Origin of the sequence: Caldimonas sp. (genome assembly GCF_046289365.1) — a bacterium.
Taxonomy (GTDB): Bacteria; Pseudomonadota; Gammaproteobacteria; order Burkholderiales; family Burkholderiaceae_C; genus Caldimonas.
Genome location: NZ_JBKBVU010000001.1, coordinates 1 through 57,141, shown reverse-complemented (window position 1 = coordinate 57,141; position 57,141 = coordinate 1). Strand labels below are relative to the sequence as shown.

Genomic DNA, 57,141 nt, shown 5'->3' with positions numbered 1-57,141 from the left:
CTTGATCTTGGTGGTGACCGGTTTGCTGCTCATGACTGGAAGCCTTCGGATATCGTGCCGACTGCGGCGCTGCACACGCCACGCCGACCGCCGCCGCGCCGGGATGAACCGGAACGCCAGGACGGCGCAGGGGGCCGGGCATGCGAGCTGTCGGTGCGCAAGGCCGGGATGCGGCCGGTTGGGGACAGGAAGGCACGGCGCCAGGCCGTGCCACGCCTTCGTTCGCAGGGCCAATGCCGTGGACCACGGCCCGTCGGCCAGGGCCACCCGACGGTGTGCTGACGGTGTGCTGCGCTCTGCGAGCGACCGAATATTGTACCTCGGAGCAGCCTGCCCTGCGGGCTCAGGCGTGGAAGCCTCGGCCTTGGGCGGCCAGCCGGCGCAGCAGCGCGGCAGGCTGCCAGGACGGGTCGGCCCCCGGCTCGGCGGCAAAGCGTTCCAGGCAGCGCAGCACCTCGGCCAGGCCCACGGTATCGGCGTAGTACATCGGCCCGCCCCGATGCTTCGGAAAGCCGTAGCCGTGGAGGTAGACGAGGTCGATGTCCGAGGCGCGTGCAGCGATGCCTTCCTCCAGGATGCGTGCGCCCTCGTTCACCAGGGCATAGATGCAGCGCTGCACCACCTCCTCGTCGCTGATCGCACGCGGCGTGATGCCCCGGGCGGCACGGTAGTCGACGATGAGCTGCTCGGTCACCTGATCGGGCAGCGGCTCGCGGCTGCCGGCCTCGTAGCGATACCAGCCCGCGCCCGTCTTCTGCCCGAAGCGGCCGGCCTCGCAAAGCATGTCGGCCACGCTGGGTTGCAGGGGCACGCCCGCCTCGGCCGCACGCCGCTTGCGCGTGGCCCAGCCGATGTCCAGGCCTGCCAGGTCGCCCATGCGGAAAGGGCCCATGGCCATGCCAAAGGCCTGCAAGGCGCCGTCGACCTGCTGCGGCAGCGCCCCGGCGTGGATCAGGCCCTGCGCGGCCGCGCCGTAGCGCGCGAGCATGCGGTTGCCGATGAAGCCGTCGCACACGCCCGACACCACCGCCACCTTGCCGATGGTCTTGGCCAGCGCCATGCTGGTGGCCAGTACATCGGGTGCCGTCTTGGCGCCACGTACCACCTCGAGCAGGCGCATCACGTTGGCCGGGCTGAAAAAGTGCAGGCCCAGCACATCCTGCGGGCGCTTCGTGAAGGCGGCGATGCGGTCGATGTTGAGGTAGGAGGTGTTCGACGCCAGGATGGCGCCCGGCTGGACGATGTCATCGAGCGTCTTGAAGACCGTTTCCTTGACGCTCATGTCCTCGAACACCGCTTCGATGACGAGATCGACATCGCGCAAGGCGTCGTAGGCCAGCGTGGGCGTGATCAAGGCCATGCGCGCCTGGACCTGCTCGGCCGTGAGCTTGCCCTTCTTCACCGAGTTCTCGTAGTTGCGGCCGATGGTGGCCAGGCCGCGGTCGAGCGCCTCCTGCTTCATCTCCAGCAGCACGACGGGCAACCCGGCATTGAGGAAGTTCATCGTGATGCCGCCGCCCATGGTGCCCGCGCCGACCACGCCCACCTTGCGCACTGTACGCAGCGGCGTGTCGGCCGGCACGTCGGGAATCTGCGCGGCCACACGCTCGGCGCGCTCGATGAAGGCAGCGACCTGCGGCGGCACGTCGGCCTGGGCGGGACGGGAAGACGAAGAGGCACTGCTCATGAAAGCTCCAAAGGAGACGGGATGAATGTTCTGCATTGCAGAACAAGATGCTGAAAACGTTTCATGCTAGCCAGCCAAGGGGGGGCTGTAAACCGCCGCTCAGGACGCGGCCCGGCGCTCGCGCTCTTGCAGCTCGCGCCACATCACCTTGCCGGTACCCGACTTGGGCAGGCTGTCGACGAACTCGACGATGCGCGGCACCTTGTAGGCCGCCATGTGCTCGTGCGACCAGTCGATGATCTGCTGCTCGCTCACCTCGCCGGCCACCCCGGGCTTGCGCACGATCACGGCCTTGACAGTTTCGCCCCGGCGCGGGTCGAGCGCGGCGATGACGCAGACCTCCTGCACGGCCGGGTGCTGATACAGCAGCGCCTCCACTTCGGCAGGCCACACCTTGAAACCGGCCGCGTTGATCATGCGCTTGAGCCGGTCGATGAAGAAGAAGTAGCCGTCCTCGTCGGTGGTGCCCAGATCACCGGTGCGCAAGAAGCGCTTGCCGTCGATCTCGACGAAGGCCTGGGCCGTGGCCTCGGGCTGGTTCCAGTAGCCCAGCATCACCTGCGGGCCGTGCACGACGATCTCGCCCACCTCCCCCGGGGGCAGCTCGCGCCAAGTCGCCGGGTCGACCACACGCGCGTCCACATCGAACAGCGGCACGCCCAGACACTGGGCCTTGGGGGCATCGGGCGGGTTGCTGTGCGTGGCGGCCATGGTCTCGGTCATGCCGTAGCCTTCGCCATAGCGCAGGCCCAGCTTGTGTTCGAGCGCATGGGCCACGGCCTTGGGCATGGCCGCGCCGCCGCCGGCGATGCGGCGCAGGCTGCTGAGGTCGTAATCGGGCAGGCGCGGGTTGGCCACGAAGTCGATCACCATCGCGGTGATGAGGGCCAGGCCGTAGACGCCATGCTTTTGCACACACAAGGCGCAGGCGTCGCGGTCCCACCGGGGCAGGATCACGATGGTGCTGCCGGTGTAAAGCGGCCCGTTCATGCCGGCCTGCATGCCGGTGACGTGGAAGAGCGGCAGGATGGCCATGCCCACCTGGCCGGCGTTGGCCTTCCACCAGATGCTGCCGGCCGCAACGTTGTACATGGTGGTGCGGTGGGTGTGCATGCAGCCCTTGGGCTGCCCGGTGGTGCCCGAGGTGTAGGGCATCACGGCCAGATCGTCCGGGCCGGCGAGGATCGGGCCGGGGCGCAGCCGGGCGGCGATCACCTCGTTCCAGGCGACGGCGCCGGGGGTGCCGAGGGCCATGCGCTTGGCCGACACGAACTCGGGCACCGGCAGGTCGGTGGGCTCGGTGGCGTAGTCGCCATAGGTGGCGACGATCAGATGCTCGAGCACTCGGCCCAGCAGGGGCTCCATGCGCCCGTAAAGCTCCTGGGCCACGAAGGCCACGCGTGCACCGCTGTCGCGCGCGTAGTGCTCCAGCTCCGCCGTGAGGTTCATCGGGTTGACCGGCACGACCACCGCATCGGCACGCAAGATGCCGTAGTAGGCCAGCATGAACTGGGGGCTGTTCTGCATGTCCAGCAGCACCCGATCGCCTTTGCGCACCCCACACACCTGTTGCAGGTAGCCCGCGATGCGTTCGGTCTCGTCCTGGAAACGCGCGAAGGTGAGCGGCGTGTCGTAGAAGATGAGGAACGGCTTGTCGGGGTAGCGCATCGCCGAGACCTCGACGTTGCGGTACAGATGCGTCTGCGGCACGTGCAGGTGCCGCGTGGCGTGCTCCGGCCAGAAGGCGAAATGCCGGTCGGACATGGGCGAGTTCCTTCCTGTCGATGCGTCGATGAACGGCGTGATGGACCACTGCCGGTGACGCCGCTTCCGATCGTAGTGAGCACGATCCGCCAGGTAAAGCCTGTGCGATCAGGGTAAGCATCGAGACGCTGCGTCACCTTGGCGACAAAGCATGACGGCCGGTTCCGCCCTGCGATCCGATCCCGCGCGCGGCTCCACAATCACCAACTGTGTGTCGCATGACGAGGCCGCCATGGATGCGTCTGAGCCCTATGCCGAGTGGATCGGCCGATCCGAGCATCGGCATGACATCGTCACCCCAGGTCCGGTGGCCGCCTTGGCGGCCGTGCTCGATCGCGAGGATCCGCCGCCAGGCCCCGGCGATGTGCTGCCGCCACTGTGGCACTGGCTGTACTTCCTGCCTTTGCATCGACAGTCGCAACTGGGAGCCGACGGTCATGCCCGCCGCGGCGATTTCCTGCCACCAGTGCGCCTGCCGCGACGCATGTGGGCCGGCGGGCGGCTGAACTTCATCGAGCCGCTTCGCATCGGGCAGGCGATCGAGCGCAGCTCGCGCATCACCGGGATTCGATCGACCCAAGGTCGTTCGGGTGCGCTGGTGTTCGTCACGGTCCGCCATGAGGTGCACCAAGCCGCTGGCCTGGCACTGGAGGAAGAACACGACATCGTCTACCGGGAACGGCCCGGGCCCGCACCAGCGACCGCCGACCGCACGGGCCACGGCGCCTCCGAGACCGTCCCGCAGGCTCGGACCTGGTCGCGCAAGATCACCCCCGATCCGGTGCTGCTGTTCCGCTACTCGGCGCTCACCTTCAACGGCCACCGCATCCATTACGACCGCACCTACGCCACGCAGGCCGAAGGCTACCCGGGCTTGGTGGTGCATGGTCCGCTGATCGCCACGCTGCTGCTGGAGTGGCTGCACCGCGAACAAGGGCCCGTGACGGTGCGTCAATTCAGCTTCCGGGCCGTGCGTGCGCTGTTCGACATCCACCCCTTTACGCTGCACGCGGCGGCCGGGACCGAAGGCCACGTGCGGCTGTGGGCCACCGATCATGAAGGCGCCTTGGCAATGAGCGCCACGGCGCAGCTGGCCTGAGCGCGACGGCCGCCTGCGGCGGCCCTTGACCAGGCAAGCGCTCGGGAAACGGCCTTCAGATGCGGCACAATCGCGCGACCCGAATGGATCGGGCATTTCTTTGAACTCTGATATCGAACGCATGAACAAGACCGAACTGGTTGAACACCTGGCTTCCAAGCACGATCTGTCCAAGGCCGAGGCCGGCCGCATCCTGGAGACCCTGCTCGACGCGATCGTCACGAGCGTCAAGAAGGGGGATGCCGTGACGCTGCCGGGCTTCGGCTCTTTCAAGCAGCACGCCCGCGCCGCCCGCAACGGCGTGAACCCCGCCACCGGCGCCAAGATCAAGATCGCTGCGGCCAAGCTGCCCAAGTTCACCCCGGGCGCCGGCTTCAAGGCCGCCGTGGACCCCAAGGCCGCCGCCCGCAAGGCCGCCAAGGCTCCGGCCCCCAAGGCCGCGGCCAAGAAGGCCCCCAAGAAGGGCAAGTGAGGACCGGGGCCCTGCGGCCCCGTCCCGACGGCATCGAAAAGCCGGCACCCGCCGGCTTCTTCGTCAACGGAGATTCGTGCCGGCTGCATCGAGCTTTGTGATCAGTAGGTCTCCAGATGCAGCCGACCCTCGCGCTTGAGGGTCTGGCCCAGGATCTCCCAGGACAAGCCCGCCTGCTGGGCCACATCGCGCAAGGCCAGCAACACGCCCTCCTCCATGCTCTTGAGCCCGCAGACATAGATGCAGGTGTCGGGGCTGCGCAGCAGTTCGGCCAGGTCGACGGCACGCTCACGCATCAGGTCCTGCACGTAGCGCTTCGGGGCGCCAGGCGTGCGCGAAAAGGCCAGGTTGACGTCGATGAAGTCCTTGGGCAGCTTCATCAGCGGGCCGAAGTAGGGCAACTCCTCCTTCGTGCGCGCGCCGAAGAAGAGCATGAGCTTGCCACCCTCGAACTTGCCGCTGGCGCGTAAACGGCGGCGCCACTCGGTCATTGCGCGCATCGGCGCGCTGCCCGTGCCGGTGCAGATCATCACGATGTTCGAGCGCGGATGGTTGGGCATCAGGAAGCTGGTGCCGAAGGGCCCGATCACCTGCACGGTATCGCCGACCTTCAGGTCGCACAGGTAGTTCGACGCCACACCGCGCACCGGCCGGCCCTGGTGGTCGGACGTCACCCGCTTGACCGTGATCGACACGTTGTTGTAGCCGGGCCGCTCGCCGTTGCGGGGGCTCGCAATGGAGTACTGGCGCGCGTGATGGGGCCTGCCGTGGGCATCTGCGCCAGGCGGAACGATGGCAATGGACTGACCCTCCAGCACCGGGAAGGGCATGGACCCGAAGTCGAGCACGATGTGGTGGGTCTCGTTCTCGGTGCCGGCCTCGTTCACCTTGACATTGCCCACCACGGTGGCCGTGGTGGGGTTCTTCGGGCCGTAGAGGTTGGTGTAGGGATGCGCGGCCGACCACGGTGGGACGACGGCGCCGTAGGTGGCGGCATCGAGGGGCAGCTCGCCCGCCGGATCGACCGCCGGGGCCAGCGGCGCCGGTGCGATGCCGGCCCGCGCGGCCTCGGGCAGCACCACCCCGGCCGCGGTGAGCTGGTCCTCGCTGAGCTCCGGCGGCAGTTCGTCCCAGGTGAGCTGCGCCTCGATGGGGTAGGCCAGCGCCCGGGGCATCGTGCGCCAGTTGTCGATGGCCCCGGTCGGGCACGGCGGCACGCAGGCCATGCAGGCGTTGCAGACGTCGGCGCGCACCACGTAGTTGCGGTCGTCGTGCGTGATCGCACCGACCGGGCAGGTCGCCTCGCAGGTGTTGCAGCGGATGCAGATCTCCGGGTCGATCAGGTGCTGCTTGATGATGACCGTCTGCGTTGCCATGTCCATCGTGGTTCCTTGGGCCCGCTTCAGTTGAAGCGGACGTACTCGAAGTCCACGGGCTGGCGGTTGATGCCCATGACCGGCGGGGCGATCCAGTTCGCGAACTTGCCCGGCTCGACCACCCGGCCCATCAGCGAGGCCACGAAGGCGCGGTCCTCGGCCGAGGCGAGCCATTCATCCTTCCTCGCGTCCCACTCGGCCTGCGACACCACGCGGCCATCGGGCGAGACACGCACGCCAGACAGTGACCCGATCTGCCGGTTGAAGGCCTTGTGCGGCACGGTCAGCTGGAAAGGGATGCCCGCCTTCTCGATGACCCTGTTCCAGCGGGACACACCGGCCATCGAGTCCTTGATGTAGTCGTCGCGCAGGACCTCGTTGAGCGCATTGAGCATGGGCACCTCCTTGTCGACGAGCTGCCCGTCGCGCACCTCCAGGACACGGTAGCTGTCCTGCTTGAGGCGGTGATCGTCGGTGCGCTTGCCTTCCTCGTAGCGGCCCTTCAGGCCCGAGGTGTAAAAGGTCGCCGCGTTGGAGGATTCGTCGGCGCCGAATAGGTCGATCGTGACGCTGTAGTGGAAGTTGAGATAGCGCTGGATCGTGGGCAGGTCGATCACCCCGGCCGCGCGGATCCGGGCCGGGTCGTCGGTCTTGAGCTGGTTCATGACCTCGCAGGTGCGCTGGATCACGCGCGAGACACCCGACTCGCCCACGAACATGTGATGGGCCTCTTCCGTGAGCATGAACCGGGTCGTGCGCGCCAGCGGGTCGAAGCCCGACTCGGCCAGCGCGCTCAACTGGAACTTTCCGTCGCGGTCGGTGAAGTAGGTGAACATGTAGAAGCTCAGCCAGTCGGGCGTCTTCTCGTTGAAGGCGCCCAGGATGCGCGGGTTGTCCTGGTCACCCGAGCGGCGCTCGAGCAGGGCCTCGGCCTCCTCGCGGCCGTCGCGGCCGAAGTAGCGGTGCAGCAGGTAGACCATCGCCCACAGGTGGCGGCCCTCCTCGACGTTGACCTGGAACAGGTTGCGCAGGTCGTACATTGACGGCGCCGTCAGGCCCAGGTGGCGCTGCTGCTCCACTGAGGCGGGCTCGGTGTCGCCCTGGGTGACGATGATGCGGCGCAGGTTGGCGCGGTGCTCGCCGGGAACCTCCTGCCACGCGTCCTCGCCCAGATGGTCGCCGAAATGGATCTTGCGCCCTTCTTCCTTGGGGTTGAGGAAGATGCCCCAGCGGTAGTCGGGCATCTTCACGTAGCCGAACTGGGCCCAACCCTGAGGATCCACGCTGACCGCGGTGCGCAGATAGACGTCGAAGTTGTGCGAGCCCTCGGGGCCCATGTCGCCCCACCAGCTCAGGAAGTTGGGCTGCCATTGCTCGAGCGCACGCTGCAGCGTGCGGTCCTCGGCCAGGTTGACGTTGTTGGGGATCTTCTCGCTGTAGTTGATGCCGGACATTCAAGCTCTCCGCTGGGTGGTGCTGGGGTGGAGGAAAAATCGTGAAAGGGCTCAGACCCGGTTCAGATCGAAGACGGCTTTGTCGCCCTTGCCGTAGACCTTGAGCGCGCCCTTCTCGCCCACGGCGTTGGGGCGCTGGAAGATCCAGTTCTGCCACGCGCTCAGGCGGCCGAAGATGCGCGTCTCCATCGTTTCCCGGCCGGCAAAGCGCAGGTTGGCCTCCAAGCCGGTGAGTGCATCGGGCGACATCGCGGCACGTTCCTCGATGGCCAGGCGGACCTCGTCGCCCCAGTCGATGTCGTCAGGCGCCGAGGTGACCAGGCCCAGGGCCAGCGCCTGGTCGGCCCCCAGCGCCTGGCCGATCGCGGCACGCGCGGCGGCCAGCGGGGCTTCTTCCTCATAGAAGCGGCGCGCCAGGCGCGACTGGCCGTTGACCATGGGGTAGGTGCCGAAGTTGAGCTCGCTCAGATGCAGGCGCGGCGCACGCGCGGCGTCGGCCGGCAGGGCCAGCATGTAGATGCGATCGGCGGCGAAGGCCAGCTCGGCCAGCGTGCCGGCGAAGCACGAACCCGGCTCTATCAGCGCAAACAGGCTGCGCGAGGACACATCCAGGCGGGCCAGCGTGCGGCGCAGCAGCCCTGTCACCTCCCGCACGAACCAGTGGTCCCGGTGGGCCCGAAGGGCCGCATCGCAGGCCAGCACGGCCTGGGCGTCCCCCTCGGTCTTGAGCAGCCAGGTGCCGACGTCGGGTTCGTTGGTGCGCATCTCCAGGATGGCATCGTCCAGCTCGCGCGCCATCTGCATCGGCCACCAGGCGGCCCCCGCGGCCTCGATGCCGGCGACGTCGGTGGGCTGGGTCGTGGTAGGCGCCTTCACCGTGAAAGTAGCGGTGCGCCGGCCGCGGTCGATCCCCACCTGCACATGCTCGTAGCGAATCGCGTCGGCCTCGATACGGCGATGCAGCGGCACCAGCGCCACGCCCTTCGCCGCGGCCGGGCGGTCGCTGAGGGCCGCCAGCTTGAGGGCACGCTCGTGCACCACCTGGGCGAACTGGGCCGGCTTGGCGATCGCGTCCACCAGGCGCCAGTCCAACGCGCGCTGGCCGCGCACGCCTTCGTTGGTGGTGCAGAAGATGTCGGCCAGGTCGTGGCGCACGCGACGCTTGTCGGTCACGCGGGTGAGCCCCCCGGTGCCCGGCAGCACACCGAGCAGCGGCACCTCGGGCAGTGACACGGACGAGGAGCGGTCGTCCACCAACACGATGTCGTCGCACGCCAGCGCCAGCTCATAGCCACCGCCGGCGCAGGCCCCGTTGAGCGCAGCCACGAATTTCAGGCCGCCGTGCCGGCTGGAATCCTCGATGCCGTTGCGTGTCTCGTTCGTGAACTTGCAGAAGTTCACCTTCCATCCATGGCTGGACAGACCCAGCATGAAGATGTTCGCGCCCGAGCAGAAGATGCGCTCCTTCAGGCTGGTGACGATGACGGTGCGCACCTCGGGGTGCTCGAAGCGGATGCGATTGAGCGCATCGTGCAGCTCGATGTCCACCCCCAGGTCATAGGAGTTCAGCTTGAGCTTGTAGCCCGGCCGCAGCCCACCGTCCTCGTCCACGTCCATCGCCAGTGTGGCGATGGCGCCGTCAAAGCTCAGCTTCCAATGCTTGTAGCGGGAGGGATCGGTCTGGTAGTCCACGCGGGCGGTGTTGTCGGTCATCTCGGGCTCCTGTCTGAACATGCACCATAATGCATGCCTTGAGTCAATGACTGCACAATAGTGCATGTCATGAGGCGCGTCAAGGAAACCAATTCCGGACAAACCCGGAGGCACCGATCCAACCGAACTCAGAGGCGGTAGGCCTAACCAGCAGACGCCGCGGATCCGGCTCCGCCGGTCCGCCCGCGTCGTCCCCTTGAGGGGGTGGCCGCAGGCCGTAGGGGGTGGTTCAAACCATCCAGTCCACCAGGCCGGCGGCGTGGCGCACGGCGGCGCGCAGGCCGGCGAAGCTGGCCTCCAGCGAGTGGCCGCTGGTGTTGTAGCTGAGGTCGGCCTTGGCGTAGAAGGCCGCACGTCCGGCCAGGATGCGCTTGAGGTCCTCCATCGCCTCCTTGCTGCCCGACATCGGGCGGAAGTCCCCCTGGGCGACGACGCGCTTCATGTGGTCCTCGGGCTCGGCCTGCAGCCAGATCGTGTAGCAGTGCGTGAGCAGCAGGTTGAAGGTGGAGGGCTCGGACACCAGGCCGCCCGGGGTGGCGATCACCACCTCGGGGTAGATCTGGATCGTCTCCTCCAGCGCGCGCCGCTCATAGCGTCGGTAGGCGTTAGTGCCGTAGAGGGAATGGATCTCGACGATGCTGCAACCTGCGACCTTCTCGATCTCGCGGCTGAGCTCGACGAAGGGGTAGCCCAGGTCTTCGGCGAGCATGCGCCCCAGCGTGGACTTGCCCGCCCCACGCAGCCCGATCAGCGCGATGCGTGCCAGGCGCGAGCGTCGGTCGCCGCCGGAGCCAAAAAGCTCGGCGAGCTTGAGCCGGGCGCGATGCAGGTCCACCTCCGAGCGCCCCTCGAGCAGCTCGCGGATGAGCAGCCACTCGGGCGTGGAGGTCGTGACATCTCCGATCAGCTCGGCCAGCGGGCACTGCAGGGCCTGCGCCACCTGCTGCAGGATCAGGATCGACGCATTGCCGGTGCCCAACTCCAGATTGGCCAGATGGCGCTCGGAGATGCCCGCGGCCTGCGCCGTCGCCTTGCGCGTCAGGCCCCGCCGCGCCCGCAGGGTGCGGATGCGTTCGCCCAGGGCCACCAGAAAAGGCTCCTTGGCAGGGCCCTCCTCCACCGTCATCTCGCTCATGTCCACGATCGGTCGCTCCACATGCTGGGGTTGCCACCCTCGGGATTTTCCCCAACATGAACTATTTTTCTTGACACCGCGCAAGTCCGGCGCGTATTGTTGGCATCACATGCAAAATACTTCATGCTTGTTCGGGCTTCAAGTCCGACAAACCCCGCTCAAGGAAACGCCGGGCCACACCCCCAAGTTTTCCAGCCCCCTCGGGGCCCTGAAAGGATGCACGGACATGCGCGAGCCATTTGATGCCCTGGTGCGAACGATAACGCAGGCCCTGGTCGGTCGTCCGCTGGATCCGGCCCTGCAGGATTGGCTGAACGAAACCCACGGCGCCCACAGCGACTGGTACCGCCAGATGAGCGAGGCCTGCCGCGGTGGGGTGGCCGAGGGCTGGCTGTGCAGGCACCAGGCCGAGGACGTGCCGCGGCTGCGCTACGGCCGCGTGGTGCGACCCGGGCCCGAGACTGCCGGCTTCTCGGTGGACGTGGTGGACATGGACGACTGCATCGGCCCGCATCACCGCCACCCGAACGGCGAGATCGACCTGGTGATGCCGCTCACGCCGGGGGCGCGCTTCGATGGCCAAGGCGCCGGCTGGAAGGTCTATCCCCCCGGCAGCGCCCACCGCCCCACCGTCACGCAGGGCCGCGCCCTGGTGCTGTACTTGCTGCCCGATGGGCGCATCGAATTCACCGCATCATGACCCCCCTGCTGCCCAACCACTGGGCCGGCCGCTGGCAATACGGCACCGGCCCCGGCACCCCCCTGATCGACCCGGTGCTGGGCCACGAACTGGCCCGGGTGTCCAGCGAAGGCCTGGATCTTGAGCAAGGCTTTGCCCACGCCCGGGAGGCCGGCGGCCGCGCCCTGCGGGCGCTGAGCTATCGCGAACGCGCCGATCTGCTGGGCGGCGTCAGCGAGGTGCTGCAGGCCCACCGCGAGGCTTACTTCGAGATCGCGATCGCCAACTCGGGCACCACCCGCAAAGACTGCGGCGTGGACATCGACGGCGCCATCTACACCCTGGGCCAGTATGCCCGCTGGGGTCGGTCGCTGGGACAGGCGCGCGTGCTGCTCGACGGCGAAGCCGCCCGCCTGGCCCGGGACGGTGCCTTTGCCTGCCGGCACGTGCTTGTGCCCACGCGCGGCGTGGCCCTGTTCATCAATGCCTTCAACTTCCCCGCCTGGGGCCTGTGGGAAAAGGCCGCCCCTGCCTTGCTGAGCGGCGTGCCCGTGATCGTCAAGCCGGCCACCGCCACGGCCTGGCTCACGCAACGCATGGTGGCCGACGTCGTGGCCGCCGGCCTGCTGCCCCCGGGGGCGCTGTCGGTGGTGTGCGGCAGCTCGCGCGGCCTGCTCGATGCGCTGCAGCCCTTCGACGTGCTGTCCTTCACCGGTTCGGCCCAGACGGCGGCCCTGATCCGCAGTCACCCGGCCGTCGCGCAACGTTCGGTGCGCGTCAACATCGAGGCCGACAGCCTGAACTCGGCACTGCTGCTGCCCGATGCCGCCCCTGGCACCGAGGCCTTTGAGCTGCTCGTGGCCGAAGTGGTGCGCGAGATGACGGTGAAGTCGGGCCAGAAGTGCACCGCGATCCGTCGCGTCTTCGTGCCCCAGGCCTGCTTTGACGCTGCCGCCGAGGCCATCGGTGCCCGGCTGGCCCGCATCACGGTGGGCAACCCGCGCAACGAGACCGTGCGCATGGGCGCGCTGGTCAGCCGCGAACAGCTCGCCTCGGTGCGCGAAGGCCTGGCCGTGCTGCGCGGGCAGACCGATGTCCTGCACGACGGCGGCAGCCATGCCCTGGTGGAGGCCGACCCGGCCGTGGCCGCCTGCATCGGCCCGACCCTGCTGGGCGCGCGCGATCCGGGAGCCGCCGCCCGGGTGCACGACACCGAGGTCTTCGGCCCCGTGGCCACGTTGATGCCTTATCGCTCGCTCGACGAGGCCCTGGCTCTGGTGCGCCGAGGTGAAGGCTCGCTGGTGGCCTCACTCTACGGCGCCGAGCCCCGGGCCCTGGCCGATGCCGCGCTGGCGCTGGCCGACAGCCACGGCCGCGTGCACGTGGTCTCGCCCGAGGTGGCCGCACTGCACACCGGCCATGGCAACGTGATGCCGCACTCCCTGCATGGCGGCCCCGGCCGGGCGGGCGGTGGCGAAGAACTTGGCGGCCTGCGTGCCCTGGCCTTTTACCACCGCCGCAGCGCCGTCCAGGCCGCCCCGGCCGTGCTGGCACACCTGGCCCCGCAGGGCACGGCGTGGACGGCGGACTGAGCGGACCCTTCACAGAACACCGCGACCGAGGAGACCCCCTATGTCCCTGCCCCCTGCCCCGCCGGCGGCCTTTAACTTCGCTCAGCACCTGATCGAACGCAACGCCGGCCGCTGCGGCAAGACCGCCTACATCGACGACGATGGGAGCATCACCTACGGCGAACTCGCCGACCGCGTGCGCCGCATGGCCGCCGGCCTGCAGGCCCTGGGCCTGCGCCGCGAGGAGCGGGTGCTGCTGCTGATGCACGACAACATCGACTGGCCGGTGAGCTTCCTGGGCGCGCTGTATGCCGGGGTGGTGCCGGTGGCCGTCAACACCTTGCTCACCGCCGACGACTACGCCTACATGCTGGGCCACTGCCGCGCCCGTGCGGCCCTCGTGTCCGCCGCGCTGCTGCCCGTGTTGCAGGCCGCGATGGCCCAGGCCCCGCATGAACTGCAGCAGGTGATCGTCTCGCACCCCTCGGGCGGGCTGCCCGAGGGCATGCAAGCCCTGGACACGCTGCTCCAGGCCCATGCGCCGGCTTCGCACCCGGCCGCCACGATGGCCGACGAACCCGCCTTCTGGCTGTACTCCTCGGGCTCGACGGGGCGGCCCAAGGGCACCGTGCACACGCACGCCAACCCCTACTGGACCGCCGAGCTTTATGGCGGCCCGGTGCTGGGCCTGCGCGAGACGGACATGGTCTTCTCGGCCGCCAAGCTCTTCTTTGCCTATGGCCTGGGCAATGCACTGAGCTTCCCCCTGAGCGTGGGCGCCAGCGTCGTCCTGATGGCCGAGCGCCCCACCCCCGAGGCCTGCTTCAAGCGCTTGACCGGGCAGCGGCCCACGATCTTCTTCGGCGCCCCCACAGGCTATGCCGGCATGCTGGCCTCGCCGTTGCTGCCGCCGCGCTCGCAGGTGGCGCTGCGCCTGTGCTCGTCGGCCGGCGAGGCCTTGCCTCAGGAGATCGGCGAGCGCTTCACCGCCCATTTCGGCTGTCAGATCATCGACGGCATCGGCTCGACCGAAATGCTGCACATCTTCCTGTCCAACCGTCCCGGTGACGTGCGCTACGGCACCACCGGCAAGCCGGTGGAAGGCTATGAGATCGAGCTGCGCGGCGAGGACGGCCGCCCCGTGCCCGACGGCGAGATCGGTGACCTCTACATCCGGGGCCCCAGTGCCGCGCTGATGTACTGGAACAACCGCGAGAAGTCGCGTGAGACCTTCCAGGGCGCCTGGACCAAGAGCGGCGACAAGTACAGCCGAGACGCCCAGGGCTACTACACCTATGCGGGTCGCAGCGACGACATGCTCAAGGTGAGCGGCCAGTACGTCTCGCCCTTCGAGGTGGAGGCCACGCTGGTGCAGCACCCGGCCGTGCTCGAGGCTGCGGTGATCGGCGTGACCGACCCTCAGGGCCTGACCAAGACCAAGGCTTTCGTCGTGCTCAAGCCCCAGCACGCGGCGGATGAGTCCCTCGCCGCCGAGCTCAAGGCCTTCGTGAAGGACCGCCTGGCTCCGCACAAGTATCCCCGCGCGATCGAGTTCGTCGCCGAGCTTCCCAAGACGGCCACCGGCAAGATCCAGCGCTTCCGCCTGCGCGAGCGCGAGGCCCTGGGGAGGTTGGCATGAACGAGCCCGTGCTGGCCCCGCAAAGCGCCACCCAGTTTGCCAATGTGCGCTGGAACGGCCGCGAAGACCTGATCGAATACATCTGGATCGCCCCGCAGCGCCGCCAGCAGCCCCTGCTCGTGTTCCTGCACGAGGGTCTGGGATCGGTGGCGATGTGGAAGGAGTTTCCTCGTGCCCTGTGCGAGGCGGCCGGCTGCCGCGGCCTGGTGCTGTCGCGCTGGGGCTACGGCCAGTCCAGCCCCCGTGCCGGCCACGAGCGCTGGCCGGTGGACTTCATGCACCACCAGGCCCGCGACTTCTTGCCCCGCTTCTTCGAGGCCCTGGACCTGGACACCGCGGCCGACCCACCGTGGTTCTACGGCCACAGCGATGGCGGCTCCATCGCGCTGATTCACGCCGCCAGCCGCCCCGACCATGTGGCCGGCCTGATCGTCGCCGCGCCCCACACCTTCGTCGAGGATCTGACTATCGCCAGCATCGAGAAGGCCAAGGACGGCTACGTCACCACCGACCTGCGCAGCAAGCTCGCGCGCTACCACGCCGACCCGGACTCGGCCTTCTGGGGCTGGAACGACGTGTGGCTCGACCCGGCATTCCGCCGCTTCGACATCCGCCCTCTGCTGAACGCCATCCGCTGCCCGGTGCTGGCCGTGCAAGGCCGTGACGACGAGTACGGCACGATGGCCCAGATCGAAGCGATCGCCCTGGCGGTGCCGCAGGCCGAACTGCTCAAGCTCGACGACTGCGGCCATTCGCCGCACCGCGACCAGCCTGCCGCCCTGATGCGCCAGGTGTCCGAGTTCCTGAGGCGGCACCCGCGTGCGCGGGCACCAGCCGGCCCAGCGGCCGCGACAAGAACCCCTTGAGTTCGCCCCCACCAAGAAGGAGACAAGCCATGAACACATCCCGTCCCGCCCTTGCCTTGCTGGCAACCGCCCTGGCCGCCACGCTGAGCACCGCCGCCCAGGCTCAGAACGAAAAGATCAAGATCGGGCTGATGCTGCCCTACACCGGCACCTTCGCCGCGCTGGGCACGGCCATCGAAAACGGCTTCCGCCTGTACCTCGACGAGAACGGCGGCAAGCTCGCCGGCCGCGAGGTGGAGTTCTTCAAGGTGGACGACGAGTCCGACCCGGCCAAGGCCCCCGAGAACGCGAACAAGCTGGTCAAACGCGACCAGGTCGACGTGCTCGTGGGCACCGTGCACTCCGGTGTGGCCATGGGCATGGCCAAGGTGGCCAAAGACACCAACACCCTGCTGATCGTGCCCAATGCGGGCGCCGACGCCATCACCGGGCCCTTGTGTGCGCCCAACATCTTCCGCACCTCCTTCACCAACTGGCAACCGGCCTATGCCATGGGCCTGGTCGCGGCCGAGAAGATGAAGCACAAGACCGCCGTGACGCTGACCTGGAAGTATGCCGCCGGCGATGAATCGGTGCGCGGCTTCAAAGAGGGCTTCGAATCCAAGGGCGGCAAGGTGATCAAGGAGCTCAACCTGCCCTTCCCCAATGTCGAGTTCCAGGCCCTGCTCACCGAGATCGCCGCCCTCAAGCCCGATGCGGGCTACGTCTTCTTCGCCGGCGGTGGCGCGGTCAAGTTCGTCAAGGACTATGCCGCCGCAGGCCTGAAGGACAAGATCCCGCTGTACGGCGCCGGCTTTCTCACCGACGGCACGCTGGAGGCCCAGGGCGAAGCCGCCAACGGCCTGTTCACCACCTTGCACTACGCCGACGACCTGCAGCTCACCAAGGACAAGGCCTTCCGCTTCGCCTACGCCAAGACCTACAAGCTTCAGCCCGACGTCTACGCCGTGCAAGGCTATGACGCCGCCCAGCTCCTGGCTGCCGGGTTGAAGGCCGCCGGCGGCGACATCAGCAAGCGCGACGCCGTGGTGCAAGGCATGCGCGCGGCCAAGATCGACAGCCCGCGCGGCCCCTTCACGATGTCCAAGGCCCACAACCCCATCCAGGACATCTATCTGCGCAAGGTGGACAACAAGATGAACCGCTCCGTGAGCATCGCTGTGAAGGGGCTGGAAGACCCGGCTCGCGGCTGCAGGATGTGATCGACGACCGCCCCCTACGCGCTGCGCGCGCCCCCTTCGAGGGGGCACCGCTGGCAGACCGGCGAAGCCGGCTGCGCGGCGGTTGCTGGTGGGTAGGCTGACGCCCCTCTTGCTCCAAGGCCAGACGAAGCTCCCACATGGACTTGACGACCTTTCTGATTCAGTGCCTGAACAGCGTGCAGTACGGGCTGCTGCTGTTCCTCGTGGCCAGCGGGTTGACGCTGATCTTCGGCATCATGGGCGTGATCAACCTCGCCCATGGCAGCTTCTACATGATCGGCGCCTACCTGGCGTTCACGCTGTCGTCGCTGACGGGCAACTTCGCGCTGGCCCTGGTGCTGGGCATCGTGCTGTCGGTGGTGCTGGGCTATCTGCTCGAATGGGGCTTCTTCAGCTTCCTGTATGAACGCGAACACCTGCTGCAGGTGCTGATGACCTACGGGCTCATCCTCGTCTTCGAGGAGATGCGCAGCCTCCTCGTGGGTGATGACGTGCACGGCGTGGAGGTACCGGCCTGGCTGTCGGGCGGCATCGAGATCGGCCACGGCATGACCTACCCCGTCTACCGCCTCTTCATCTCGGGGGTGTGTCTGGCGGTGGCGCTGGGCATGTACCTGATGATCAAGCGCACCCGGCTGGGGATGATGGTGCGCGCCGGCGCCACCAACCGCGAGATGGTGCAGTCCCTGGGCATCAACATCTCGCTGCTGTACCGGTTCGTCTTTGCCGCAGGGGTGGCCCTGGCCGTGCTGGCCGGCATGATTGCCGCGCCGGTCAGCTCGGTCTATCCGGGCATGGGCGGCTCGGTGCTCATCATCTGCTTCGTGGTGGTGGTGATCGGTGGCATCGGCTCGATCAAGGGCGCCCTGGTGGCCGCGCTGCTCATCGGCTTCGTCGACACCTTCGGCAAGGTCTTCTGGCAGCAGGCCGCCGGTGCGCTGGTCTACCTGATGATGGCCATCATCCTGCTCTGGAAGACCGAAGGCCTCTTCAAGCAAGGGACCTGATACCACCGAACCCCGAGGATCTGCAGATGAAGTACTCCGTTGTGTGGTCCTGGGTTGCGGCCTTCGTGGTGCTGGCCCTGCTGCCGCTGCTGCCTGAGCCCATCGGCACGCCCTTCCACATCGAACTGGGTGCCAAGGTGGCCATCATGGCCATCTTCGCACTCAGCCTGCAACTGCTGGTGGGCTACACCGGCTTGGTGAGCCTGGGGCATGCCGCCTTCTTCGGCTTTGCCGCCTACATGGTGGCGCTGCTTGCACCGCAGTCCGACGTGGGCAACGGCTGGCTGCTGCTCGGTGCGGCCGTCGGTGCCTCGATGCTGCTGGCCCTGGCGATCGGCGCGCTGGTGATGCGCACCAAGGGCATCTACTTCATCATGGTGACGCTGGCTTTCGCCCAGCTCGTCTACTTCGTCGTGCACGACACCCGCTATTTCGGCGGTAGCGACGGCACCTACATCTACTTCAAACCCGAGTTCACCTTGCTGGGCTGGCGCTTCGTCGACCTGGAGCAGCCGGCCCAGTTCTACTGGTTCACGCTGGCCCTGCTGGCCTTCACGGTGGGGGCGCTCGCCCTGGTGCTGCGCTCGCGCCTGGGGCACACCTTCGTGGGCATCAAGCACAACGAGCAGCGCATGCGTGCAGCCGGTTATGCGACAGTGGCCTACAAACTCGCCAGCTTCGTGATCGGCGGGGCTTTCGCAGGGCTGGCGGGCTTCCTCTACGCCACCCAGCACGGCTACGTGAACCCTGAGTTGTTGTCGTGGCACAAGTCCGGCGATGCCTTGCTGATGGTCATCCTCGGCGGCCTGGGCAGCCTGGCCGGCGCGGTGGTGGGCGCGGCCTCCTTCGTCCTGCTGGCCGAGTGGTTCCAGGACCTGACCAAGCACTGGCAGTTGCTGATGGGCGGCTTCATCATCGGCCTGGTCGTGCTGCTGCCCCAGGGCATCGCAGGCGGCTTCACCCGCCTGCGCCAACGTGGGATGCCACGCGCCCGGAGCCAAGCCCAAAGCCCCGGCGGAAAACCGGCAGCCGCACCGCAGCACACCGACCCCGAGGCCGACGAAGCACTGCCCGTGCCCCGCCCCGGCGCGGCCTCATCTCACCGTTGACCCCGCCGGAGCAACCCATGACCTCCTCGATCCCTAGCGGCGCCAGCGCCTGGCTCAGCGCGCGCGCTCTCACCCGTCGCTTCGGCGCCCTCGCCGCGGTGGCCGATGTCAGCCTGGACCTGCAGGCCGATCAGATCCACGCCGTGATCGGCACCAACGGCGCGGGCAAGTCCACATTGATCAATCTGCTTTCGGGCGAGCTGCCGGCCAGCTCAGGCGAGGTGGTGCTCGACGGCCAGGACATCACCGGCTGGTCGCAGCCGCGCCGGGCTCAGGCCGGCCTGGGCCGCAGCTATCAGCGCAACAACACCTTCCTGCCGCTGAGTGTGCGCGAGAACTGCCGCCTGTCGGCTCAGAGCCACGCCCAGAGGCCCTGGCGCTTCTGGGAGGCCGCGCAACGCTGCCCGTGGAGCACCCGGCGTGCCGACGAGGCGATGGAACGCGCCGGCCTGAGCGCGGTGGCCGACCGCCCGGCCGCCAGCCTCTCGCACGGCCAGAAGCGCCAGCTCGAGGTGGCCATGTGCCTGGCCACACAGCCACGTGTGCTGCTGCTCGACGAGCCGTTGGCGGGGATGGGCCCGGAGGAATCCGAGCGCATGCTCGCCCTGCTGCGCGAGCTGCGCCGGGGCCACGCCATCTTGCTGGTGGAGCATGACATGGATGCGGTGTTCGCCGTGGCCGATCGCATCACCGTGATGGTCAATGGCAGTGTGCTGGCCTCGGGCTCACCCGACGAGGTGCGCGCCAACCCCGAGGTGCAGGCCGCCTACCTTGGCGAGCATTGAGGAGCGGGCATGGAAACCCTGATCGAAGCCACCGGCCTGCATGCCTGGTACGGCAGCAGCCACGTGCTGCGCGGTGTCGATTTCACCCTGGCGCGCGGCGAAACCGTGGGCCTGCTCGGCCGCAACGGCATGGGCAAGTCCACCCTGATCCGCAGCCTGCTGGGCCACGTGCGCCAGCGCGAGGGGCGCATCGTCGTGCGCGGGCGCGACCTCTCGCGCGGCCAGCCTCATGAGGTGGCCCGGCTGGGGATCGCCTATGTGCCCGAAGGACGCGGCATCTTTCCCAATCTCACGGTGAAAGAAAACCTGGTGATGGCCGCAAGAGCCGGCCTGCAGGGCCAGCGCGACTGGAGCCTCGAGCGCATCTTGAGCACCTTCCCGCGGCTGGCCGAGCGCCTGGATCATCTGGGCTCCCAGCTCTCCGGCGGGGAGCAGCAAATGCTGTCCATCGGCCGCGCACTGATGACCAACCCCGACGCCATCATCCTCGACGAGGCCACCGAAGGCCTGGCCCCGCTGATCGTCACCGAAATCTGGCGCGTGATCGGCGAAATCCGCGCCTGCGGGCTGGCCACCCTGGTGGTGGACCGCAACTATCGCACCGTGATGGCCCACTCCGATCGCCTGGTGGTGCTGGAAAAAGGCCGGGTGGTGCTCGCCGGCGCCAGCGAAGATCTGCAGCAGCGCCCGGCCGAACTGGGGCGCTACCTGGGGGTCTGAGCCCCCTGTGGTTCAGCGCACGAAGCGCCCTTCGTGTGTCACCTGCACCAGTTCCACGAAGCGCGAGCCGGTGGACTGGCTGCCCGTGAAATCCACGTCCATGCCCGCTATGCGCATGCGCAACCCGCGCAGCGTGGCATGCAGGCGGGAGCGCGTGAGGTCGCGCCCGGTACGGCGCAGGGCTTCGATCAGCACCCGCGCGTTGAGGAAGCCCTCCAGGCTGTTGTAGCCCACGGCCACCTTCGCCTTGTCGGCCGCCTGGCGATACTCGCGTAGGGCGGGCTCCACTTCACCCCAGGGATAGGGCATCACCTGGGAAATCGCCAGGCCCCGGCTGCGGCGACCGAGCACCTTGGCCGTGACCTCGCCGGCCACGATGGACATGCCATAGAAGGACGTGCCGCTGCTTTGGGCCCAGGTGGCCTTCATCAGCTCACCCGGTAGGGCGCCGGCCAGGTACATGATCACCGCCTGAGGCTGGCGCTCAGCCAGGATGCGCGCCGCCTCGGCCACGTTGCTGCCGTCGCCCTTGACCGGAGCGCTTACATGCGGCTCCAGACCGTGGACTTTCAGCGCGGCCTGGATGTGTCCATAGGCCTCATGCCCTCCGGCCACATCCAGATAGGCCGCACCGATGCGGCGGATGCCGATCGTGGTCAGGTGTTGCACCAGCACCTGCGCCTCGCGCCCGGTGGTGGCTCGCACGAAGAAGGCCGAGCCGGCCGCCTTCTCACGCGCCGAGTCAGCCACGGCATAGGCCCCGACCAGGGGTGCGCCACTGTCCTTGAGCAGAGGCGCCACGGCTGCGGTGGTGCCCGACCCCACATTGCCGAAGAAGGCGAAGACCTTGTGCTCGTCGAGCAGGCGGCGGCAGTTCGCAACGGCGAGATCCGGCTTGAGCTCATCGTCGAGCGTCACCAGCTTCAAGCGACGGCCGGCCACGCCCCCGCCGGCATTGATCTCGTCGAAGGCCATCTGCGCCCCGCCCAGGAAGGCCTTGACGGGCACGCCGAGAGGGCCGCTGTGGATGCCGCTTTGGCCCAGCACGATCTCGCCATCACTCACACCGGGCTCGGCCGCCCTCAGTACGGCGGGCATGGCGCTCCATGCTGCCGCCCCAGCCAGAAAGACGCGTCGCTGCACAATGCTCCTCTCCTCGGCTGCCGCGGATCTCAGGATTCGGCCGTGAAGCCGATCTTCTTCACCAGCGGACCCCAGCGTTCGAACTCCTGCTTCTGACTGGCGGCCATCTCCTGCGGCGTGGACCCCTGGGCGATCAGGCCCACGATGCCCAGGGCATCGATGACGGACTGGTCCTTCAGGGCCTGATTGATGGCCGCATTCGCGGCCGCCACCACGGCCGCCGGGGTGCGCGCCGGAGCGTAGAAGCCAAACCATTCTTCCACCGTCAGTTCGGGGAAGCCTTGCTCGGCGAAGGTGGGCACGTCGGGCAGGAAGGGCGAGCGGCGGCTGCCCGAGGTGGCCAGCACGCGCAGCTTGCCGGCTCGATGATGCGCGATGAAATCGCCGCTGGGCGTCACCATCGAAGCGATCTGCCCGCCCACCACGTCGGTGACCCCAGGCACCGAGCCTCGGTAGGGCACATGCTTGAGATCCACCCCGTTGTTCAGCCCCAGCAGTGCACCGATGAAATGCGGAGTGGAGCCGGCGGCCGGCGAGCCGTAGTTCGCATCCTTGGGATGGGCCTTGGCCCAGGCCAGATAGTCCTTCACGCTCTTGACGCTGGCCGGCACCAGCGGGCCCACCGCCAGGCCATGGAACATCAGTGCTGCGATCGACACCGGCAAGAAGTCATTCACCGGGTCATAGCCGAGCCGGGTGTAGATGTGCGGGTACACCGAAGTGGCCGAGAAAGGCGACAGGCACAGGGTGGCGCCGTCCGGTGTGGCCTGCCTGAGCGCCTCCAGCGCGATGCGCCCGCCAGCGCCGGCCTTGTTCTCGACGATGGCTTGATTCCTTGCATACGGCGTCCCGGCGATGCGCTCGGCGATGCGGCGCGCCACGATATCGCCCGAGCTGCCCGGCGGGAAGCCGTAGAGGAACTTAGGCTGCTCCACGGGCTGGGCCTGGGTCTGCCCGAGCAGCCCCAGCGCGGCGGCGCCCATCGAAGCCTGTACAAACTGACGTCGTGTGATCATGGTCTGTCTCCTCTTTTGGGTGGGTGATGAATATCAAGCGTCTGGGTTCTCGATCAGCAGGGCCATGCCCTGCCCTCCGCCCACGCAGGCCGAGGCGATCCCGTGGCGTGCACCGATGGCCCGAAGCTGGCGCGCCACCGTCACGGCCAGCCGCACCCCAGTGGCAGCCAGCGGATGTCCCAACGCAATGGCACCGCCGTGCACATTGAGCCGCTCGAGGTCGAGGTCGAGTTCGCGCTGCACGGCCAGGGCCTGCGCTGCCTGGGCCTCGTTGACCTCGACGCGTGCGATGTCATGCACATGCAAGCCCCGGCATTCGAGCAGCAGGCGGATGGCCGGGGCCGGGCCGATGCCCATGATCTCGGGCGGCACGCCCACCACAGCGGCAGCTGCGATGCGGCCCAGCGGTCGACGCCCTTGCAGCGCCGGACCCGACGTCACTACAGCAGCGGCGGCGGCATCGGTCAGCGCCGAGCTGTTCCCGGCGGTTTGAACGCCACCGGGATAGATCGTACGTAACCGGGCCAGCACCTGAGGCGGCGAGCGGCGCGGATGCGTGTCGCGATCGATCACCGCCGCCTCCCCCTGCAGCCGGATGCCGCGAGGTAGGCAACCCTCCCGTTCAAAGCGTTCGTGCGTGACGCTCACGATCTCTCCGGCGAGCCAGCCGCTTTCCTGAGCGGCGACGGCACGCCCGAAGGAACGGGAGGCGAAGGCGTCGACCTCCTCACGCGTGATGCCGTAGCGTCGAGCGAGGTTCTCGGCCGTCTGGATCATCGAGGCCCCCACGGCCGTGTCGTTGAGCGACTCCCACAGCGTGTCCTTGAAGCCCAGCGGAGCGCCCAGGCGGAAGCCCTGGCGGTGCTCGAAGGCCGAGATGGGATGGCGCGTCATCGACTCGGTGCCCACCACCAGCACGGTCGAGGCCACCCCGGCACTGATCTGCTCGGCGGCTTGGCGGAAGAGCTCGAAGCCCGTGCCGCAGATGCGCTGCACCAGCAGGGCCGGCACCTCGATCGGCACTCCTGCATACAGCCCGACGTGACGTGGCAGGAAGAAGTGATCGGCATCGCCCGGAGCAACGTTGCCCACCAACACGCTGTCCACCGCGTCGCCCGCCACGCCGGTGCGTGCCAGCACCTCGCGCGCCACCTTGATGCCCAGGTCGGTGGGCGAGACGCCGGCGAAGGCGCCGCAATAGTCCACCAGCGGCGTGCGCAGTCCGTCGAGCAGCCAGACATCGTCGAAGCATTGATACAGGCCGCGGCTCATAACTTCGACACCTTTGCGGCGCGCTTGTCCAGGAAGGCGCGCACACGCTCCTTGGCCGCCTCGTCGCCTTGAGCGATGGCCGACATCAGGGCCTCGACGAACAGGCCTTCGGCCTGCGGCAGCTCGGCGATGCGAGGCAGCGCCTGCATCACGGCATAGTTCGACAATGGGGCATTGGAAGCCACCTTCTCGGCCAGTGCAAAAGCCCGCGCCAACCCCTCACCCTCGCCCACCAGGTAGTGCGACAGGCCGGCCGCCTGGGCTTCCTCGGCATCGAGCACCCGGCCTGTGAGCATCAGGTCCGTCATGCGGGCCACACCCATCAGGCGCGGGATGCGCGCCGATCCGCCGCCACCCACGAAGATGCCGCGTTGCCCCTCGGGCAATGCATAGAAGGTACTGCACTCGGCCACGCGCAGATGGGCCGCGCTGGCCAGTTCCAATCCACCACCCACCACCGCCCCGTGCAGCACTGCGATCACCGGCACGCGGCCAAACTGGATCTGGTCGAAGACTGCATGCCAGCGGCGGGAGTGCGCGATGCCTTCGGCCACGCTGCGCTCGCTCAGATCCGACAGGTCCAGCCCCGCGCAGAAATGCTCGCCGTCGCCACTGATCACCGCCACACGGGTCGAATCCGGCAGGTGCAGGAAGGCAGTGTGCAGTTGCGCGATCAGCTCGTCGTTGAGGGCATTGCGCTTGGCCGGCCGCATCAGGCGCAGATGCACCACTGGCCCAGCCCGTTCGATGTGCAGCAGGGAGAGGTCCGCCAGCAAGCCCCCGGCAGAATGAAATTGCAGGTTCATGAGTCGTTCTTTGCAGGAGCCAGGATGACTCGGGGGTCGCAGGGCGAGGCGTAGAGGGCCTGCACCTGTGCCGAGCGCCTATGCAGGACCGCTCGCTGGTTGACGTACCCCTTGTCGGTGATTTCGCCCGCATCGGGGTCGGGTGGCTCGTCCAGCCACATCGCACGCACTGGCGTCTGGGACGATCCACCCCCCTGAGCACGCAGCGACGCCAACGCCTCTTGCACACGCAGAGCGAGCTGCCCGGCCGGCACATCCCTGGCCGCCGGGCTCGGAAAGAGGAGCGCTCCGACCTCGTCGCGGTCGTGCCCCGTGATCACCGCATCCTGCGCATAGGGGGCCAGCGCCGACAGGAGTCTCACTCGCAGCGTGCCCACCGACACCCAGGTGCCTGTGGTGAGCTTGAAGTCCTCGGCCACGCGGCCGTTGAAGACCACGCCACGCTCGGGATGCTGCGGGTCGAGCAGGAAACCGGCATCGCCGATTCGGTAGTAGCCTTCCTCGTCGAAGGCCTGTGCGGTGAGCTCGGGCGCATTACGGTAGCCTGGGAAGACCGACGCGCCGCGCACGCGCATCTCGAGCTTCTCGCCGTTGGGCACGAACTTGAGCTCCGCCCCCGGCAGCGGCAGTCCGATGACGCCGGCGCGGTCGAGCTTCCAGTGGGCAGTGGTGACTGCCGGCGCGGTCTCGGTCGACCCCCAGGAGGTGGTGAACCACACCGGCTCGCGACGCACCCGTGCTGCCACCTTCTCCAACCGTTCCCAGGTTGCCTGCGGCAAGGCCGCTCCCGCGTAGAACACCATGCGCAGGCGGGCGAAGAACTCGTGCGCCAGAGCCTCGTCGGCCTCCAGGTGAGGCAGCAGCATGTCGAAGCCGCGCGGCACGTTGAAGTACAGCGTGGGCTGGACCTCGCGCAGGTTGCGCACGGACTTCTCGATCCCTCCAGGGACAGGCCGGCCTTCGTCGATGTAAAGCGTGCCACCGTTGCGCAGCACCAAGTTGAAGTTGTGGTTGCCTCCGAAGGTGTGGCTCCAGGGCAGCCAGTCCAGCACCACCGGCTTCTCGCGTTCCAGGAAGCGCCAGGCCTGCGCGATCATCTGCTGGTTGGCGCACAGCATGCGATGGGTGTTGATCACCACCTTGGGCTGGCCGGTCGAGCCCGAGGTCAGCAGGTACTTCGCATGGGTGTCGGGCGTGATCGCCTCGAAGGCCCGACGCACCGCGCCGGTTTCGCGCCCCTGCAGTAGCCGCTCGAAGGTCAGCGCGCCCGGATGGGCCTGTGCCCCCGAACTGAACACCGCCAAGGTGTCCACCTCGGCAGCCCGCATGGCTTGACCATACACTTCTGCACTGGAAGCATAGACCAAGGATGGCCCGAGACTGCGCAGGATGCTGGCAATCCTGGCGTGGTCCTTCGCCAGCCGGGAGTAGGCGCTGGAGACCGTGCACACCGGCCGGCCGACGTGCAGGGCGGCCAGCATCAGCAGGGCATGCTCCAGGCCATTGTCCGACAGCACCACCACCGGGGCGTCGGCCGGCAACTCCATGTCCAGCAGGCTCTGGCCGATGGCCCCCACGGCCTGCCGGACCTGGGCATAGCTCAGGCGTCTCCACTGCCCGTCGGCTCCCCGTTCGGCCAGGGCCAAGGCCTCGGGCGTGGCCACAGCCCAGTGCTCCAGCCACTCCCCGACGCAGCGGGCATGGGGTTGCAAGGGTTCTGGCGAGCGCAGCACGAAGCCGCCGCCGGGCAGGTCCCGCCTGACCACGCGGGGCGGGGCCACGACACTCGGATCGTCAAAGAAACCGGGGGCCATCTCGTCTCCTGGGTCGAACCGTGCAGGCACTGCATCGGCGCCCGCATCATCAACATGCACATACACATGTGTATTGAGATGATATTAGGGCTTGATGTGAGATAGGAAATCCGGACTTTCACCAAAGCACATGCGTTGGTGCATGGGCCAGATAGTGGACAATTGCGGGGATCGATCCCCTCAACCCGCCATGACCGAATCTTTGCCCACCGCATCCACCCGGCCCCGACGCCGTACGGCCGAAGCGCCACGAACCTCCCTCACACCCGAAAGCTGGATCGAGGCGGCCACCGAACTGCTGGTGGACCAGGGGGTAGACAACGTGCGTGTGGACGTGCTGGCGAAGCTCCTAGGCGTGACGCGTGGGAGCTTCTACTGGCACTTCAAGGACCGCGAGGATCTCCTGATGAGCGTGCTCAAGGCCTGGCGTGATGCCGCCACCGAGCAGCTGATCGATCGCTTCGAGCGCAAGCACGTGGAGCCACGTGCACTGATCACCGAGCTGATGTCCCTGCCCTTCCGCGGGCCTTCGGCCCGCCGTGCCGCTCGCATCGAGCTGGCCATCCGTGCATGGGCGCGGCATGACGAGACGGCGCGCCAGGCGCTCGACGAGGTGGATTCGCGCCGCATCGCCTACATCGCGCAATGTTTCTCGGCGCTGGGCTTTTCCATCCCCGAGGCACGGGCAAGAGGTTTTGCGCTGTACGCCTGGGAAGTGGGTGAATCGATGCTGATCCGTCAGGATGGCGAGGCCCAGAAGGCCCAGCGCGCCGCCTTGCTGGAATGCCTGCTTCTCATGCCGCAGCCAGCCTCGGCAGACCCAACCCTGCAAGCCCCATCGCCGCAGCACATGTCGCGCTGAATCGACCCCTCGAGGGGCACACCGGCTGCTCACAGCCTCGCGCTGATGGCGAGGCTCGCAAAGGACAAGGGCCTGATCCCTTCTGATGGATCAGGCCCTTGAGGAGCTGGCGCGGCTGGCAGGATTCGAACCCACGACCCCTTGGTTCGTAGCCAAGTACTCTATCCAACTGAGCTACAGCCGCGAAGAACGAAACTATAACACGTTTTTTGCGTTTGTCATCACTCGATGCGTGCCGCGCGCCGATAGCAGGTGCGCGCCCGTTCGAGGTCCTCGTCCTGCTCGGCCATCTCGGCCAGATGGCGCCAAGCGCTGCGCCGCTGCGGTGCCGGCAGCGCGGGGTCATCGGCGCAGCGCTCGAGCTGCTGGCGCGCCTTGCCCCACAGCTGCAACTGGGCCAGTGCGCGGCCCAACGCATAGGCGAGCTCGGGGCGCGTGGGATGGGCGTGTGTCGCGGCCTCCAGGCGAGGCAGCCAGTCAGTGCCCAGGCCTTCGAGCGAGCGCACGAAGGCCTCGGCCAGCGCCTGCCACTCCTCGGCGCTGCGGCCCTGCGGCGCGTCCCAGAAAAGCTGGAGCATCGCCCACGCCTGGTCAACACGTCCGTGACCGGCCATGGCTGTGGCGGCACGCGCCGCCACGAAGGCATCGCGGCGGTCGTTGGCGTCGAGCTGTTCCCACACCCGCTGGAGCTGGTCGGCATCGCGTGCGGTGTCCAGAGCCTCCATCGCCAGCGAACGCAGCAGGCCCTGCGCCGCCACCTGCGAGAAGCCCTGGTGCTTGGCCAGCAACCGGGCCGTGCGCAGGGCATCGAGCGGCTGGCGCGCCAGGCGTGCGGCCTGCAGCTTCAGGCGCAAGGCCTGGGTGCGCCGCGCCAGGCCCGGCGGCAGCTCGGCCAGCAGCTCCAGGGCCCGCTCGGCGTCACGATCTTCCAGCGCCCATTCCGCAGCCATCAGGCGCACGCCCTCGTCGGCGGCCCGGCCGTTGCCGCCGGCCGCCGGCGTGGCCAGGGCCTGCCTCAGCAGTTCGTCGCGGCCCGCTCGGTCCTGCAGGCGGTGCAGGCTGCCCGCGGCGAGCAGCCGCGCGAGCGTGATGAACTCGGCATCGGAGCGCAGCTCGGGCGTGGCGCCCTGAATGGTCAGGGCGCGCTGCGCCGCCTTGTGGGCGCGGCTGTAGCGGGCGCCGAAGTACAGCGCCAGGGCCTCGCGCAAGGCCTGCTGGGCGTAGTGGTCGCGTCGTGCAATGCGCCACTCGCGCGCGCGGCGCGGCAGGCCGATCAAGGTGTGCAGGGTCTGCAAGGCGAGGTACAAGCCTGCGCACAGCAGCAACAGCAGCAGCACGAAGAAGTTGAAGGACAGGTCCAGCCGCCACGGGGCCCAGTAGAGCGTGACGACGGCATCGTTGCGCCCGAATACGCCCGCGGCCACCACCGCGAGCACGAAGAGCAGGAGGATCCAGATGACGTTGCGCATGGCCGGGCGTTTTCCGCTCAGCGTGTGGCCAGCACGGCCTGCAAGGCCGCGAGCGTCTCGTCGGGACGCGGCAACTGGCTCGCTCGGGCCTGGGCCTGCACCTGGCGCAGCGTGTCGGCCACCTGCATGACCCGACGCGAGCGCGGATCGAAATAGCGCTCGAGGGCCTGCTGGGCCTGCCGCATGTCGGCCTGCACCGTCTCGAACTGCCGGCTCAGCAAGGCCAGACGGGCGTTGAGCAGCCGCAGCTTGAGGTTCTCGCGCAGGAAGAAGGCCTGTTCGGGCGCGATCAGCATGGCCTCGGGCTGGTCGATGCGGGTCACGCGCACGAGGGAGCGCAGCTCGCTCCACACTCGGGCTGCGAGGTCACGGCCGCGGGCCGACCAGTCCTCGGCAGCCTGGCTGGCCGACGGTGCGGACTGCGACGCCCGTGCGGCCACCCCCGTGCCGGGGCTGGACAGCAAAGGCAGTTCGTCGGCCAGACGCGCGGCCTCGTCGAGCCGCCCCACCAGCGAAGGCACATCGGCCACGGCCACGGCGCGGGCGCGCTCCACATCCTGGACGATGGCACGGCGCACGCGCTCCAGCCGCGGCTGGTTCAAGCGCTGGAGACGTTCGTCGGCGCTGCGCAAGGCCGCCAGCAGGGGCTCGGCGCTGCCGGTGATGGCCGAGTGCTGCACGGCCACGCGCAGGGCGGCCTCGATCTCCACGAGCACGTTCTCGTCCCGCGAGCGCGACAGGGCCTGCAGCAGTTCGTCGAGCTGGTCGCGCTGCAGCGCCACCTCGGCCAGGCGCGCCTCCAGCACGGAGGCCTTGGCCAGCGCCTCGCGCGCGGCGTCTTGCGCCTGCCGGGCCAGGGCCCGGGCTTCCGTGGCAAGGTCCTGGCTGTCCTGCTGGCGGCGCACGAGTTCGCGCTCCAGGCCCTGGACCTGCTGCTGCGCCTGGTAGGCCAGCGTGAGGCCCACGACGGCCAGCAACAGCAAGCCGACCACAGCGACCCACCACAGGGAACGGCTGGCCGCCTGCGGTGCGGACGGGCCGCTGGCCGCAGCAACCTGCGCAGCGGGCGCAGCCGCGCGCTCTGACGAGGGTTCGGGGGAGGTCGGCGAGGGGGTGGGAGAAGTGGTGTCGCTCACGGTGAAGGCCATTGTATCGAGCACCTATGGTGCATCGCGCCTGCACGCCCAGGCCGCGGCCACGGCGTCGGGGGCCGGGTGCGAGGCCAGCACCCTGCGCAAGCCCAGGGCCCGGGCGCGCTGGCCGATGCGAGGATGGGTGACGATGGCCGTCTGCTGCGCCCAGTCGGGCCGCAGCCCCTGGGCCTGTGCCAGGCTCACCAGATGGTCGATGGACTGGGAGCTGCTGAAAAGCCACACCGCCTCGCCGGGCGTCTCCAGCACCTCGTGCAGCAGCGTCGTGTCGGCTGGGTCCAGCACCGGCAGGCCACGCCGGTAGGCGCCGAGGAAGTCGACCGCCGCGCCGGCTTCGGTCAGGCGCTCGGCCAGCCAGGGCCGCCCGCCCTCACCGCGCACGATGAGCACGCGACGCCCCGCCCAGGGCTCGCCGCGCAGCACGGCCCACAGCGCTTCGGAGTCGAGCTGCTCGGCATCGTCGGCCGGCCGCAAACGCAGCGCCTCGGGCACGCCGGCGCGCGCCAGCGCGGCATCGGTGCCCGGGCCGGGCGTGGCCACCCGCACACCGTCCGGCCAGCGCGCCCCGACGGGGGCCTGGGCAAAAAACTGCTCAACAGCGCTGGGACTGACGAAGACGACCAGATCGCGGCCAGGCAGCTCGGCCCAGGCCCGGGACACTGCACGCGCGTCGGCCGGCGCAGCGATCGCGATCAGCGGCAGGGCCCTTGCCGGCACGCCCAGCGCCTGCAGCCGCTCGACCCACTGACCGGCCTGCGCCGCCGGGCGGGTGACGAGCAGCCAAGGGGGGGGCGCCACCATCCTCAGGCACCCGAGGCCAGGCGGGCCAGCACGGCCTCGGCCCCGAGCTCGCGCAAGCGCCCGGCCGCCTGCACACCCAATCGCGTGGCCGCCTCGGTGTCGGCGACCGCTGCGGCGCAGCGCACCTGCAGCAGGCCCACCGGCTCGGCGTCCGGGTCGCCCAGGGCAGCGTGCAGCACGAGCTCCCCGCCCTGCCACACCGCATGGGCGGCCAGCGGCACGCTGCAACTGCCGCCCAAGGCGCGCGAGACGGCACGCTCGGCATGCACCGCCAGCCAGGTGGGACGGTGCACGAGCGTGGCCAGCGCGTCGCGCAGTTCGTGCTGATCGGCCCGGATCTCCAGGCCCAGGGCGCCCTGCCCCGCCGCCGGCAGCATCTCCTCGGGCTCGAAGACCGTACGGATACGCCCGGACAAGCCCAGGCGCTTCAGACCGGCTGCGGCCAGCACGATGGCGTCGTACTGCCCCTCGTCGAGCTTGCGCAGCCGGGTGTCGAGATTGCCGCGCAAGGGCTCGATGCGCAGGTCGGGCCGGCGCGCACGCAACTGCACCAGGCGGCGCAGGCTGGAGGTGCCCACCACCGCCCCCGCCGGCAGGCTGGCCAGGTCGGCATGCCGCGGCGAGACGAAGGCATCACGCGGGTCCTCGCGCTCGAGCACGGCAGCCAGCACGAAGCCTTCGGGCAGCTCCATCGGAACGTCCTTGAGCGAGTGCACGGCCAGGTGGGCGCGACCTTCTTCGAGCGCCACTTCCAGCTCTTTCACGAACAGGCCCTTGCCACCCACCTTGGACAGGGTGCGGTCGAGGATCTGGTCGCCGCGCGTGGTCATGCCCAGCAACCCGACGCGATGGCCGAAACGCTGTTCGAGCAGGGCCTGCACATGCCGCGCCTGCCACAGGGCCAGGCGGCTTTCGCGGGTGGCGATGACCCAGCGGGCGTTCACCGAAACGGGGCCGGAGGAGGAAGAGTCGGACGTGATCATGACCGCATGCTACCCGAGGGGCCGGACGGCTCCGGACGGTGCGATGCCCGCCCGGGGCCGCGACGGTGCTACCATCCCAGGCTTGTAATTTTGTTACCACCGCCAGCCGCTCCGAGGTACCCATGCCCGCCGCCCGCACCGCACCCGCCCGGCCCCGCGCGAAGCGCATCGAGGCCGATGCCGCCGAGAAGAACCGTCCGCTGGTCGAGGACATCCGGCTGCTGGGTCGCATCCTGGGCGATGTGATTCGCGAGCAGGAAGGGCGTGAGGCCTTCGAGCTGATCGAGCGGATTCGTCAGCTCTCGGTGGCCTACCGGCTCAAGCGCGATGCCCAGGCCGGCCGTGCGTTGGACCGGCTGCTGAAGAACCTGAGCAGCGACCAGACGGTGTCGGTGATCCGCGCGTTCAGCTACTTCTCGCATCTGGCCAACATCGCCGAGGACCGCCATCACGTGCGCCGGCGCGAGCACCACGAGCGCCAGGGCCATGTGCAGGAAGGCTCGCTCGCCTACAGCTTCGAGCGCCTGGCCGAAGGCGGCGTGCGCGCCGACGACATCGCGCGCACGCTGCAGCGCGCCTACATCTCCCCGGTGCTCACGGCCCACCCCACCGAGGTGCAGCGCAAGTCCATCCTGGACGCCGAGCGCGCCATCGCCGAGCTGATCCACCAGCGCGACGAGCTGCACACCCAGCGCGAGCTGGACGACAACGAGGCCCAGATCCGCGCGCGCGTGACGCAGCTGTGGCAAACGCGCATGCTGCGCTACACCAAGCTCACGGTGGCCAACGAGATCGAGAACGCGCTGAGCTATTACCACACCACCTTCCTGCGGCAGATCCCGCGCCTGTACCGCAGCCTGGAGCGTGCCCTGCCCGGGTTCGACATCGCGCCCTTCTTCCGCATGGGCAACTGGATCGGCGGTGACCGCGACGGCAATCCCAACGTCACCGCCGCGACGCTGGAGTTCGCGCTGCGCCAGCAGGCCGAGACGGCCCTGCGCTACTACCTCACCGAGGTGCATGCGCTGGGGGCCGAGCTGTCGGTCTCGGCGATGCTGGTGGACGTGACGCCCGCGCTGGCGGCGCTGGCCGAGCGTTCTCCCGACACCAACGAACATCGCCGCGACGAGCCCTACCGGCGCGCGCTGATCGGCATGTATGCACGTCTGGCGGCCACGCTGTCGCACCTCACCGGCACCGAGGCGCTGCGCCACGCGGTGGCGCCGTCCACGCCCTACGCCGACGCCGGCGAGTTCCTGGCCGACCTGCGCATCATCGACGACTCGCTGGCGCACCACCACGGCACGGCCCTGGCCGAGGTGCGCCTGCGCCCGCTGATCCGCGCCGTGCAGGTGTTCGGCTTTCACCTGGCCACGGTGGACCTGCGGCAGAGCTCGGACAAGCACGAGGCCGTGGTGGCCGAACTGCTGGCGTGCGCGCGGGTGGAGTCGGGCTATGCGCACCTTCACGAGATCCACAAGATCGAACTGCTCGTCCAGCAGTTGCGCGACCCGCGGCCGCTGCGCGTGCGCGGGGCCACCTACAGCGAGCACACCGAATCCGAGCTGGCCATCTTCGAGACGGCCCGGGTGATGCGCGAGCGCTTCGGCCCCGAGGCGATCCGGCACTACATCATCAGCCACACCGAGACGGTGAGCGACCTGCTGGAGGTGCTGCTGCTGCAAAAAGAGGCCGGGCTGATGCGCGGCACCCTGGGCGAGGACGCCGTGGCCGACCTGATCGTCGTGCCGCTGTTCGAGACCATCGGCGACCTGCGCCAGGCCGGCCCCATCATGCGCACCTTCTATGCGCTGCCCGGTGTGCTCGACCTGGTCAAGCGCAGCGGCGGCGAGCAAGACATCATGCTCGGCTACAGCGACAGCAACAAGGACGGCGGCTACTTCACCAGCAACTGGGAGCTCTACCGCGCCGAGATCGAGCTGGTGGAGCACTTCAACCGCCTCCAGGCCGAGCATGGCATCACGCTGCGACTCTTCCACGGCCGTGGCGGCACGGTGGGCCGCGGCGGCGGTCCGAGCTACCAGGCCATCCTGGCTCAGCCCCCGGGCACGGTCAACGGCCAGATCCGCCTGACCGAGCAAGGCGAGGTGATCGCCTCGAAGTACGCCAACCCCGAGATCGGCCTGCGCAACCTCGAGACGCTGGTGGCCGCCACGCTGGAGGCCACGCTGCTGCACCCCACCAAGAGCGCGCCGAAAGCCTTCCTGGAGGCCGCACAGGCCTTGTCGGAGGCCAGCATGAAGGCCTACCGCAAGCTGGTCTATGAGACGCCGGGCTTCACCGACTACTTCTTCGCGGCCACGCCCATCCGCGAAATCGCGGAACTGAACATCGGCTCGCGCCCGGCCTCGCGCAAGGCCACGCGCGCGATCGAGGATCTGCGCGCCATCCCCTGGGGCTTCTCGTGGGGCCAGTGTCGTGTGGCGCTGCCGGGCTGGTATGGCTTCGGCTCGGCCATCGATGCCTACCTGGGCCAGGGCGCGCAGCGCAAGGAGCGGCTCGCCCTGCTGACGCGCATGCACCGCCAGTGGCCCTTCTTCCGCACGCTGCTGTCGAACATGGACATGGTGCTGGCCAAAACCGACCTGGCCGTGGCCTCGCGTTACGTGGAGCTGGTGGAGGACAAACGCCTGGGACGCCGCATCTTCAAGGCCATCGAGGCCGAATGGCAGCGCACGCACGAGGCCCTGTCGCTGATCACCGGTGAGAAGCAGCGCCTGGCCTCCAACCCGGCGCTGGCGCGCTCCATCGAGCACCGCTTCCCTTACCTCGACCCCATCAACCACCTGCAGGTGGAGCTGATGCGCCGCTACCGGCTGCAGAAGGACGCTGGCGAGGTGCACGAGCGCGTGCAACGCGGCATCCACATCTCGATCAACGGGATCGCCGCCGGTCTGCGCAACACGGGCTGAGCCCGTGAGGCTCAGCCGCCTTTGTTGCGCATCCAGTCGGCGGTGTTGAAGAAGGCTTCGCGCAGACGGTGCACCAGGGCCGGGTCGAGCTGCAGTTCCTGCATGGCCTGGTCCATGCAGGCCAGCCACTGGTCGCGCTCCCTGATCCCGATGGGAAACGGCAGGTGACGCGCGCGCAGGCGCGGGTGGCCGAAGCGCTCGACGTAATGCTGCGGCCCGCCCAGCCAGCCGCACAGGAACCAGAACAGCTTGTCGCGCGAGCCCTCCAGCGTCGTGGGGTGCAACGCGCGCAGCTCGGCGTAGGCGGGCTCGAGGTCCATCAGGTCGTAGAAGCGGTCCACCAGGGCACGCACGGCCGCTTCGCCGCCCACCCACTCGTAGGCGGTGTCGGGTTGCGTGGCTGGATCGGTGGGATTCGGGGTCATCGGGTCTCTACTTCACGTATCCCCAGGCCTTCAGGCGGCTGGCGGAGTATTGGGCCGCCTGCCCCTGCGCCCCCAGGCGCAGGAAGGCGTGGTACTGGCGCGCGGCGGCCTCGCGCTCGCCCAGGCCCTCCAGGGCCACGCCGCGCAGGAAGGTCACACCCGGGTCGCCGGGCAGCAGGCGATCGAAGGCCAGCAACTCGGCATGGGCCCTGCCCGGATCGCCTTGCGCCAGGGCCAGCACCCCGGTGAGTTTGCGGGCCTGAGCCTCCTGCGGGTAAAGGGTCTTGGCCGCCTCGGCATAGCGCAGCGCGTCGCGATGGCGGCCCTGGGCCTGCAGGCACTGGGCCATGCGCAAATTGGCCGCGTAGTCCTGCGGCGTGAGCGTCAGCGCCCGGGTAAAGGCCGAGGCCGCGTCGTCGTAGGACTTGCGCGCCATCGCCGTCTCGCCGCGCTGGCAGGCCTCGATGGTGGGCTTCAGGCGTCGCAGCGAGGCCGTCTGGTCCATGTAGCGCTCACGCTGCACCGGCCGCGAGGCGCTGGCGCCATAGCGCTCCTGCGCGAGGCGGCGCGCGGTGTCGCGCCGTTCGGTGCTCATCGGATGGGAGGCGAACATGGTCTGCAACAAGCTGGGGCGGGCCTTGTCCTGGTCCACCAGGATCTGGTGCAGTGCCGTCATGCCGCCGGCCGGGTAGCCGGCGCGCACCATGTACTCCTGGCCCAGGGCGTCGGCCTCGCGCTCGTTGTCGCGGGAATAGCCGGCCAATAAAGCGCTGGCGCCGATCTGGCTGCCCAGGCCCACGAGAGCGCCCCATTGCGAATTGGAGGCGGCGACGTTGAGGCCCGCCACCACTGATTGCGCGATCAGGGCCTGGCCCTGGCGCTGCGCGGCGTGGCGGGCGTTCACATGCCCCATCTCGTGCCCCAGCAGCGCGGCCAGTTGGGCCTCGTCGTCCATCTCGACGAGGATGCCGCGCGTCACGCCCATGGCCCCGGCCGGGAAGGTGTAGGCATTGACATGGTTGGCATTGAGCACGCGGTATGAATAGGGCATCTGAGGCCGATGGGTGTGGGTCTGCAGGCTGCGGCCCACCGACACCACGTAGTCGTTGACGGCGGCATCCTGCACCGGCCCGAGGTCCTGCGAGAACTGGTGGGGCGAGACCTGGGCATCGACCTGGCGTTCCTGGGCCTCGCTCATGCCCACCACGATGGACTTGCCGGTGACGGGCGAGGTGGCGCAGCCCTGCAGCCAGGGGGCCGCCACGACCCCCGTGCTCGCGCCCAGGAGCCACAAGGCATCACGGCGACTCAGGCGGTTGCGGGCCAGGCGCTGGGCAAGGGCGTGGGCATTCATGGGCGTCCTTTCGGGTGTCGAAGGGACACCCATTGTAGAAAGCCGCCCCTGCGCGTGCCCCGCGCTGGGTTTCAGGATGCGACCGGGGCAGGCGCGGCCGCTTCGATGCGAGCGGCCAGTGCGGCAATCGCCTGGGCCGCGGCGCTGCCAGGCAGGCTTTCGAACAGCAGCTGCCGACGCTGCAAGGCCTCGCGCACCGCAGCGTCACTGGGGATGTCGCCGGCCAGCATGAGTTTCACCGGCTCGCCCTGGGGCGTGGTGACGAATCGATCGACGACCTGCTGCAGTTGATGCGTCACGACCTTGCCATCGCCCGGCTTGCCCACCTGGTTGACCGCCACATGCAGCACGCGACGACGCTGCTGGGTGGCCAGCACCTTGATGGTGGCGTAGGCATCGGTGAGCGAGGTGGGCTCGGGCGTGGCCACCACCAGCACGTCGTCGGCCAGGGAAATGGCGTAGAGCACAACGTCGGAGATGCCCGCACCGGTGTCCAGCAGCACGTAGTCGTAGCGCGGGATGAGCGTGGCCACCACGCGCTGGAGCTGCTCGCGCACCTCGGGTGTGAGGCGCGAGTACTCCACCAGCCCCGAGCCGGCCAGCAGCACCGAGAAGCCGCCCGGCGCCTTGAGCACGGCCTCGTCCAAGGTGGCCTTGCCGGTGAAGACGTCGTGCAGAGTGATCTTGGGGTACAGGTTGAGCACCACGTCGAGGTTGGCCAGCCCGAGGTCGGCGTCGAGCACGAGCACACGGTGGCCGCGACGGGCCAGCGCCGCCGCCACGTTGGCCGAGACAAAGGTTTTGCCCACGCCGCCCTTGCCGCTGGTGACGGCCAGCACCCAGGCGCGCCGGGCGCCAGGCAGGGGAAGCGACAGGCTGGAGGCTGGGGTGTTCATGGGCTTATTCAAGGCTGTCGTCCCAGGCTGTCACGCCGAAGAGCAGGGACTTCTCCTCGTTGCTGACGCTGCTGACCACCGATTGCTCGAGGCAGACGCGGTTACGCCCCTCGGTCTTCGCGCAGTAGAGCTGCAGATCGGCACGTTCGGTCCACAGGGCCGCCGACGAGCGCACCCATTGGGGCGCGAAAGCCCCGCCGATGCTGACGGTGACATGGATGTCCTGCCCTGACGGCAGGCGGATCGCGCGGCCTTCGATCGTGCGGCGGATGCGCTCGGCCACAGCCTCGCCATAGGCCGGGTGGCAATTGGGCAGCACCATCGCGAACTCCTCGCCGCCGAATCGCGCCACCGTGTCCATCGGGCGCACGCACTCGGCCAGGCGTTGGCCGACGGCCTGGATGACCAGGTCTCCGGCCGCATGGCCATGGGTGTCGTTGACGTGCTTGAAGTGGTCGATATCGACCACCAGCAGCAGGGCTGATTCGCCGGTCCGCGCCACGCGATCGATTTCCCGCTCGAGCACCGCCCGGAAGTGGCGGCGGTTGGCCAGACCGGTGAGGGCATCACGCAGCGACAGATCGCACAGGCCGTCGATGATGGCCTGCAGTGCGGTCGTCGCGGGCGCCTCGACCAGCGAGGGCAAGGGGTAACCGGCCTGCTGAAGAAGGCTCAGCGCCTGCTCGAGCTTCAGCTCAGTCAGGCGCACGGCGTCGGTCGGGGCGGCGGTTTGCACGGGGTGGTTGGCTTCGGCGCGGCGGTGGCATCCAGTCTAGCAGCGAGCCCTGAGGGCCCGGCCGTGGGAATTGGATGCCGATTCACCCCCATTTCGGCGCCCCAGTGCCGGACTTGAGCTCTACAGCGCCGCCTTGCGCAGCGTTTCCACCACCGGCCGGCGCAGCACCTCGCGCAGGCCCCACCAGCCGGCGGCCCACGCCAGCCCCGCCCCCGCCCCCATGCCCGCCAGCGGCACCCAGGGCGAAGGCCCACAATGAAACTCGAAGGCATAGCGGGCCAGCGCCCAGCCCACGGCAATGGCCGCCCCTGCGGCCAAGGCACCGGCCAAAGCCCCCACACCCAGCAGCTCGGCGCGCTGCACTCGCGACAGCAGGCGGCTGCCCGCCCCCATCGCGCGCATCACCGCAAACTCGCGCTCACGCGCTTCGCGGGTGGCTGTCACCGCCGCGAACAGCACCACCACCCCGGCAGCCAGCGTGAAGCCAAACAGGAACTCCACCGCGCGGATGACCTGGTCGAGCACTCGCTGCACCTGGGCGATCGAGGCCGAGACATCCACATTGGTGATGTTTGGAAATTCCCGGATCAGCGCGTTGTCGAACCCCGCCTGCGGCGGCGCGCGGAACGCGGCGATGTAGGTCGAGGGCAGCTCGTCCATGCGGCTGCGTGGAAACATCGCGAAGAAGTTGACCCGCATGGAGGCCCAGTCCACCCGGCGCAGGCTGGTGATGCGGGCCTGCACCGGCATGCCGGCGATATCGAAGACCAGGACGTCGCCCAGGCTCAGACCCAGGGTCCGGGCAATACCCTCCTCCAGGCTGATCTCGTCGGCCGCCTCGGGCGTCCAGCGGCCAGCGGCCAGTGCGTTGTGCACCGGCATCGTCGCAGCATGGCTGAGGTTGAATTCGCGGTCGACCAGGCGGCGCGCGCGCTCCTCGGTGTAGGCCTCGGGGTTCACCGGCCGGCCGTTCACGCTGACAAGCCGGCCCCGAATCATCGGGTACCAGTCGAAGTCCTTCACGCCGGCCTGCGTGAGCCGTTCACGGAAGGTTGGCGCCTGCTCGGGCTGGATGTTGATCACGAAGCGGTCGGGCGCATCGGGCGGCGTGGCCTGGCGCCAACTGGCGATCAGGTCGGTGCGCAGCAGCACCAGCAACACCAGGGCCAGCAGGCCCACAGCCAGGGCGGAGACCTGCAGCACCGCAAAGCCCGGGCGGGCGGCCACCTGGCGCGTGGCCAGGCGCAGCCAGCGCGGCACGTGCAGCTCCACGACGGTGCGGCGCAGCACCTGCACCGCCACCCAGCCCGCCAGCGCGAACAGGGCGATCGCAGCGGCAAAGCCTCCAACGGCGATCAGACCCAGGCGCAGGTCGCTGGATGCGGCCACCAGCAAAGCGGCAAAGCCCAGGGTGCCGGCGGCCAGCACCCCCAGGGAGGCCGGCCGCAGTTCGCCCATCTCGCGGCGGATGACACGCACCGCCGGCACCTGGGCCAATTGCAGCACCGGCGGCAGGCCGAAGCCAAACAGCAGGGTCAGGCCCACCCCCAGGCCGAAGACGGCCGGCCAGGCGCCGGGTGCCGGCAAGGTGGTCTCGACCAGGCCGGCCAGCAGGGCCACGAAGACGTGGTGCACGGCATAGCCCACCGACACACCGAGGGCGCTGGCCAGCAAGCCCACGAAGGTGAACTCCAGGGCATAGCTCCAGGCGATGGTGCGCTGCGGCAGGCCCAGTACCCGCAGCATCGCGCAGTCGTCGAGGTGGCGCGAGGCGAAGTCGCGCGCCGCGATGCCCACGGCCACCGCTGCCAGCAGGGCGGCCAGCAGCGCGACCAGGTTCAGGAAACGCTCGGCCCGGTCCAGCGTCTGGCGCATCTCGGGACGGCCGTTGTCCAGCGACTCCAGGCGCACGCCGCGCAGGCCCGCCTCGTCGATATGGGCCTGCGCCCAGGCGAGATAGCGGCCGATCTCGGCGTCGCGCCCCGGCGGTGCGGCCACGGCCAGGCGGTAGGTGACCCGGCTGGCAGGCTGGATCAGGGCGGTGGCGGCCAGGTCGGCCTCGTGAAGCATCACACGCGGCGCAAAAGCCATGAAGCCGGCGCCGCGATCAGGTTCGAGCGTGATCACGCGTTCGATGCGCAAGGCCGCATCGCCCAGCAGCAAGGTGTCGCCCACGGCCAGTTGCAAGGCCTCGAGCAAGGCCGCATCGACCCACACGCTGCCGCGCTCGGGCACGCCCTCGGCCGGGGCGTCGGCTTGGCCGGGCGCCGGGGCCACGCGCAAGCGGCCACGCAGCGGGTAGCCCTCGCTCACCGCCTTCACCGCCACCAGCCGGGTGGCCCCGCCTTGGGCCTGCGGCGCGCGCGCCATGCTAGGAAAGGCCACGGTGCGCGCCTGCAACAAGCCTTGCAAGCGGGCCCGCTCGACGAAGGCCTCGGGCGTGGGCTGGTCACTGGCCACGAGGGCATCACCCCCCAGGAGCTGGGCCGCATCGCGGTTCAGGCCGTTCTTGAGCCGGTCGGCGAAAAAACCCACCGCGGAAAGCGCCGCCACGGCCAGCATCACGGCCACGACCAGCAGTCGCAACTCGCCCGCGCGAAAGTCGCGCAGGGTCTGGCGCACGGCAAGGGGGATGATGTGCTGCAGCATAGGAGATGGCGAGCTTGAGAACGGCAACGATAGCCGAGCCCGGCCCCGGGCACCGCCCTGGGGGTTTTCCGCTACCGCGGTGGGCCCTGGTGGCGTGAACGGTTCTGAATGCTGACGTCAAGCCGGCGCAACCCCAGGCCTTCGGCATCGTGGTCCACTGCCGGTATGACGAGGTCCGCCCTGCCCCCGCTGTTCCTGTCCCACGGCTCGCCGCTGATCGCGCTGGATCCGGGCGACACCGGCGCCTTCTTCCGGCGCCTGGGGCCGGCCCTGGAGCAGGCCTTCGGCCGGCCGCGTGCCATCGTCGCCGTCTCGGCGCACACCACCACGCTCGAGCCGGCACTGCTGGCGGCCGCGCAGCACTCCACCATCCACGATTTCGGGGGCTTCCCCCAGGCGCTTTACGAGATGCGCTACGACGCCCCGGGCGATCCCGCCGTGGCGGAGGCCGCGTCCGCCTGCCTGAGCCGGGCCGGCATCGCACACCACGTGCTTGCCGCAGGCGGGCTCGATCATGGCATCTGGACGCCGTTGATCCACGCCTGGCCGAAGGCCGACATCCCGATCGTGCCGCTGTCGCTGGTGCCTTCGGCGGCGCCGGCCGAGCATTGGGCGACCGGGCAGGCCCTGGCCCCCCTGGCCCAGGAAGGCGTGCTGATCCTGGGCACCGGCAGCCTCACACACAACCTGCGGCTGGCGCTCGGCGGCGGCCGCTCCGAGAACCGGCCCGAGACACCCGAGTGCGCCGCCTTCCGCCAGTGGGTGTGGGAACGCAGTCTGGCGCGCGACTGGCCGGCCCTGATGGACTACCGGCGGCAGGCCCCGCATGCCGCCCTCATGCACCCCACCGACGAGCACTGGCTGCCCTTCTACATCCCGGCCGGGGCTGGCGGCCCCCAGGCCGTGCCGGTGCGTGTGCACGCCGGTGTGACCTATGGATGCCTGGGCATGGATGCCTATGCCTTCGGGGCACAGGCAGCCCGGCTCGCACAGGCCCTGGCCGGCTGATCAGCGCCCGGGCAACTGCCCCAGCACGCCTTCGACGTAGTAGTCCATCGCCGCAATGCGGCGGTCGTCCATCGGGCCGCCCTCGTGGCGCACTCGGCCCTGGTTGTCCACGATGCGCCCGGCGAAGGGATGGAAGCGGCCTTGCTCGATGGCCAGCCGGCGCTCGCGCACGAGCTTCACCACCTCGGCCGGGATATCCGGGTGCAGCGGGGCCAGGTCGATGAACCCGTCCTTCAGCCCCCCCCAGGCCGGCGTGGCCGTCCAGCGGCCTTCGAGCAAGGCCTGGGCCACGCGGGTGTAGTAGCCGCCCCAATGGTGCGTCACCGCTGTGAGTTGGCGCTTGGGCGCGAAACGGCGCATGTCGCTTTGGTAGCCGATGAACCAGCGCCCCTCGGCCTCGGCCGTCTGGGCCACCGCGGTCGAACCGCTGTGGTTGGTGAGCACGTCGGCGCCCTGACGGATCAGTGTCAGGGCCGCCTCACGCTCACGCGCGGGGTCGAACCAGGCGTTGAGCCAGATCACGCGCAACTGAGCCTGCGGGTTGGCCTCGCGCAGACCGCGGGCAAAGGCATTGATCCCCTGCACCACCTCGGGCACCGGAAAGCCTGCCACATAGCCGGCCGTGCCGCTGCGCGTCATGCGTCCGGCGATCAGACCGGCCAGATAGCGGCCCTCGTAGTAGCGGGCGTTGTAGGTGTTGAGATTGGCCGCGGTCTTGTAGCCGCCCGCATGCTCGAAGGCCACCTGCGGAAACTCAGAGGCGACCTTCAGCGCCGGCTCCAGGTAGCCGAAGCTGGTGGCGATGATGAGGCGGTGACCCTGGGCCGCCAGATCGCGCATCACGCGCTCGGAGTCGGCCCCCTCCGCCACGTTCTCGACGAAGGTGGTCTGCACCTTGGAGCCGAGCTTCTTCTCGAGTTCGAGCCGTCCCTGGTTGTGCTGGTAGGTCCAGCCCGCCTCGCCCACCGGGCTGACAAAGACGAAACCCACCTTCAACGGCGCGGGCGCGGGCGGCAACGGGTGGGATGCTGGGGTCTGGGCCGACGAGCCGCTGGCAAAGACGAGTGCTGAGACGGCAGCTACGGCCGCACGCCTGAGGTTTTTGTACATGGTGTTCCTCTACATGGCCCCGAAGCAGGCGCGTGGCCCCCTGGGGCGCGGAGGACACGCGTTCAGTGAAAGCGCTCGAAATGGGCGTCGAGCCGGTCGACCCAGCACGCCTTGGCCGAGGCCTCGGCGAAGCTTGCCTCGAGGCTGTTACGTGCCAGGGTGTAGGCCTCACGCACCTGCAGCGCGGGCAGCGCGGCAAAGGTCTCGACGAAGTTCTGGTGCAGGTAGCCGCCGAAGTAGGCCGGATCGTCGGAATTGACGGTGGCCACCAGCCCCGAAGCCAGCAATTGTCCCAGATTGTGATCGGACAGCCGGTCAAAGACACGCAGCTTGACGTTGGACAGCGGGCACACCGTCAGCGGCACCCGCTCGCGCGCCAGGCGCCGGACCAGCTCGGCATCCTCCAGGGCCCGCACGCCATGGTCGATACGCTCGACCTTCAGCACGTCCAGCGCACTGCGCACATAGGCTGCGGGCCCCTCCTCACCCGCATGCGCCACGAGACGCAGACCCAGCTCGCGGCAGCGCGCGAACACCCGGGCGAACTTCTCGGGCGGATGGCCGCGTTCGCTGCTGTCCAGCCCCACACCGATGAAATGCTCTCGCCACGGCAGCGCCTCTTCGAGCGTCTCGAAAGCGGCCTCCTCGCTGAGATGCCGCAAGAAGCACAGGATGAACGCGCTGCTCAGGCCCAGCTCCTGCTGCGCCGTCTCGCGAGCCCGCGTGAGCCCGCGGATCACCGTCTCGAAGGACACGCCGCGTGCGGTGTGGGTCTGCGGGTCGAAGAACACCTCGGCATGCACGATGCCGTCAGCGACAGCCCGGCGGAAATAGGCCATGGCCATGTCGAAGAAGTCGTCCTCCTTCAGCAGCACGCTCGCCCCGGCGTAATAGATGTCGAGGAAGCTCTGCAGGTCGGTGAAGGCATAGGCGCGTCGCAGGCTCTCGACGTCGGGGTAGGCCAGCGCGACGCCGTTGCGCCGGGCCAGTTCGAAGATGAGTTCGGGCTCCAGCGAGCCTTCAATGTGAATGTGCAGCTCGGCCTTGGGCATCGTGCGCAGCAACTGGGCCAGTGCATCGGGGGGCAGGGTCGTGTTCGTTGGCATGGTCAGGGTCTCGCAGGCGGCAGGCCTCCACTGTCGCGCGGGTGACGGTGCTTGTGCGGGTTCCCCCCGCCGCGCAGGTGACACCTCGCGCCAAGCAGGCGGTGGAATCATGCCGCAAAAGCCGATGCCGACTGCACGACGATGAATCCGCAAACATTCTTGCACCGCCTTTTCGCCCCGCAAAGCCACCGCGCGCCGCGTTGGGCTGCGCTGGCACTGGCGCTTGCGCTGAGCGCCTGCGGAGGTGGCGACCGCACGCCGCCGCCGGACCTCACACGCGCCCTAACGAGCTCGGGCTCCGTGCGCGGCCACACCAATGATCAAGGCACCGTGGTGCAGTTCAAGGGCATTCCTTACGCCGCCCCGCCGGTGGGGCCTTTGCGCTGGAGGCCACCCCAGACGCCGGCGCCCTGGACCGAAGAGCGCCAAGCCACGAGCTTCGGCCCCGCGTGCGCCCAGCCGGCCAGCGCCTTCGGCACGAGCAGCCAAACCCTGAACGAGGATTGCCTGACGCTCAACGTCTTTCGTCCGACCACCCCGGGCCCCCATCCGGTGATGGTGTGGATCCATGGCGGGGCGTTCTACCTCGGCAGCAGTGCCGGCTATCCCGATGTGTCCAGCCTGGTCACGCAAGGGGTGGTCGTGGTGACCTTGAACTACCGCCTGGGCGCCTTGGGCTTCATGGCCCACCCGGCCCTGAGCGCCGAGCAAGGCGGACACTCCGGCAATTACGGACTGATGGACCAGCAAGCCGCCTTGCGCTGGGTGCGCGACAACATCGCCGCCTTCGGGGGCGATCCTCGCAACGTCACGCTCTTCGGCGAATCGGCCGGTGGCTTCAGCGTGCTGTCGCACCTGGCTGCAAGCGCATCGGCCGGGCTGTTCCACAAAGCCATCGTGATGAGCGGCGCCTATGGCCTGGATCTGCAAGACACGCTGAGCCTTTCGGAAGGCAAAGGGCACACCGTAGCGCAGGCGGCGATGGGTTTGGTTACGGGCGCAGGGGGAGCGGCTTGCGACACCCAAACCGTCGAATGCCTGCGCAGCCTGCCGGTGCAGGCGCTGCTCGGCGCGCAGATGGTGGCCTACCCGCGCGGCCCTGTGCCCAGCGTGGACGGACGGGTGCTCGACGCCTCGGTGCGCAGCAAGATCTGGGCTGGCACACAGCACGCCGTTGCGGTGCTGCAAGGCACGACCCGCGATGAATACCGCCTGTTCGCGGCCTTGAACGAGTTGGCCGGCGCAGCACCGCTCAGCGCCGAAACGCTGCCCGCGGCCCTCCAGGGACTGGGGCTGCCGGCGGCGGTGGCCGACGCTTTGGCGGCCACCAGCTATCACCCGGCCTTGTACGACAACAACGCCAGCTTGGCCTACTCTGCCGTGGGCACGGACCTCGTGTTTGCCTGCAACGGCTTGAACCTGTCTCGCCGCCTGGCCAGCCAAGGCCACGTGGTCTATGCCTATGAGTTCCGCGACCGCAGTGCGCCTGAAGTCCTGCCGGCAGTGAGCTTTGCGCAGGGCGCAGCCCATTCGGCCGAACTGCAGTACTTGTTCGACATGCCGCGCCCGCTCGATGCCCAGCAAACCGCTTTGAAGCAAGCCCTGGTGCGCTATTTCGCTCGCTTTGCACGTGAGGGCCGCCCTGACGCCCCCGGTTTGCCGGCGTGGCCAGCGTTCCAAACGGCCTCGCCCACTTACCTGGGCTTGGACATCGCCTCGGGAGAAGGCATCGCCCCGCGCCCCCACTTTGCCGCCGAGCACCAGTGCGACACCGTCTGGTCGAGCCTGAACGACGACTGAACCACTCTCAAAAACCTCAGGGAACGGGGATTGGGCCCGCCGCACGGCGGGCCTCTTTTTTGACCGAATCGCCCTGCCCTGACGAAGCGCAGATCCGCGCCTTCGCGCGAAATCCGGTCTGGGTGAGCCGAGCGCCTGGATCAAGCCTTCAGAAACACATCCCAATCCGGGGCGAAGGTGGCGTGCAGCGGCAACAAGGCCCCGCCCAAGGCACGCGCATCCGATCCGATGCTGCCAGGCATCAGCCGCGGCGGAGTTTGCAAGCCCTCCCAGTTGTAGGCGGCCAGCGCCTGCCCGGTGCAGCCGATCAGCTCAGACAACAAGGCCGGAGCGACCGCGCCATCGATCACCACGGCCGGTAAATCCAGAAAGGCTGCGCCGGACACCACGCAGTGCGCCAAGGCCCGTGCCGCGTCGTCGACCCATTGCCGCGCGTGGGGCCACCACGGTTCTTGCAGCGCGCGATCGTCATAGGCGGCCATGGGGTCGAGCCCGTGTTCGCGCAAACGCTGCTCGAGGTCCCACAGCGAGGCGCGACTGAGCAACTGCGGCGGCACCTCGCCAGCACCGCGCTCGGCCACGCCCAGCGGCAGCGAGGCCACGGCGCCGGCATTGCCATGCTCGCCGCGATGCAAGCGCGAATGCAGCACCAGCCCACCGCCGATGAAGGTATCCAGAAACAGATAGAGAAAACTATGGATGTCGCGGCCCTTGCCTTGCAGCAGTTCAGCCACGCAAGCCGCGACCGTGTCCCTGGCAAAACTGACCGGCAAGGACGTCATGCGCTGCACTTCGGCGGCCAGGTCGAGCTGGTTCCATGCGTCGGACTGCGCGCGGGTCAGACCCAACATGCGGTGCCAGCCCCCGAGCTGGAATGGCGCGGCCACGCCCACCCCCACCACCCGCGAGGCCAGCGGCCCGAGCCGACGCAACAACTCTTCGAGATGGGTCCGGATGGTGGGCAACAGGGTGCTCGCATCGGGAAATGCGTAGGTCTCGCTGATGCGCTCGCGCACCCGTCCGGTGAAATCCACCAAGAGCCAGTCGGCACTGCGCCGTGCAATCTTGATGCCAATGGCGAAGGCGCCATCCGGGTTCAAGCCAATGGGCACCGAAGGCTGCCCCACCTTGCCCCGCACAGGCGCGCCGCGGGTGAGCAGATCGTCTTCGTCCAAACGGGCGATGATCAAGCCGATGGTCTGTGCCGTCAGCCCGGTGATCCGGGCCAAATCGGCTTTGGCCAGGCGACCATGCGTGCGCAGCGCTTGCAGCACCACGCGCTCGTTGAACTGCCTCAGGCCGACCTGGTTCGATCCGCGGGGGCGCAAGGGTTGTCCGGCGATCTCGGCCAGGCGGGGGGATGGATCGTTGGAAGGGTTCACGGCAAGTCAATGTGCACGCAATGACGATAACGGCCGCGCGGATCAGGGCCGCAAGAGGGCGCTGGCTGACATCAGCACGTCGTCGTGCCCCCGTTCGGCCGGCACCTGGAGCCGCTTGGGGCCGAGCCGCGGATCGACGTCGAGCATGTCGCGGCCTCAGGCCAGGCACTCGGCCGGGATGGCCTCGGGGGGCATGGCACCGGTCATCACGGCCACGGTATCGCTCATGCTGATGGTTTTCGGGTTCACCACCGCCGCGCGTTTGCCCAAACGGGCAATGTGGATGCGGTCGGCAATCTCGAACACATGCGGCATGTTGTGGCTGATCAGCACCACCGACAGGCCCCGATCGCGCACGCGGCGGATCAGCTCGAGCACCATATTGCCTTCCTTGACACCGAGGGCGGCGGTGGGCTCGTCCATGATGACCACATGCTGCGCAAAGGTGGCCGCTCGAGCCACCGCCACGCACTGGCGCTGCCCGCCCGACAAGGTCTCCAAGGCCTGCGTCATGGAACGGATGCCCACCTTCAGCTCGTTCATGCGGGCGATGCTTTCTTCGAGCATCTTTTTCTTGTCGATCGCCTGGAACACCCGGCCCCATAGGCCTTGGCGGCGGATCTCGCGGCCGAGGAAAAGGTTTTCGGCAATCGTCATTGCCGGCGCCACGGCCAGGTCCTGGTAAACGGTCTCGATGCCGGCGCGACGCGCATCGATGGGGCTGCGAAAGTGCACCCGTCGTCCGTCGAGGTGGATGTCCCCTTCATCGGGCTGGACGGCCCCCGACAGGCACTTGATGAGCGAGGACTTGCCCGCACCGTTGTCGCCGATGACGGCCAGGATCTCGCCCGCTCGCAACTCGAAGTCCGCTCCATCCAAGGCCGTGACCTGACCGTAGCGCTTGACCAAGCCCTTGGCCTGCATCACGACGCAGGGTTTGCTGTCGATGCCCATGCTCAGCGCCCTCCTTGGCGGGACATCCGGTCGGTGAGGACCGCCAGAATCACCAAGATGCCCGTGACCAGGATCTGATACACCGACGACACGCCCATGAGCGTGAGGCCGTTGCGAAACACTCCCACGATCAGCGCGCCCACCAGCGTGCCCAGAACGATACCGCGTCCGCCGAACAGACTGGTGCCGCCCAGTACCACGGCGGTGATGGCGTCCAGGTTCTCGGTCTGACCCGCATTGGGATCGCCAGCACCGATGCGCGCCACCGACAGCAGCGAGGCAATGCCGTAGAACACACCGGCCATCATGTACACGCCCAGCAGCACCTTGTCGGTGGAAATGCCCGTCAGGCGGGTGGCTTCGGGGTTGTTGCCCACCGCATAGATGTGGCGGCCCGGTGCGGTGTCACGCAGATACAGCCAAGTGATCAGATACAGCGCCAGCATCAGCACCACGCCATACAAGATGTTGGCCTGACCGATGCGAAAGCTGTTGCCCAGCCAAGTCAGGCCCTCGGGCACCTCGGTGATGGTTTGCGAGCCCGAATAGAGCTGGGTGATCGCAAACGCAATATTGAGCATGCCCAGCGTCACAATGAACGGCGGCAGCTTGGCCTTGGTGACCAGCAAACCATTGGCCAGGCCGAACAGCATGGTCACCGCCAGACCCAGCGCGATGGCCAGCGGCGCTGACAAACCGAAATCGGCCGCCGTCTTGGTCATGACGATGGCGCCCAGGGCCATCACCATGCCGCAAGACAGATCGATCCCGGCAGTCAGGATGATCAAGGTCTGGCCGATCGCAATCGTTCCCACCACCATCACCTGCTGCAAGATCAGCGAAAAGTTCTGCAGGGTGAGAAAGCGCTCGCTTTGGGTGGCGAAAAACGCGCAGGCACATAGCAGGGCCATGAAAGGCCCCAAGGTGCCCGCAGGGGGCAATGAGTTGCGCAAGATCTTCATGACATCGGGTCTGTGTGAGATCGGTGCAGGCAGCCGCCAAGCCGTGCATCCCCGGCCCGGCCCCTCGCCGGGCCCGATGCGCCCAGACGAGGTCAGCCGGCACAGCGGCATGCGCACAACCGCTTACTTGTTCCCCCAGCAAAGCTCCAGCCCGGTGGCTACGTCCTTGCTCTCCACACCCGGCAGGGGCTTGGCGGCGATCAGCGTCACGCCGGTGTCGGTGTAGCCGCTGGCCTTCTTGCCCGTCTTGGCGTATTCGACGCCGGCGGCCACGCCCATCGAAGCCATGCGCAAGGGGTATTGCTGGCTGGTGGCGGCGATCGCGCCGGCTCCCACGTCCTTCACCCCGGCGCAGCCGCCGTCGACCGAGACGATGATCACGTCCTTGTCCCGGCCAGCGGCCTTGAGCGCTTTGTACGCCCCCGCGGCGGCCGGCTCATTGATGGTGTAGACCACATTGATGTCTGGATTTTTTTGCAGGCAGTTTTCCATCCCCGTCTGCCCCTTGGCCGCATCGCCGTAGCTATCGGCCATGCACACCACGCCAGCGGCCTTGCCTCCCAGTTCATTGCTCTTGGCGTCCGGAGCCTTCAAGCCCATGCCTTTGAGGAAGCCGTTGTGACGTTGTGCACCGACCGGATGCCCGGGAAACAGGTCCAAGGTGGCGATCACGGGCTTCTTGGCACCCAGGGCGGCCTTGGCGTACTGTCCAATCAACACACCGGCCTTGTAGTTGTCGGTGGCGAAAAATGCGTCCACCGCGGACGGCGGGTCGGTCGGGCTGTCCAAAGCGATCACCATCACGCCTTGCGCCTGGGCTCTTCTGATGGCGGGAATGATGGCCTTGGCATCGCTGGGCGCGATCAAGATGGTCTTGGCGCCAGCGGCCACCATGTTCTCCATCGCGGTCACTTGGCCGGCATTGTCACCATCGGTTTTGCCAGAGGCCACGATCAGCTTGGCGCCCAGCTTCTTGGCTTCGGCCTCGGCACCTTCCTTCATCTTCACGAAGAAGGGGTTGGACTCGGTCTTGATGATCAGCCCGATCACGGGTTGGGGCTGCGCCAAGACGCAGCCCATCGCCACAGCCAGCAGGGACGACACGAAGACGGCTTTGTGCATGAAAAGTCTCCTCAGATCCGGTCTTCTCCGCAGCCCCGGCCGCATGTTCGGCCCCCTCGGTCGGGACAAACCCCGGCATCCGCTGCGGATGCAAGCCACTATAGTTACCCACACGTAAATAAATCAACTAGATTTAGTTATGGTTTTCCCTGCCCCTGACGTCCCGTCCTCCACGCCGGTCACCGTCGCCACCGCCGGCGAGGCCCTGATGGATCTGATCCAAGATGCCGACGGCCGCCTGCGGCCCTGTGATGGCGGCGCGGTGTACAACCTCACCCGTGCCCTGGGCCTGCAAGGCGTGGGCACGCTCTATCTCAACCCCCTGTCACGGGATCGCTTCGGCCGCGGGCTGGCCCAGGCCCTCGTCGATGCCGGCGTGACGCTGGCGCACGAGGAACCCGTCCATGAACCGACCTCGCTGGCCGTGGTCAGCCTGGACGACGCCGGCAAGGCGAGCTACAGCTTCTACCGCGAGGCGGTGGCCGATCGTCGGGTCGATGCAGCCACGATGATCGCCCAGTGCGCAGCCCAACCCGGGCTCAAAGCCGTGGCCACCGGCTGTCTTGCCTTGGTGCCCCATGACAGCCACAAGTACTTGCCCTGGTTGCAGGCGCAACGCGCAGCCGGCCGCCTGGTGGTGGTCGATGCCAACCTGCGCCCGGCGATCGTGCCTGACATGACGGCCTACCGATCCAGCGTGATGGCCGCGCTGGGCCAGGCCGATCTCATCAAGGTCAGTGACGACGACTTGCACGTCCTGGGCTTCACTCAAACCGATTCGCTGCTCGCAGCGCGCGAGCTGCTGGCGTGCACGCCGGCGCGCTGGCTCGCCCTGACCCTCGGCCCTCGGGGGGCCGTCTTCATGACCCGAGACGGGGCTGCATGGAGCGCCGCCGAGGTCTTGCCCGTGAGCGTGGCCGATACCGTGGGCGCCGGCGACTGTTTCCTGGCCGGCATGCTTGCCGCGCTGATGCACCGCCCGGCGATGCACTCGGCCAACCGGGCCGACGCCCTGCAACTCGGTGCCGAGGATGTGGAGGCCTTGCTGGCCCATGCCATCGCCAGCGCCAGCCTGTGCGTGCAGCAAGTCGGCTGCAAGCCCCCAAGCCGCGAGCAGGTGCTGCAGCGCCTGGCCCAAGGCCGGCCTCGCTGCCAATCGCTCACCTGATCGCCTCCCGGCCCGAGGCCGCGGCCACGGCGGCAGCGTCCCCAGATCCCTGTCCTTCGTCCACGGGTGCGCCGCAGGCCCCTCGCGCCGCCGACCCGCATCGGCCGCCGCAAGTCGCGGCATCGGCTCACTGCTCGCCCAAGGACGAGCCCGGGCACGCCCCCGGCTCGTTCACGATACTTTCCTTCGCCAACCAGGGTAATTACCAGCCAACTTTCGCAATCCAGTATCAGCTTTGCATCGTCACGTACCAAAAGCGCGCGGGCGTATCACCAAGATCCGTTCTGCGGTTTCCGACGCGAAGCCTCCCGCAAGCCCGAGGGCTCGATGAATCCGAAACCTTTGTTCAAAGGAGACACGACGTGAGATTTCGACTGATCCCCCTGCTCGCCGCCGGCCTGTGGGCCGCCACGGGCGCCCACGCGGCCACCGAGCTGGTCATCGCCACCGTGAACAACGGCCACATGATCGAAATGCAAAAACTGTCCAAGCATTTCGAAAGCGCCAACCCCGACATCAAACTCAAGTGGGTCACGCTGGAAGAAGGCGTGTTGCGTCAGCGGGTGACCACCGACATTGCCACCAAAGGGGGGCAGTTCGACATCATGACGATCGGCATGTACGAGGCGCCGATCTGGGGCAAGAAGGGCTGGCTGCAAGAGCTCAAGACCGACGCCAGCTACGATGTCGACGATCTGCTGCCGGCCATCCGCAGCGCCTTGACGGTGGGCGGCAAGCTGTACGCGGCGCCGTTTTACGGCGAGTCCTCGATGCTGATGTATCGCAAGGATCTGGCGGACAAAGCGGGCTTCCAAATGCCTGAGCGCCCCACCTGGACGCAGGTGGCCGAACTGGCGCGCAAAATCCACAACCCGCCCAACACCTATGGCATTTGCTTGCGCGGCAAGCCGGGCTGGGGCGACAACATGGCTTTCTTGTCGACCCTGGTCAACACCCATGGCGGCCAATGGTTCGACATGCAGTGGAAGCCGCAGATCGACACCAAGCCGTGGAAGGACGCCATCACGTTCTATGTGGACTTGCTCAAGAACTATGGCCCCCCCGGCTCGTCGGCCAACAGTTTCAATGAGATTTTGGCGCTGACCAATTCGGGCAAATGCGGCATGTGGGTCGATGCGACGATCGCAGCGTCCTTCGTGAGTGATCCCAAGCAATCCAAGGTGGCCGAGCACATGGCCTTTGCGCAAGCGCCCGTCGCGGTCACGCCCAAGGGCGCCAACTGGCTGTGGTCCTGGAATCTGGCGATTCCGGCGGGCTCCAAGAAAGTCGATGCCGCGCAGAAGTTCATCACCTGGGCCACGAGCAAAGACTACATCCAACTGGTAGCCAAGACCAACGGCTGGGCCAATGTGCCCACCGGCACCCGCAAATCCACATACGCCCACACGGAGTTCCAGAAAGTGGCCCGCTTCGCGGCGGCTGAACTCAAGGCGATCGAATCGGCCGACCCGACCGACGCCACCCTGCCCAAGAGCCCATATGTCGGCGTGCAGTTTGCCGCCATCCCGGAATTTCAGGCCATTGGCATTGCCGTGGGACAACAGATGAGCGCTGCGCTGTCTGGTCGGATCACCGTCGATGCGGCTTTGAAAGCCAGCCAGACGGCCGCCGACCGCGAAATGCGCAAGGCTGGCTACTACAAGTAGTAAGCAACTAAGCGCAACGGACGGTCCTCACCCGCCTTCTGATCGAACGAAGGGCACCCGCACCGACGCGGGTGCCTCGATGTTTTCCATCGATTGCCGACCATGCATCGCCCCGCCTCGCGCACACTGCCGCGCCTGCTGCTCACCCCTGCCGTGGCCACGCTGTTTTTGTGGATGATCGTGCCACTGGCAATGACGCTGTACTTCAGCGTCATCCGCTACAACCTGATGCAGCCCGACCAAAGCGGCTTCGTCGGTTTGCAGAACTTCGAGTTCTTCATCACCGACCCGTCATTTGCCACATCGGTGCTCAACACCGTGGTGCTGCTGGGCAGCGTGATCGTCATCACCGTGGTCTTGGGCGTGGCGATTGCCTTGCTCGTCAATGAGCCTTTCGCAGGACGCGGCATCGTTCGTGTGTTGCTGATTTCGCCGTTCTTCGTCATGCCCACGGTCAATGCGTTGATGTGGAAAAACATGATGATGAACCCGATCTACGGCGTGTTGGCCCAGATCTGGACCTTCTTCGGTGCCGAACCCGTGGACTGGCTCACCGACCATCCGCTGCTGTCGGTGATCGTGATGATCTCTTGGCAATGGCTGCCCTTTGCCACGCTGATCTTCATGACCTCGCTGCAGAGCATGGACCGCGACCAGCTCGAAGCCGCGCGCATGGATGGGGCCACCTATCTTCAGCAACTGCGCTACCTGTATTTGCCGCATTTGGGCCGTTCGGTGGCCGTGGTCGTGATGATCGAACTGATCTTCCTTTTGTCGATCTTTGCAGAGATCTACACCACCACCGGCGGAGGCCCAGGAGACGCCAGTACCAACCTGGCGTTCCTGATCTTCAAACAAGCACTGTTGAACTTCGACGCCGGCGTGGCTTCGGCCGGCGCCCTGTTCGCCGTGCTGATGGCCAACATCGCCGCGATCTTCCTGATCCGCATGGTCGGCAAGAACCTCGACAAATAGAGCTTGCGATGGCACGTCGATCCACCTTCACCCTGACCGGCGCGGTACGTACCGCGCTCGCGTGGTCCACCTCCTTGGCGTTGTTTTTCCCGCTGGGATGGCTGCTGCTGACCGCCTTCAAGACCGAGCTGCAAGCCATCGCGGTGCCCCCCTTGTTCTTCTTCGAGCCCACGTTGGAGAACTTCCATGAAGTCCAGGAGCGCTCGGACTACCTGCACTACGCCTGGAATTCGGTGGTCACCAGCGTGGTGTCCACGCTGCTTGGTCTGGCCATTGCAGCACCGGCGGCCTACGCCATGGCCTTCCACAGGGGCAAGCGTGACAAGGACATCCTGATGTGGATGCTGTCGACCAAGATGATGCCCGCCGTGGGCGCGCTGGTCCCCATTTACGTGCTGGCGCAGAAAAGCCATCTGCTGGACACGCGAGTGGCATTGATCATCGTCTTCACGCTGTCCAACTTGCCCATCATGGTGTGGATGCTGTACTCGTCTTTCAAGGAGATTCCGCGCGAGATCCTGGAAGCCGCCCGCATGGATGGCGCCACCCTGTGGCAGGAAGCCACCAAGGTCTTGCTGCCCTTGGGCATGGGAGGCGTGGCCTCCACCGGTTTGCTGTGTTTGGTGCTGTCCTGGAACGAGTCCTTTTGGGCGCTCAATCTGAGCTCTGCCAAAGCCGGCACCCTGGCCACACTGATTGCCAGCTACTCCAGCCCCGAGGGCCTGTTCTGGGCCAAGCTGTCAGCGGCCTCGCTGATGGCCATCGCCCCCATCGTCGTCTTCGGCTGGTTCAGCCAGAAGCAGCTGGTGCAAGGCCTGACCTTCGGCGCCGTCAAGTAACGATCCACCCGTGAACCACGCCATGGCTTATCTACAACTCCAAGGGATAGAGAAGTATTTCGGCGCTCACCGCGCCATCAAAGGCATCGACCTGAGCATCGAGAAAGGAGAGTTCATCGTCTTCGTAGGCCCGTCCGGTTGCGGCAAATCCACGCTGCTGCGCCTGATCGCGGGTCTCGAACACATCGACGACGGGCGGCTCGTTCTGGACGGCAAAGACATCACCCACGCCCCGTCGTCCAAACGCGATCTGGCCATGGTGTTCCAGAGTTACGCGCTGTACCCCCACATGAGCGTGTACGAGAACATGAGCTTTGCGCTCAAGCTGGCCAAGGTCGATCCCAAGGTGATCGACGAAAAAGTGCACAACGCTGCACGCATACTCGACCTCACGCCCTATCTCCACCGCACCCCGAAGGAGCTGTCGGGCGGGCAACGTCAGCGGGTGGCCATCGGCCGCGCCATCGTGCGCTCGCCCAAGGTGTTTCTCTTCGACGAACCACTGTCCAACCTGGACGCAGCGCTGCGAGGCCAAACCCGGGTGGAGATCGCCAAGCTGCACCGTGACCTCGGTGCCACCACGATTTACGTGACGCACGATCAAGTCGAAGCCATGACCTTGGCCGATCGGGTGGTCGTGCTGCGCGACGGCGTGATCGAACAAGTGGGCACGCCGCTGGAGCTGTATGACAAGCCTGCCAACCAGTTCGTGGCGCAGTTCATCGGCACGCCTCAGATGAACGTCGTTGCGCTGAGCCAAGCGCCGGAATCGGTGCTTGCTCAGGCACCTGAAGGTGCTCGAGGCGGTGCCGTTGGATTGCGGCCCGAGCATGTGCGTGTGCGCGGCGCCGGCAGCACGCCCGTGGTGGCCCGCGTGGACCTGGTCGAAGCCCTGGGTGCCGAGACGCTGATCTACGCCAGCACGCCCCTTGGGGCGCAGTTCGTGGCGCGTCAAAACGAACGCACCGCACTGCAGGCCGGACAAGCCGTCAGCCTGGACATCGACGTCGCACACGCCCATTGGTTCGATACCGCCGGCCGGGTCGTCCCACCTGCCACCCATTGAGCCCGCCGATGGTCACCCTGCCAGCTTTGCACGGCAAAACCGCCGCCATCACGGGTGCAGCATCGGGCATCGGATTGGCCTGTGCCAAGGCCATGGCTGATGCCGGCGCACAAGTGGTGTTGATCGACCACGATGCCACAGCCTTGGCAAGAGCATGCGCAACGATCGGTCCGCAGGCTCGCCCTTTGGTGCTGGACTTGCTAGACCCGGCGCAATGCAACTGCCTGCTGCAACGCACCTTGAGCCTGGTGGATCGGTTGGACATCTTCCATGCCAACGCGGGCCTGTACATCGGCGGCGACTTGCTGGAGACGACACCGCAAGCCATCGACCGCATGCTCGGTCTCAATGTCGGAGCGGTGATGAAGAACGTGCACAACGTGCTGCCGCACATGATCGAGCGCGGCACAGGCGACATCATCGTCACCAGCTCGCTGGCCGCTCACTTCCCCACGCCTTGGGAGCCGGTCTATGCATCGTCCAAATGGGCCATTCACTGCTTCGTGCAGACGGTGCGACGGCAGGTATTCAAACATGGCATCCGTGTGGGTTCGGTCTCGCCCGGCCCGGTCATCACCGGCCTGCTCTCCGATTGGCCCGCCGACAAGCTCGCCCAGGCCAAAGCCAACGGCAGTCTCATCGAGGCCCGCGACGTGGCCGAGGTGGTGCTGTTCATGCTCACTCGGCCGCGCAGCATGACCATTCGCGACGTCGTGCTCATGCCCACGAACTTCGATCTCTGACACGCTCACTTTGCAGCCACACATCATGCATTTCATCCTGCATCTCGGCTTGGGTTCGTTTCACCGTGCGCATCAAGCCGTCTACCTCCACCAGCTGCGCCAAGGAGGCGACTTGCGCTGGGCCATCGCCGCCGGCAATCTGCGCCCGGACATGGCCGACACCATCGCCGCGCTCGAAGCGCAAAACGGCCGCTACACCTTGGAGACCGTCACGCCCCAGGGCCAGCGAAGCTACACGGTCATCGAATCGATCCAGCGCATCATCCCCTATCAAGACGACTTGGCGCCTCTGATCGCCCTGGGCGCAGATCCTGCCACCCGCATCATCAGCTTCACCGTCACCGAAGCGGGCTACTATCTGAATGCCAAAGACCAACTGGACTGGACCAACTTCCCGGACCTGCAAGCCGACCTCGACGCCGTGAAGTCTGGGCGGGCTGGACACACGATCTATGGCGCGCTCGTGACCATCCTGCGCGCACGCATGAAGGCTGGCGCCGGAGCCGTCACGCTCTTGAACTGCGACAACCTGCGCCACAACGGCCAACGCTGTCGCGCGGGACTGCTGCAGTTCATCGACGCGCTCGCAGAGTCCCACCTCAAAGATTGGGTGCTTTCCTACACCCGCTGCCCCAATGCGATGGTCGACCG

Annotated in this window: 47 protein-coding genes, 1 tRNA gene and 2 pseudogenes (1 of these 50 only partly in view); 22 read left to right on the top strand and 28 right to left on the bottom strand. The window is 67.8% G+C overall.

The genetic code is table 11. The annotated features are described in order from the left end of the window. The 3 genes and pseudogenes from ACK42S_RS00250 to ACK42S_RS00240 all read right to left on the bottom strand — a co-directional run. Positions 1–33, bottom strand: partial view of a hypothetical protein gene (locus tag ACK42S_RS00250; protein WP_409660815.1) — the start only. The gene continues 180 nt to the left of window position 1, outside the view; 33 of the gene's 213 nt are visible here — the first part of the coding sequence; its start codon is at positions 31–33; the stop codon falls past the left edge of the window. A 310-nt stretch (positions 34–343) separates the two neighbouring features. Beyond that, a pseudogene (locus tag ACK42S_RS00245) lies at positions 344–1,609 on the bottom strand (3-hydroxyacyl-CoA dehydrogenase NAD-binding domain-containing protein); the annotation flags it as partial. Between the two features lie 177 nt (positions 1,610–1,786). Further along, positions 1,787–3,451, bottom strand: coding sequence for a long-chain fatty acid--CoA ligase (locus ACK42S_RS00240; RefSeq protein ID WP_409702057.1), 1,665 nt, complete (start codon positions 3,449–3,451; stop codon positions 1,787–1,789). A 232-nt stretch (positions 3,452–3,683) separates the two neighbouring features. Between ACK42S_RS00240 and ACK42S_RS00235 the strand changes: the two genes are divergently transcribed. Next, positions 3,684–4,550, top strand: a complete 867-nt coding sequence (locus ACK42S_RS00235; protein ID WP_409702055.1) for a MaoC family dehydratase N-terminal domain-containing protein — start codon at positions 3,684–3,686, stop codon at positions 4,548–4,550. A gap of 121 nt (positions 4,551–4,671) precedes the next feature. Then, the gene (locus ACK42S_RS00230; RefSeq protein ID WP_409702053.1) at positions 4,672–5,022 is read left to right on the top strand and encodes an HU family DNA-binding protein; all 351 of its coding nucleotides are present in this window, start codon (positions 4,672–4,674) and stop codon (positions 5,020–5,022) included. A gap of 101 nt (positions 5,023–5,123) precedes the next feature. Here ACK42S_RS00230 and boxA read toward each other — a convergent pair whose 3' ends face one another. From boxA to ACK42S_RS00210, 4 genes are all read right to left on the bottom strand, one after another. Next, complete coding sequence (gene boxA / locus ACK42S_RS00225) at positions 5,124–6,404, bottom strand: benzoyl-CoA 2,3-epoxidase subunit BoxA (protein WP_409702051.1); 1,281 nt, start codon at positions 6,402–6,404, stop codon at positions 5,124–5,126. 20 nt (positions 6,405–6,424) lie between these two features. Continuing rightward, positions 6,425–7,852, bottom strand: coding sequence for a benzoyl-CoA 2,3-epoxidase subunit BoxB (gene boxB / locus ACK42S_RS00220; protein WP_409702049.1), 1,428 nt, complete (start codon positions 7,850–7,852; stop codon positions 6,425–6,427). Positions 7,853–7,903: 51 nt separating this feature from the next. After that, entirely contained in the window at positions 7,904–9,565 is a 1,662-nt protein-coding gene (boxC, locus tag ACK42S_RS00215) for a 2,3-epoxybenzoyl-CoA dihydrolase (RefSeq protein WP_409702047.1), read from the bottom strand. A 229-nt stretch (positions 9,566–9,794) separates the two neighbouring features. Further along, positions 9,795–10,700, bottom strand: coding sequence for a helix-turn-helix transcriptional regulator (locus ACK42S_RS00210; RefSeq protein WP_409702045.1), 906 nt, complete (start codon positions 10,698–10,700; stop codon positions 9,795–9,797). Positions 10,701–10,926: 226 nt separating this feature from the next. Here ACK42S_RS00210 and ACK42S_RS00205 point away from each other — a divergent pair, with 226 nt between their 5' ends. From ACK42S_RS00205 to ACK42S_RS00165, 9 genes are all read left to right on the top strand, one after another. Then, positions 10,927–11,400, top strand: coding sequence for a DUF4863 family protein (locus ACK42S_RS00205; RefSeq protein ID WP_409702043.1), 474 nt, complete (start codon positions 10,927–10,929; stop codon positions 11,398–11,400). Beyond that, the gene (locus ACK42S_RS00200) at positions 11,397–12,971 is read left to right on the top strand and encodes a 3,4-dehydroadipyl-CoA semialdehyde dehydrogenase (RefSeq protein ID WP_409702041.1); all 1,575 of its coding nucleotides are present in this window, start codon (positions 11,397–11,399) and stop codon (positions 12,969–12,971) included. Before ACK42S_RS00205 ends, ACK42S_RS00200 begins: the two co-directional genes overlap by 4 nt. A gap of 40 nt (positions 12,972–13,011) precedes the next feature. Further along, positions 13,012–14,589 carry a benzoate-CoA ligase family protein gene (locus ACK42S_RS00195; protein WP_409702039.1) on the top strand — a complete coding sequence of 526 codons (1,578 nt, stop codon included), beginning with the start codon at positions 13,012–13,014 and terminating at the stop codon, positions 14,587–14,589. Next, positions 14,586–15,455: an alpha/beta fold hydrolase gene (locus tag ACK42S_RS00190; protein WP_409702037.1), complete on the top strand. Its 870-nt coding sequence runs from the start codon at positions 14,586–14,588 to the stop codon at positions 15,453–15,455. Before ACK42S_RS00195 ends, ACK42S_RS00190 begins: the two co-directional genes overlap by 4 nt. A 29-nt stretch (positions 15,456–15,484) precedes the next feature. Next, on the top strand, positions 15,485–16,657 hold the full coding sequence (locus tag ACK42S_RS00185) for an ABC transporter substrate-binding protein (RefSeq protein WP_409702035.1): 1,173 nt from the start codon (positions 15,485–15,487) through the stop codon (positions 16,655–16,657). A gap of 137 nt (positions 16,658–16,794) precedes the next feature. Beyond that, the gene (locus ACK42S_RS00180) at positions 16,795–17,664 is read left to right on the top strand and encodes a branched-chain amino acid ABC transporter permease (RefSeq protein WP_409702033.1); all 870 of its coding nucleotides are present in this window, start codon (positions 16,795–16,797) and stop codon (positions 17,662–17,664) included. Between the two features lie 26 nt (positions 17,665–17,690). Beyond that, positions 17,691–18,773, top strand: coding sequence for a branched-chain amino acid ABC transporter permease (locus ACK42S_RS00175; RefSeq protein WP_409702031.1), 1,083 nt, complete (start codon positions 17,691–17,693; stop codon positions 18,771–18,773). Between the two features lie 17 nt (positions 18,774–18,790). Then, positions 18,791–19,558 (top strand): ABC transporter ATP-binding protein, encoded by a 768-nt coding sequence (locus tag ACK42S_RS00170; protein WP_409702029.1) that lies wholly within the window; start codon positions 18,791–18,793, stop codon positions 19,556–19,558. A 9-nt stretch (positions 19,559–19,567) separates the two neighbouring features. After that, the gene (locus ACK42S_RS00165) at positions 19,568–20,278 is read left to right on the top strand and encodes an ABC transporter ATP-binding protein (RefSeq protein WP_409702027.1); all 711 of its coding nucleotides are present in this window, start codon (positions 19,568–19,570) and stop codon (positions 20,276–20,278) included. A gap of 12 nt (positions 20,279–20,290) precedes the next feature. Here the strand turns inward: ACK42S_RS00165 and ACK42S_RS00160 are convergent, their stop codons facing one another. From ACK42S_RS00160 to ACK42S_RS00140, 5 genes are all read right to left on the bottom strand, one after another. Then, positions 20,291–21,376 (bottom strand): ABC transporter substrate-binding protein, encoded by a 1,086-nt coding sequence (locus ACK42S_RS00160; RefSeq protein WP_409702025.1) that lies wholly within the window; start codon positions 21,374–21,376, stop codon positions 20,291–20,293. A gap of 74 nt (positions 21,377–21,450) precedes the next feature. Next, on the bottom strand, positions 21,451–22,437 hold the full coding sequence (locus tag ACK42S_RS00155) for a Bug family tripartite tricarboxylate transporter substrate binding protein (protein WP_409702023.1): 987 nt from the start codon (positions 22,435–22,437) through the stop codon (positions 21,451–21,453). Between the two features lie 33 nt (positions 22,438–22,470). Beyond that, entirely contained in the window at positions 22,471–23,709 is a 1,239-nt protein-coding gene (locus tag ACK42S_RS00150) for a thiolase family protein (protein WP_409702021.1), read from the bottom strand. Further along, positions 23,706–24,515 carry a crotonase/enoyl-CoA hydratase family protein gene (locus ACK42S_RS00145; RefSeq protein ID WP_409702019.1) on the bottom strand — a complete coding sequence of 270 codons (810 nt, stop codon included), beginning with the start codon at positions 24,513–24,515 and terminating at the stop codon, positions 23,706–23,708. Before ACK42S_RS00145 ends, ACK42S_RS00150 begins: the two co-directional genes overlap by 4 nt. Then, on the bottom strand, positions 24,512–26,329 hold the full coding sequence (locus ACK42S_RS00140; protein ID WP_409702017.1) for a feruloyl-CoA synthase: 1,818 nt from the start codon (positions 26,327–26,329) through the stop codon (positions 24,512–24,514). The genes ACK42S_RS00145 and ACK42S_RS00140 overlap by 4 nt, the downstream gene beginning before the upstream one ends. Before the next feature lie 190 nt (positions 26,330–26,519). Here ACK42S_RS00140 and ACK42S_RS00135 point away from each other — a divergent pair, with 190 nt between their 5' ends. Then, positions 26,520–27,191 carry a TetR/AcrR family transcriptional regulator gene (locus ACK42S_RS00135; RefSeq protein ID WP_409702015.1) on the top strand — a complete coding sequence of 224 codons (672 nt, stop codon included), beginning with the start codon at positions 26,520–26,522 and terminating at the stop codon, positions 27,189–27,191. Between the two features lie 107 nt (positions 27,192–27,298). Here ACK42S_RS00135 and ACK42S_RS00130 read toward each other — a convergent pair. The 5 genes from ACK42S_RS00130 to hemC all read right to left on the bottom strand — a co-directional run bounded on the left by ACK42S_RS00130 (position 27,299) and on the right by hemC (position 31,595). Then, positions 27,299–27,375 (bottom strand) — tRNA-Arg (locus ACK42S_RS00130). Between the two features lie 37 nt (positions 27,376–27,412). Further along, positions 27,413–28,660, bottom strand: coding sequence for a heme biosynthesis HemY N-terminal domain-containing protein (locus ACK42S_RS00125; protein WP_409702013.1), 1,248 nt, complete (start codon positions 28,658–28,660; stop codon positions 27,413–27,415). A 17-nt stretch (positions 28,661–28,677) separates the two neighbouring features. Beyond that, the gene (locus tag ACK42S_RS00120; RefSeq protein ID WP_409702011.1) at positions 28,678–29,796 is read right to left on the bottom strand and encodes a uroporphyrinogen-III C-methyltransferase; all 1,119 of its coding nucleotides are present in this window, start codon (positions 29,794–29,796) and stop codon (positions 28,678–28,680) included. Positions 29,797–29,820: 24 nt separating this feature from the next. After that, positions 29,821–30,612 carry a uroporphyrinogen-III synthase gene (locus tag ACK42S_RS00115; protein ID WP_409702009.1) on the bottom strand — a complete coding sequence of 264 codons (792 nt, stop codon included), beginning with the start codon at positions 30,610–30,612 and terminating at the stop codon, positions 29,821–29,823. A gap of 2 nt (positions 30,613–30,614) precedes the next feature. Continuing rightward, on the bottom strand, positions 30,615–31,595 hold the full coding sequence (gene hemC, locus ACK42S_RS00110) for a hydroxymethylbilane synthase (RefSeq protein WP_409702007.1): 981 nt from the start codon (positions 31,593–31,595) through the stop codon (positions 30,615–30,617). Between the two features lie 122 nt (positions 31,596–31,717). Here hemC and ppc point away from each other — a divergent pair, with 122 nt between their 5' ends. Then, positions 31,718–34,528: a phosphoenolpyruvate carboxylase gene (gene ppc, locus ACK42S_RS00105; protein WP_409702005.1), complete on the top strand. Its 2,811-nt coding sequence runs from the start codon at positions 31,718–31,720 to the stop codon at positions 34,526–34,528. Positions 34,529–34,539: 11 nt separating this feature from the next. Here ppc and ACK42S_RS00100 read toward each other — a convergent pair whose 3' ends face one another. The 5 genes from ACK42S_RS00100 to ACK42S_RS00080 all read right to left on the bottom strand — a co-directional run bounded on the left by ACK42S_RS00100 (position 34,540) and on the right by ACK42S_RS00080 (position 40,588). Beyond that, on the bottom strand, positions 34,540–34,953 hold the full coding sequence (locus ACK42S_RS00100; protein WP_409702003.1) for a group II truncated hemoglobin: 414 nt from the start codon (positions 34,951–34,953) through the stop codon (positions 34,540–34,542). Between the two features lie 7 nt (positions 34,954–34,960). After that, positions 34,961–36,307: a M48 family metalloprotease gene (locus ACK42S_RS00095; protein ID WP_409702001.1), complete on the bottom strand. Its 1,347-nt coding sequence runs from the start codon at positions 36,305–36,307 to the stop codon at positions 34,961–34,963. 71 nt (positions 36,308–36,378) lie between these two features. Further along, positions 36,379–37,203 (bottom strand): MinD/ParA family protein, encoded by an 825-nt coding sequence (locus tag ACK42S_RS00090; RefSeq protein ID WP_409701999.1) that lies wholly within the window; start codon positions 37,201–37,203, stop codon positions 36,379–36,381. 4 nt (positions 37,204–37,207) lie between these two features. Beyond that, complete coding sequence (locus ACK42S_RS00085; RefSeq protein ID WP_409701997.1) at positions 37,208–37,939, bottom strand: GGDEF domain-containing protein; 732 nt, start codon at positions 37,937–37,939, stop codon at positions 37,208–37,210. Between the two features lie 120 nt (positions 37,940–38,059). Beyond that, a complete protein-coding gene (locus ACK42S_RS00080) occupies positions 38,060–40,588 on the bottom strand; it encodes an ABC transporter permease (protein WP_409701994.1) in 2,529 nt (842 codons plus the stop codon). Between the two features lie 165 nt (positions 40,589–40,753). Between ACK42S_RS00080 and ACK42S_RS00075 the strand changes: the two genes are divergently transcribed. Next, entirely contained in the window at positions 40,754–41,596 is an 843-nt protein-coding gene (locus ACK42S_RS00075; protein WP_409701992.1) for a DODA-type extradiol aromatic ring-opening family dioxygenase, read from the top strand. Here ACK42S_RS00075 and ACK42S_RS00070 read toward each other — a convergent pair whose 3' ends face one another. Together ACK42S_RS00070 and ACK42S_RS00065 are read right to left on the bottom strand one after the other, a co-directional pair. Next, positions 41,597–42,706, bottom strand: a complete 1,110-nt coding sequence (locus ACK42S_RS00070; RefSeq protein WP_409701990.1) for a BMP family ABC transporter substrate-binding protein — start codon at positions 42,704–42,706, stop codon at positions 41,597–41,599. Between the two features lie 62 nt (positions 42,707–42,768). Beyond that, positions 42,769–43,812 carry an adenosine deaminase gene (locus ACK42S_RS00065; protein ID WP_409701988.1) on the bottom strand — a complete coding sequence of 348 codons (1,044 nt, stop codon included), beginning with the start codon at positions 43,810–43,812 and terminating at the stop codon, positions 42,769–42,771. A 159-nt stretch (positions 43,813–43,971) separates the two neighbouring features. Between ACK42S_RS00065 and ACK42S_RS00060 the strand changes: the two genes are divergently transcribed. Then, positions 43,972–45,612, top strand: coding sequence for a carboxylesterase/lipase family protein (locus ACK42S_RS00060; RefSeq protein WP_409701986.1), 1,641 nt, complete (start codon positions 43,972–43,974; stop codon positions 45,610–45,612). Between the two features lie 140 nt (positions 45,613–45,752). Here ACK42S_RS00060 and ACK42S_RS00055 read toward each other — a convergent pair whose 3' ends face one another. The 4 genes from ACK42S_RS00055 to ACK42S_RS00040 form a co-directional block, all read right to left on the bottom strand. After that, the gene (locus ACK42S_RS00055) at positions 45,753–46,994 is read right to left on the bottom strand and encodes an ROK family protein (protein ID WP_409701984.1); all 1,242 of its coding nucleotides are present in this window, start codon (positions 46,992–46,994) and stop codon (positions 45,753–45,755) included. 156 nt (positions 46,995–47,150) lie between these two features. Beyond that, positions 47,151–47,948 (bottom strand): ATP-binding cassette domain-containing protein, encoded by a 798-nt coding sequence (locus ACK42S_RS00050; RefSeq protein WP_409701982.1) that lies wholly within the window; start codon positions 47,946–47,948, stop codon positions 47,151–47,153. Positions 47,949–47,950: 2 nt separating this feature from the next. Beyond that, a complete protein-coding gene (locus ACK42S_RS00045) occupies positions 47,951–48,910 on the bottom strand; it encodes an ABC transporter permease (RefSeq protein ID WP_409701980.1) in 960 nt (319 codons plus the stop codon). A 123-nt stretch (positions 48,911–49,033) separates the two neighbouring features. After that, complete coding sequence (locus ACK42S_RS00040) at positions 49,034–50,032, bottom strand: sugar ABC transporter substrate-binding protein (RefSeq protein ID WP_409701978.1); 999 nt, start codon at positions 50,030–50,032, stop codon at positions 49,034–49,036. 139 nt (positions 50,033–50,171) lie between these two features. Between ACK42S_RS00040 and ACK42S_RS00035 the strand changes: the two genes are divergently transcribed. The 7 genes and pseudogenes from ACK42S_RS00035 to ACK42S_RS00005 all read left to right on the top strand — a co-directional run. Beyond that, positions 50,172–51,200, top strand: coding sequence for a PfkB family carbohydrate kinase (locus ACK42S_RS00035; RefSeq protein ID WP_409701976.1), 1,029 nt, complete (start codon positions 50,172–50,174; stop codon positions 51,198–51,200). 464 nt (positions 51,201–51,664) lie between these two features. Then, entirely contained in the window at positions 51,665–52,867 is a 1,203-nt protein-coding gene (locus ACK42S_RS00030) for an ABC transporter substrate-binding protein (protein ID WP_409702086.1), read from the top strand. Between the two features lie 102 nt (positions 52,868–52,969). Further along, the gene (locus ACK42S_RS00025; protein ID WP_409701974.1) at positions 52,970–53,842 is read left to right on the top strand and encodes a carbohydrate ABC transporter permease; all 873 of its coding nucleotides are present in this window, start codon (positions 52,970–52,972) and stop codon (positions 53,840–53,842) included. 8 nt (positions 53,843–53,850) lie between these two features. Next, positions 53,851–54,681 carry a carbohydrate ABC transporter permease gene (locus ACK42S_RS00020; protein WP_409701973.1) on the top strand — a complete coding sequence of 277 codons (831 nt, stop codon included), beginning with the start codon at positions 53,851–53,853 and terminating at the stop codon, positions 54,679–54,681. A gap of 22 nt (positions 54,682–54,703) precedes the next feature. Beyond that, positions 54,704–55,747 carry an ABC transporter ATP-binding protein gene (locus ACK42S_RS00015; protein WP_409702084.1) on the top strand — a complete coding sequence of 348 codons (1,044 nt, stop codon included), beginning with the start codon at positions 54,704–54,706 and terminating at the stop codon, positions 55,745–55,747. A gap of 8 nt (positions 55,748–55,755) precedes the next feature. After that, positions 55,756–56,490 (top strand): SDR family oxidoreductase, encoded by a 735-nt coding sequence (locus ACK42S_RS00010; RefSeq protein WP_409701971.1) that lies wholly within the window; start codon positions 55,756–55,758, stop codon positions 56,488–56,490. Between the two features lie 25 nt (positions 56,491–56,515). Then, positions 56,516–57,141: pseudogene (locus ACK42S_RS00005) on the top strand (mannitol dehydrogenase family protein); the annotation flags it as partial.

Coding starts and splice junctions, on each gene's coding strand:
- ACK42S_RS00240 (WP_409702057.1), bottom strand. CDS start 3,451: ATGTCCGACCGGCATTTCGCCTTCTGGCCGGAGCACGCCACGCGGCAC.
- ACK42S_RS00235 (WP_409702055.1), top strand. CDS start 3,684: ATGGATGCGTCTGAGCCCTATGCCGAGTGGATCGGCCGATCCGAGCAT.
- ACK42S_RS00230 (WP_409702053.1), top strand. CDS start 4,672: ATGAACAAGACCGAACTGGTTGAACACCTGGCTTCCAAGCACGATCTG.
- boxA (WP_409702051.1), bottom strand. CDS start 6,404: ATGGACATGGCAACGCAGACGGTCATCATCAAGCAGCACCTGATCGAC.
- boxB (WP_409702049.1), bottom strand. CDS start 7,852: ATGTCCGGCATCAACTACAGCGAGAAGATCCCCAACAACGTCAACCTG.
- boxC (WP_409702047.1), bottom strand. CDS start 9,565: ATGACCGACAACACCGCCCGCGTGGACTACCAGACCGATCCCTCCCGC.
- ACK42S_RS00210 (WP_409702045.1), bottom strand. CDS start 10,700: ATGAGCGAGATGACGGTGGAGGAGGGCCCTGCCAAGGAGCCTTTTCTG.
- ACK42S_RS00205 (WP_409702043.1), top strand. CDS start 10,927: ATGCGCGAGCCATTTGATGCCCTGGTGCGAACGATAACGCAGGCCCTG.
- ACK42S_RS00200 (WP_409702041.1), top strand. CDS start 11,397: ATGACCCCCCTGCTGCCCAACCACTGGGCCGGCCGCTGGCAATACGGC.
- ACK42S_RS00195 (WP_409702039.1), top strand. CDS start 13,012: ATGTCCCTGCCCCCTGCCCCGCCGGCGGCCTTTAACTTCGCTCAGCAC.
- ACK42S_RS00190 (WP_409702037.1), top strand. CDS start 14,586: ATGAACGAGCCCGTGCTGGCCCCGCAAAGCGCCACCCAGTTTGCCAAT.
- ACK42S_RS00185 (WP_409702035.1), top strand. CDS start 15,485: ATGAACACATCCCGTCCCGCCCTTGCCTTGCTGGCAACCGCCCTGGCC.
- ACK42S_RS00180 (WP_409702033.1), top strand. CDS start 16,795: ATGGACTTGACGACCTTTCTGATTCAGTGCCTGAACAGCGTGCAGTAC.
- ACK42S_RS00175 (WP_409702031.1), top strand. CDS start 17,691: ATGAAGTACTCCGTTGTGTGGTCCTGGGTTGCGGCCTTCGTGGTGCTG.
- ACK42S_RS00170 (WP_409702029.1), top strand. CDS start 18,791: ATGACCTCCTCGATCCCTAGCGGCGCCAGCGCCTGGCTCAGCGCGCGC.
- ACK42S_RS00165 (WP_409702027.1), top strand. CDS start 19,568: ATGGAAACCCTGATCGAAGCCACCGGCCTGCATGCCTGGTACGGCAGC.
- ACK42S_RS00160 (WP_409702025.1), bottom strand. CDS start 21,376: ATGCCCGCCGTACTGAGGGCGGCCGAGCCCGGTGTGAGTGATGGCGAG.
- ACK42S_RS00155 (WP_409702023.1), bottom strand. CDS start 22,437: ATGATCACACGACGTCAGTTTGTACAGGCTTCGATGGGCGCCGCCGCG.
- ACK42S_RS00150 (WP_409702021.1), bottom strand. CDS start 23,709: ATGAGCCGCGGCCTGTATCAATGCTTCGACGATGTCTGGCTGCTCGAC.
- ACK42S_RS00145 (WP_409702019.1), bottom strand. CDS start 24,515: ATGAACCTGCAATTTCATTCTGCCGGGGGCTTGCTGGCGGACCTCTCC.
- ACK42S_RS00140 (WP_409702017.1), bottom strand. CDS start 26,329: ATGGCCCCCGGTTTCTTTGACGATCCGAGTGTCGTGGCCCCGCCCCGC.
- ACK42S_RS00135 (WP_409702015.1), top strand. CDS start 26,520: ATGACCGAATCTTTGCCCACCGCATCCACCCGGCCCCGACGCCGTACG.
- ACK42S_RS00125 (WP_409702013.1), bottom strand. CDS start 28,660: ATGCGCAACGTCATCTGGATCCTCCTGCTCTTCGTGCTCGCGGTGGTG.
- ACK42S_RS00115 (WP_409702009.1), bottom strand. CDS start 30,612: ATGGTGGCGCCCCCCCCTTGGCTGCTCGTCACCCGCCCGGCGGCGCAG.
- hemC (WP_409702007.1), bottom strand. CDS start 31,595: ATGATCACGTCCGACTCTTCCTCCTCCGGCCCCGTTTCGGTGAACGCC.
- ppc (WP_409702005.1), top strand. CDS start 31,718: ATGCCCGCCGCCCGCACCGCACCCGCCCGGCCCCGCGCGAAGCGCATC.
- ACK42S_RS00100 (WP_409702003.1), bottom strand. CDS start 34,953: ATGACCCCGAATCCCACCGATCCAGCCACGCAACCCGACACCGCCTAC.
- ACK42S_RS00095 (WP_409702001.1), bottom strand. CDS start 36,307: ATGAATGCCCACGCCCTTGCCCAGCGCCTGGCCCGCAACCGCCTGAGT.
- ACK42S_RS00090 (WP_409701999.1), bottom strand. CDS start 37,203: ATGAACACCCCAGCCTCCAGCCTGTCGCTTCCCCTGCCTGGCGCCCGG.
- ACK42S_RS00080 (WP_409701994.1), bottom strand. CDS start 40,588: ATGCTGCAGCACATCATCCCCCTTGCCGTGCGCCAGACCCTGCGCGAC.
- ACK42S_RS00075 (WP_409701992.1), top strand. CDS start 40,754: ATGACGAGGTCCGCCCTGCCCCCGCTGTTCCTGTCCCACGGCTCGCCG.
- ACK42S_RS00070 (WP_409701990.1), bottom strand. CDS start 42,706: ATGTACAAAAACCTCAGGCGTGCGGCCGTAGCTGCCGTCTCAGCACTC.
- ACK42S_RS00065 (WP_409701988.1), bottom strand. CDS start 43,812: ATGCCAACGAACACGACCCTGCCCCCCGATGCACTGGCCCAGTTGCTG.
- ACK42S_RS00050 (WP_409701982.1), bottom strand. CDS start 47,948: ATGGGCATCGACAGCAAACCCTGCGTCGTGATGCAGGCCAAGGGCTTG.
- ACK42S_RS00045 (WP_409701980.1), bottom strand. CDS start 48,910: ATGAAGATCTTGCGCAACTCATTGCCCCCTGCGGGCACCTTGGGGCCT.
- ACK42S_RS00040 (WP_409701978.1), bottom strand. CDS start 50,032: ATGCACAAAGCCGTCTTCGTGTCGTCCCTGCTGGCTGTGGCGATGGGC.
- ACK42S_RS00035 (WP_409701976.1), top strand. CDS start 50,172: ATGGTTTTCCCTGCCCCTGACGTCCCGTCCTCCACGCCGGTCACCGTC.
- ACK42S_RS00030 (WP_409702086.1), top strand. CDS start 51,665: ATGATCGAAATGCAAAAACTGTCCAAGCATTTCGAAAGCGCCAACCCC.
- ACK42S_RS00025 (WP_409701974.1), top strand. CDS start 52,970: ATGCATCGCCCCGCCTCGCGCACACTGCCGCGCCTGCTGCTCACCCCT.
- ACK42S_RS00020 (WP_409701973.1), top strand. CDS start 53,851: ATGGCACGTCGATCCACCTTCACCCTGACCGGCGCGGTACGTACCGCG.
- ACK42S_RS00015 (WP_409702084.1), top strand. CDS start 54,704: ATGGCTTATCTACAACTCCAAGGGATAGAGAAGTATTTCGGCGCTCAC.
- ACK42S_RS00010 (WP_409701971.1), top strand. CDS start 55,756: ATGGTCACCCTGCCAGCTTTGCACGGCAAAACCGCCGCCATCACGGGT.